Source organism: Sulfitobacter sp. L-8 (genome assembly GCF_056859255.1).
The window spans coordinates 1-57,671 of record NZ_JBSXOD010000037.1 but is presented as its reverse complement, the minus strand read 5'-3'; the positions used below and the strand labels follow the sequence as shown (position 1 = coordinate 57,671).

Here is a 57,671-nt window from a genome sequence, read left to right as displayed (position 1 = left end):
CTGTGCTCATGGCTACCGTTCCTTAACTATAGGTCAGCATGCCAGCGGTTTCGGCTGACATCAAATGGGGCGTGGCGTTGAATTCATGCAGAAAAAACGCCGTTTTGGTGAATACAAACTTGGTGATTGACGTGTTCTTGATCTGGAGGTTCAGCGTCATCATCATTTTATGCGGTGCGCCAAGAGACGCGGCCGTCAGTTGCCCGATCACCCCGCCGGAGCTTACGGCAAGCACGCGCTCCGCCCCTTCGGCACAGGCGATCAGACGGGCGGCTTCCACGCGGTCGGTGAAATTGCCCCATGTCTCGGCGGGGCCTTCGATCTCGTCTGCCTGCCACTGAAATACGGTTTCGCGCAGGGTGCGGAAATGCACCTTGCGGTCGCCCTTGACCAGTTCCGGAACCGCCCCTCTATAGCGCGCGTCCAGCAGGTTCTGAAAATCATATTCATTCAGGCCGGGGTGAGTGTTGCCTGCCTCGAATCCCATCGAGGCAAGCGTTTCTTTCTGGCGGGTCAGGGTGCCGGTGATTGTCCGGTCCGGCACCCAGCCGGTATCGCGCAGCAACTGGCCGACGGCCTCGGATTGCCGGTGCCCGAGGTCCGACAACTTGTCATAGTTGTCAGCCCCAAAAGACGCCTGACCGTGGCGGATGACCAGTAGCTCTCCCATGATGGTTTACAGGACCTCGAACAGGCCAGCAGCACCCATGCCTCCGCCGACACACATGGTGCAGACAACGTATTTGACACCGCGACGTTTGCCTTCGATCAGCGCGTGGCCAACCATGCGTGCGCCGGACATGCCGTAGGGGTGACCGATAGAGATCGCACCGCCGTCCACGTTCAACAGCTCGTCCGGGATGCCCAGCTTGTCGCGCGATGCGATCACCTGGCAGGCGAAGGCTTCGTTCAGTTCCCACAGGCCGATGTCATCCATCTTGAGCCCGTGCGCTTCCAGCAGCTTTGGCACGGCATAGATCGGGCCGATACCCATCTCATCGGGCTCGCAGCCTGCGGCCATCACGCCAACGTAGCGACCCAGTGGCTGAAGACCGCGACGTTCGGCTTCTTTCGCTTCCATGACCACAGCGGCAGAGGCACCATCGGACAACTGCGAGGCGTTCCCCGCGGTGATGAACTTGCCTTCGGGCAGGTGGATGCCGTCCTTGAACACGGGCTTCAGACCGGCAAGGCTTTCCGCCGTGGTGCCGGGGCGGTTGCCCTCGTCTTTTTCCAAGGTGACTTCGTGCTTGGAAATCTCTTTGGTCTCTTTGTCCTGAACCATCATCGTGGTGGTCATCGCGACGATCTCGTCGTCAAAGCGGCCGGCCTGTTGCGCTTGGTGCGTCAGCTCTTGGCTGCGCGCCGCGTATTCGTCCTGCGCTTCGCGGCTGACGTTATAGCGCTCTGCCACGTTTTCCGCTGTTTCCAGCATGGTCATGTAGATTTCGGGCTTGTTCTGCTTGAGCCACGGGTCGGCGCTGACGCGCATCTCTGGCGTTTGCACGAGGGAAATGCTGTCGACACCGCCGCCGATGACAATGTCCATCCCATCGGTGATCACCTGCTTGGCCGCGGTGGCAATTGCCATCATGCCGGATGCACACTGACGGTCCAGCGACATGCCTGCAACGGTCACGGGCAGGCCTGCGCGGATGGCGGCCTGACGCGCGATGTTGCCCGCCTGATGCCCCTGCTGCAAGGCGGACCCGATGACACAGTCGGAGATTTCCGACCCGTCAAGACCGGCACGCTTCACGGCGTTTTCGATGGCGTGAGCGGCAAGTGCCTGTGGTGTGGTGGCGTTGAACGCACCGCGATAGGCTTTGCCGATCGGGGTACGGGCGGTGGATACGATTACTGCGTCACGCATGGTGATCTCCCTTTGAAATTTCGTCTGTTAGCCCCAATCCAGATCAAGACCCTGGGCCTTGGCTGCATTGAGCGCGTATTTCTTCGTTTGACTAAAGGCATCGGTCAGCTCTTGCTGGCCTGCCGCGTCGGTGATCTTGTCGAAAGCGGATGCGACACCTTCAGGGGTATTCTCGTCGCCGGTCAAGGTCACGCCTTCCGTTTCGTAAATACGGGTCTGGGCAAAGCCGCCCGCCCCTGCCCCAAGGATCACGCGGCTGGGGCCGTCCTCGCTGACGAGGTACAGCAGGCCGGGTGTGATCGTTTCGGGGGCCAGCAGCGCCTGAGCCTGTTCAGGCAGCAGATCGGCGGTCATCCGCGTGGCCGCTGTGGGGGCCAGCGTGTTGACGCGGATATTGTCACGCGCGCCTTCCAGATGCAGCACGTTCATCAGCCCCATCATCGCCGCTTTGGCCGCACCGTAATTGGATTGACCAAAGTTGCCATACAGGCCCGAGGCCGAGGAGGTCAGCACAATGCGCCCGTATTTCTGTTCGCGCATGATCGGCCAGCAGGCGTGGGTCACATTCGCCGACCCGATCAGATGCACGTCGACGACCTTGCGGAAATCCGACATCTCCATCTTGGAAAACGTCTTGTCCCGCAGGATGCCCGCGTTGTTCACCAGAATGTCGATGCGGCCCCAGGCGTCCATGACCTGAGCGACCATATCTTTCACACCGGCTTCATCCGACACGTCGCAGCCATGCGCCATCGCCTCGCCGCCCGCGTCGCGGATTTCCTGCGCGACGGCTTCGGCAGCCGCCGACGAAGACCCCTGCCCGTCGGTTGTTACGCCCAGATCATTGACCATAACGCGTGCACCGCGCGCCGCGAGGCCAAGCGCATGGCTGCGCCCCAGACCCGTGCCCGCGCCGGTGACAATAGCGACGCGGTTGTCAAAACGAATATCCATCATCGCCCCTCAGTGCAGTGCTTGTTCAAAAATGTTCGGCCCGCTCATCACATTGATGCCGCCGCTGACCGGAACGACCGCGCCCGTGACATAGGCACCGCCCTTGCCGCAGAGGAACAACATGCAGCCCGCGATGTCCGTGTCGGTCCCGACGCGGCGCAGGGGCACGTCTTGGCCCACCTTGTTGCGCATCTCCTCGTCGTGGGTCGCAAAGGCGGTCATCCGCGAAACGAATGGCCCCGGTGCCAAGGCGTTCACGGTGATCGCGTCACCGGCCAGTTCCTTGGCCAAAATCTTGCTGAGATGAATAACAGCGGCCTTCGAGGCAGAGTAGCTGTAGGCGCCATCGCCCATCTCGCGTTCCCCCATCACCGATCCGACGTTCACCACCCGCGCGGGGTCTTCGATCGTCGCGTTTGCCCTGAGAAGCGGCAACAGCTTTTGCGTCAAGTCAAACAAACCCGCGACGTTCACGTTCATCACCTTGTCCCATGCCTTGAACGGAAAGTCGCCCAGAGGGGCACCCCAGGTGATGCCCGCGTTGTTCATCAGGATATCAAGCCTGTCGGTGCGTTCCTTGACCGCGGCGACAATCGCATCAACGCCGTCTTCGGTGCCGACATCGCCCGCAAAACCCTCGGCTGACCCCGACGCGCCCATGGCGTTCAGCTCTTTCGCGACGGCCTCGCAGGCTTCTCCCTTGCGGCTTGCGATCAGCACGCGAGCACCGGCACGCACCAGCGCCTCGGCGGCCATGCGACCAATGCCTGTGGCACCGCCAGTGACAAGCGCGGTTTTCCCCTCAAGGCCGAACAGTGTTTGAATATCCATGGCTTAAAATCCTCTGTGCTTGGCAACCTGGTTCGCGTGATACCCGTAATCACCCAACCATTCAGCGCCGACACGGGCGCGTTTCATATAAAATCCGATATCGAATGCGTCGGTCATACCGATGCCGCCATGCATCTGAACACCCTCTTGCACAGCAAGTTGCGCCGTCGATGTGGCACGCGCCTTGGCGAGCGAGACCGCCATGGTCGCATTTTCGGGATCTTCGTCCAATTTGCGGCCTGCATGCAAAACGGCTGAAGCGGTGACTTCGATCTCGCACCACAGATGGGCGGCGCGGTGTTGCAGCGCTTGGAAGGTGCCGATCAACGTGCCGAACTGCTTGCGTTCTTTCAGATAGCCCACGGTCATGCCAAAGGCTCCCGCAGCAACGCCTGCCATCTCGGCGGCGAGGGCGGCCTGCCCTGCCTCAATCGCGGGTTTCAGCACGGTCATGGCGTCATCGACCTGGCCCAGAACATCATCGCCCGTCGCTTCGACGTTATCAAAATCGATCCGCGCGGAATCGCGTGCATCGATCATGTTCTGCGCGTTGCGTGTGATGCCTGCGCGGTCTGCGGGGATGTCGAACAGGGTCAGCCCGTTGTCTGTCTTGGCAAGCACCAGCAAACGGTCCGCCAAAGCACCATCGACGACAAAGGTCTTCTTGCCGGTCAGGCGAAAACCGTTGCCTTCCGCCGTTGCGGTCATTGCCGTGGCATCCGGGTTGAACTTGGAGGTCTCATCCACCGCCAACGCATAGGTCGCGTCGCCGCTGGCAATCTTGGCCAGCGCGGCCTCGGCGCGCGCATCGCTGACGTGGCGCAGGGCTGTCGCGGCGATTACTGCCGTCGAAAGGAACGGGCTGACGACCAGCGTCTTGCCCATTTCATGCGCCAGAACACCCGCAGCGGCATGGCCCATATCAACGCCACCCGCACTTTCAGGAACCAGCACACCGGCCCATCCCATCGCGGCCATCTCTTTCCACATCTTGGCGTCATGGGTCTGCCCGGCATCGCGCAAGTCCCGGAACGCCTTGACCGGTGCGGATTTATCCAGGAAACCTCGCGCCGCGTCGGCCAACATGGTTTCGTCTTCCGTTAATACTAGTTTAACCATGATCTTACCCCGGGAGCCCAAGCACGCGGCGAGAGATAATGCTCAACATCACCTCGCTTGTGCCGCCTTCGATTGAATTGGCCTTTGTGCGCAACCAGTCCGCGGGACGGTTGCCCAAAGGCCCGTCCCATTCCAGCGCGTCGCTGCCGCCAGCGGCCATCAGCAATTCGTGGCGCTGCATGTTCAGCTCTGTGCCCATGTATTTCAGCATCGCCGACGCATCCCCCGCGCCGGTGCCGGCCTCGGCCTGATCCTTGTAGCGTTCCAGCGTGAGGCCAATGGCAAGCGCGTCCACCTCGCAGCGCATCACGTCGGCGCGCAGCACGGTGTCCATCTCTTGCCCCTCGGCCAGAGATTCATTCAGCACAGCCCCAAGCGCACGACCGCCCGACAGGCCCTGCCCCCCGCCCGAGATCATCTCGCGCTCGTGGGTCAGCAGGTATTTCGCCACGTCCCAGCCACGGTTCTCATCGCCGACGATCTGCTCTTTCGGCACCTGCACATTGGTAAAGAACGTCTCGCAGAAGACCGATGCGCCTGAAATCAGCTTGATCGGGCGGGTCTCGACGCCTTCGTCTTCCATGTCGATAAGCAGAAAGGAGATACCCTTGTGCTTGGGCGCATCACGATCCGTACGGATCAGCGCAAAAATCCAGTCGGCTTTATCGGCGTAGGAGGTCCAGATCTTCTGACCGTTCACCAGCCAATGATCGCCCTTGTCCTCGCCTTTGGTCTGGACGCTGGCCAGATCCGACCCGGCCCCCGGCTCGGAATAGCCCTGACACCAGCGGATTTCACCGCGGGCGATCGGGGGCAAGTAATGCAGTTTCTGTTCATGCGTGCCAAAGTGCAGCAAGGCGGGCCCAAGCATCCAGATGCCAAAACTTTGCAAGGGCGAACGCGCCTCGATCCGGTCCATCTCTTCTATAAAGATCTTTTCTTGCGCGCGGTTCATCCCCGCCCCGCCGTATTCGACGGGCCATGTGGGTACGGTGTATCCCTTGGACGCGGCGCGCTCCATCCAGACGCGCTGCGCGTCGGATTCGAACTCAAAGCTCTTGCCACCCCAACATACAGATGCTTCACTAGGCTCGCCACCGCGCATTTCAGCAGGGCAGTTCGCCTCTAGCCACTCGCGCAGCTCCGCACGGAAATGCTTCAGTTCCTGATCGGACTGCATCTTGTCTCCCCCCTCGTGTTTGCGGATAACAATTCCGCAGTGCAAAATTGCATTTCGAAATTCGATTGACAAGACAGTTTCTGAACGCGCCTATTGCTTTGCAAGTTATAAAGGAGGATTGACCCGATGAAAGCCATGCTTAGCACTGCCCCCGGTGGGCCGGAAACGCTGGAACTGACCGAACTGCCGCAACCCGAACCCAAGAAAGGGCAGGTGCGCATTCGGATACGCGCAGCGGGTCTGAACTTTCCTGATACTTTGATTATCAAGGATCTTTACCAGATAAAGCCGCCCCGCCCCTTTGCCCCTGGTGGTGAGGTCGCGGGCGAAGTTGCAGCGCTTGGCGAAGGTGTGACAAACCTGAGCGTCGGGGACCGCGTTCTCGCCATGACCGGCTTTGGCGGGTTTGCGACTGACATCATCGTTGATTCCGCTCGCGTCATGAAAATCCCCGATACGATGCCATATGACGAAGCGTCATGTCTGGTCTTGACCTACGGCACTTCGCACCACGCGCTGAAAAACCGCGCTGAAATCCAACCCGGGGAATCGCTGCTGATTCTGGGGGCGGCCGGCGGCGTCGGTGCTGCCGCGATCGAGCTTGGCAAAGCCGCTGGCGCACATGTCATTGCCGCCGTTTCTTCGGAGGACAAGGCGCAGTTCTGCCGCGATCTGGGAGCGGATGAAACGATCATCTACAGCCGGGACATGGATGACCGCGCCACGCAAAAGGCGTTTTCCGACGAAATCAAGAAACTGTCGGGCGGCGAAGGCATCGATGTTGTGTATGACGCCGTTGGGGGGGCCTATGCCGAACCTGCGGTGCGTGCCCTGGCGTGGAAAGGGCGCTATCTGGTTGTTGGGTTTCCTGCGGGTATTCCCAAGATCCCGCTGAACCTCACGCTGCTGAAAGGCTGCCAGATCGTCGGCGTGTTTTGGGGTGCTCACACGGTCCGCGAGCCCGCAATCCACGGCGAAAACATGGCCGACCTGTTCCGCATGTATGCTGACGGACAGATCAAACCGCGTATCTCTGCCCGCTTTCCGCTTGAGAAAGCCGCCGATGCGCTGAACCTGATGCAGGACCGCAAGGTTCTGGGCAAAGTTGTTCTTGATGTCGACTGACGTCGAAAGGAAGCCCAAATGACAAACCGCCAAATCGTGATTGCCGAGTTGCCCAAAGACGCGCTGACCGCCGATCATTTCAAACAAACCACGGCAGACATGCCCAAGGCGGGCGACGGGCAAGTCGTGCTGAAGGTGGTCCTGATGTCCATCGACGCGGCCAACAGGTCGTGGATGAAAGGCGCCACATACCGTGCTGCGGTCAACGCTGGCGATGCGATGCCGACCTATGCGATTTGCGAGGTCGTCGAAACCAAAAGCGACCGTGTCGCCGTTGGTGACATTGTCGCCGCCGAGGCAACATGGTCTGATTTTGTCGTCGCAGACGCACGCCGTCTCGAAAAACTGCCAAAGGTACCGCAGCTTTCGAACTTGATGTCGGTTTACGGCATTGCCGGCAAGACGGCATATCACGGGCTGATCTCGGTGGGCCAGCCGATAGCTGGCGAAACCGTGCTGGTGTCGGCAGCCGCAGGGTCGGTCGGCGGCTATGTCGGCCAGATCGCCAAGGCGCTTGGTTGCCGTGTTGTCGGCATCGCGGGCGGGGTCGATAAGTGTCGGTGGGTCAAGGATGAACTGGGTTTCGACGACTGCATCGATTACCGCGCGCCGGGCATGTCCAAGGCATTGCGGGCCGCTTGCCCTGACGGGGTCGATGTGTATTTCGACAATGTCGGCGGCACGGTTCTGGAGACTGCCCTGTTCGCAATGAACGAAAAAGGCCGGATCATATGCTGCGGCGCGATCAGCCAATATGACACCGAAACACCCGCCGGCCCGCGCAACCTGCCCGGTTTGGTGGTGGTCAAGCGGCTGCGCATGGAAGGCTTTATAGTGATGGACTGGGCGCATAATGACGCCAAGGCATTGCGAGCGCTGCAAACGTGGGTGGCGTCGGCCCAGGTCAAGGTAACTGAAGATGTCGTCGATGGGCTCGAAAACGCTCCGCAAGCGTTAATTGGTCTGTTGGCCGGCGATAACAAAGGCAAGCGCATGGTACGTGTCGCTGCCGACCCGTCCTGAAGGAGATATTGTAATGTCCGCACTGAAAGACGCCGTAGCCCACAGTGAAACTCTGATCGGCACCGAAGTCGGCGTATCCAACTGGATTACCGTCGACCAAACGATGATCGACGACTTTGCCAAGACGACACACGATCTGCAATGGATCCACGTTGACCCCGAGAGAGCCGCGAAAGAAACGCCGTTTGGCGGCACCATTGCCCACGGCTTTCTGACGCTGTCGCTGGCAAGCCGCTTTGCCTATGATTGCTTTTCGATGATGCCCGGACAGGTGATGGGGATCAACTATGGCATGAACAAGCTGCGGTTTCTGACACCGGTCAAGGCGGGGTCGCGCCTGCGCGGGCGGTTCACGCTGCAAAAGGTCACGGCCCGCAACGCCACCGACATGCTGCGCGAAAACCTGTTGACCATTGAGATCGAAGGCACGGAAACCCCCGCTCTTGTCGCGGAATGGCTGGGGCTTGCGGTGTTCAAGGACTAGGAACGCGTCCAATACTGCGGCCCAACCGGACACCGCGCCGGTTGTCTCGGGTTCAATGTCCCGACGCTCTCGGGCCCCCGCGCTTCGGCGCGAGGGCCTGATGTTCTTAGGTTTCGGTCTTGTCCGGGGTCGGGTTACGCGTGAACCGTGCCACGGTCGCGAAGAAGTACGGCACGAACAGGACACCCAGAACGGTCGCGGCGATGGTCCCTGCCAGAACGCCCGAGCCGATTGCGGTACGTCCGCCGGATCCTGCACCGGTGCTTAGCACCAAGGGCAGAACCCCCAGAGAAAATGCCATGGATGTCATGATGATCGGGCGAAACCGCTGCCGCGCGGCATCTACCGCAGCCTCGAAGATGGTTTCGCCTTCCTGCCGACGGTCACGAGCGAATTCCACGATCAAAATCGCGTTCTTGCCGGTCAATCCGACCACGGTCAGCAAACCGACCTGAAAGAACACGCCATTTTCAAAACCGCCAAGATAGGCACCGGTTAAGGTCCCCAAAATTCCGATCGGCATCGCGAGCATGACCGCAAATGGGATCGCCCAGCTTTCATACAAAGCCGCCAAGGCAAGGAAAATCGCAGCCAGCGACAGGGCATACAGCAGTGGTGCCTGATTGCCACTGACCTTTTCCTCCAGCGACAGACCGGTCCAGGCGATCCGATATCCAGGCGGCAATTGCGTGACCAGACGCTCAAGCTCGGCGATCGCTTCGCCGGTGCTGACACCCGGTGCGGGAGACCCCTGTATCTGCATTGCGGATATGCCGTCATACCGGTTTACGCCTTGCGGCCCGTAGGCCCAGTTTCCTTCGGCAAAGTTGGAAAACGGCACCAGCCCGCCGCTGGCATTGCGCACCCGCCACTTTTCCAGATCGGACGGGGTAGACCGGGCCGAGGCCTCTCCCTGTACATAGACCCGTTTGATCCGCCCTTCGTCGACAAAGTCATTCACATACTGCCCCGCCCAGGCGATCGTCAGCAAATTGCCGACATCGGTCGCCGTAACCCCCATCGCCCCGGCGCGACGCCAGTCAATATCAAGGTTGAACTGGGCCGCATCCTCCAGTCCGCTGGGGCGGGCCGAAGCGATAAGCGGACTTTGCGCGGCAAGGCCAAGCAATTGATTGCGCGCCTCGAGCAATTGATCATGGGACTGGCCCGACCGGCCCTGAAGGAAGAAGTCGAACCCCGAAACGTTGCCGAGCTGGCTGACCGACGGCGGCACAATGGGAAACACCTGCGCGTCCTGAATCTGACTGAACGCACCAAATGCACGCCCGGCGAGCGCCTGAACGCTTTGCGATGCCGATGTCCTTTCGCTCCAGTCCTTGAGACGAACAAACACCAGCCCCAGGTTCTGCCCCTGCCCCGCAAAACTGAACCCCGCGACGCCGAATACAGATTCAACGACATCACTTTCATTGTCGAGATAGTAGCTTTCGACCTGCTTGATCACTTCAAGAGTGCGTTCTGCCGTAGCCCCGGTCGGTGCCTGTATCAATGTGAACATTGTGCCTTGGTCTTCCGCCGGCAAAAATCCCCCCGGCGTGCGCAGAAACAGCATCACCATCGCGGCGATGATCAACAGATAGACCAGCCCCACCCGCACAGGCCGACGGACCAGCCACGACACGCTGGTAGTGTAGCCATCCAGCGTCTTGTCAAAACCCCGATTGAACAGCCCGAAAAAGCCACGCCGATTTGCATGGTCGCCCTGCTTTAACAACGACGCACATAGCGCAGGCGTCAGCGTCAAAGCCACAACCACTGACAGCGTCATCGCCGAAATGATGGTGATCGAGAACTGTTTATAAATCACGCCTGTAGATCCGGGAAAGAACGCCATCGGCACAAACACCGCCGACAGGACAACCGCAATACCGATCAATGCACCGGTGATCTGATCCATGGATTTGCGCGTTGCCGCCACCGGGCCGATCTTTTCCTGCTGCATGATCCTTTCCACATTTTCGACAACCACGATCGCGTCATCGACAAGCAGACCGATCGCCAAAACCATTGCCAGCATGGTCAGGGTGTTGATCGAAAATCCGAAGGCGGCCAACACGCCGAAGGTGCCCAGCAACACCACAGGGACCGCAAGCGTCGGGATCAGCGTCGCGCGGATGTTCTGCAAGAACAGATACATCACGACAAACACAAGCGCGATGGCCTCGACCAGCGTCTTGATAACTTCTTCGATAGAGATTTTCACAAATGGCGTCGTGTCGTAGGGGATGACATAGTCGACCCCTTCGGGGAAAAAGCTCGACAGCTCCTGGATCCGTTGTTCGACCAAGTTTGCCGTGTCCAGCGCATTGGCCCCCGGTGCCAGGCTGATCGCCATCCCAGACGACGGATTGCGATCGAACCTGGAGATGGTTGCATAGCTTTCTGACCCGATCTCGACCCGCGCTACGTCATTCAACAGAACAAGACCACCGTCTGTTTCGGCACGCAAGACGATCTGGCGAAAGTCTTCGGGCGTGGTCAGCAGCGATTGCGCAGTGATGGTGGCGTTCAGCGCCTGCCCGTCCATGGCGGGCCGTGCCCCGAAAGACCCCGCAGAAATCTGGGCATTTTCAGCCGATACCGCAGCAACCACATCTGCTGGCGTCAGCTCGAACGCGGCCAGTTTGAAAGGGTCCAGCCAGATCCGCATCGCGTATTGCGCCCCGAACACGCGCACGCTGCCGACGCCCTCTACCCGGCTGATTTCATTGACCAGATTGGTGTTCATGTAGTCGCCAAGGTCAGTGGCGTCATACTGCCCACTCTTGGCGATCAGCGCGATCACCATCAAAAACCCGGCCGACGACTTTTGAACCGTGATCCCCTGTCTCTGGACCGGACCGGGAAGCAACGCCGAAGCCTGCGACAGCTTGTTCTGAACCTGAACCTGCGCGATATCCACGTCTGTGCCGGTTTCGAAGGTCAATGTGATGCTGGCACCGCCCGCGCTGGTCGACGAAGAAGATATATAGCGCAGCCCGTCAAGCCCGGTCATCTGCTGTTCGATGACCTGGGTGACCGTATTGGCGACGGTCTGTGCCGACGCGCCGGGATACGAGGCCTGAACCGAAACGGACGGCGGGGCGATCTGCGGATACTGCGCCACCGGAAGCGTCAAAATCGACAAGATGCCGACACCCATGATAAAGATGGAGATTACCCACGCAAAGATCGGGCGGTCGATGAAGAAACGGGCCATGCAAGAGTGCTCCGGCTTTTTGTTAATCTGTGGTCGGGGATTTGGCGTCGGTGTCGACACCTAGCTCTTGCGGGGCGACAGTCGCGCCAACAGGTGCTTTTTGTACCCCCTTCACGATAACGCGGTCGCCGGCGGCCAGACCGCTGTCGACGATCCAGTCGGAACCCCGGTCCTGCAACACTGAAAGGTCGCGCTGTTCGACGATGTTATCCGCATTGACAACCAGTGCCACCGGCTGGCCACGCCGGTTCCGGCTGACCGCTTCCTGAGGGACCAAAAATGCCCCTTTCGCCACACCGGTGGGCATCACCACCCGCACGTACATACCCGGCAACAACAGTTTTTCGGGGTTGGCGAATTTCATTCTCAACACCACGACGCCGGTTTGCTGATCAACGTCGGGCTCGGCGGCGGTCAGGGTGCCGGTATGGTTGTAATCACTGCCATCAGCCAGCGTCAGCTTGACCTCGCGCGGGGTATCGCCAAGTCGTTTTTCGGTGTTTCCCCTGCGCCAGTCCAAAAGCTCGGCGGCGGATTGGGTCACATCGACATAAACGGGGTCGATGTTACGGATAACCGCCAGCGGGCTGGCCTGGCTATTGGTCACCAAAGCGCCTGCACTGGTCAGGGCGCGCCCGATTTCGCCGGACAGACGCGCCCGGACCTTGGTGTAATCGAGTTGGATCTGGGCTGTTTGCAACGCGGCCCTTGCGGCTTGAACCGAAGCCTCGGCACTGTCCCGGGCCGCGACCGCTGCATCCAACGCCTGATCACTGGCAACGTTGCGCGATGCCAGCTCCTTTAGCCTGTCGGCTTCTCTGACTGCGGCGTTGGCCTGGGCCTCGGCCTGCGCGACCGCAGCTTGTGCCTGGGCGACCGCAGCCGCGTATATCGCGGGGTCGATGTGGAACAGGACGTCGCCCTCCTGGACCGGCTCGCCTTCGATGAAACTGCGTTCCGTAATGATACCGTTGACCTGCGGGCGCACTTCGGCCTCGGCTGACGCAACGACGCGCCCCGGCAAAGTTGTGTTCAACGGCACATCCCGAGGCTGCATGGTGACTACGGTTACTGCCGCAGGGGGGCGCCCACCGGGTTGCTGCGCCAATGCCGACGTGACAACAGTCAGCAACGCGATAAAGGTGGCAACGGCGCGACGTCGGTAGCTCGCATGAAACATTTCGTAAAATCCTGTCAATTCGAAACTCTTTTCGATCTGAAATCACGTGACGCGGATCAGGTCCGCTTCGGTGCGTTTATCTTTCACATCCCGACACCTGACCGGTGGACGCAAGGATCGGGGCCGGCCCTGTGGCAGGGGTATCGGGCAGCGCGGTCGCCACGGCGGGGCCCAATCGACGATAAACCAGAAATGCAGCGCAGGCCATCGCACCCAATAACGGAATCAATATCCCCATGGCCAGCAACGCATTCCCCATCAGCGCCCCGAGTGTCCCCATTACCAGGCCCGTGCCCATCTGGATAAAGCCCATCATCGAAGCAGCCACACCCGCGGCCTTTCCGAACGGTGCCAGCGCCGCGGTCGACATGGCAGGCATGACAAAGGCGATGCCAAAAGAATAGGTCGCGACGGGGATCATGACGTGCAGAAAGCTTGGCGGCCAGACCAGCAGGGTCAATGTCCCAAGGCTTCCCAATGCGATCGCGACAAGCCCGGGCCCGACCAACCGGTTTGCACCATAGATCTTCATCAACCTTCGCACCAGAAGCGACGCAAAGAAGAAGGTGCCGGATTGCGCCAGCATCGACAAGCCGAACTGTGCCGGGCTGAGTCCGACATCATCCATCAGGATGAAAGGCAAAAACGTCGCTTGCGCATAGAGCGCGCCCAAGGCCCCGCCCATTACCAAAGACGCACCCAGAAAGTGCGGATTGGTCAACAACATCCGGTAAGTCCGCCCCAGTGCAGGCAAATTCAGCCGGGATCGGTCGGGTATTACGGTCTCTTTCATGGCGAATAGAACGATCCAGATAACACCCAAACCCAGCAGCGCCATCAGAATGAATATGGACCGCCACCCCAAAAGAGGCAGCATCAGCCCTCCAATCGTCGGGGCCAGAGCGGGCCCAAGCGCGAGTATGATACCGATCAGGTTCATAATGCGGGACGACTGGTCATCCGTGAACAGATCACGGACCAAAGCGCGCGAGATTGCAACGCCGACCGACGCACCGATGCCTTGTACAAATCGCGCGCCCATCAACACTTCGACCGAAGGGGCCAACACCGCCACAATGCTGGCCACGCAGTAAATCGCCATGAAAGCAATGGTGACCGGGCGGCGGCCCAACGCGTCTGACAGCGGCCCCGCTATCAATTGGGCGCAGGCAAAGCCCCCGAAATATAGCGTCAGCGTCAGTTTGATGACCGACTCCGTTGATCCGAATGCCCGGACCAGTTCAGTCATCGCAGGTGTATACAGCGCCATCGACACCGGCCCGATGGCTACCAAAAGCGCCCCAATGATACTGACGCGGCGTTCGCTCATGATGGGGGTCGCGGTCATCTCGACGCCTCATTTTCCGACGGTTGGCCTGCGGCGCGCAGGTCAGTCAGGTTTTTCCGGATGCGCAAGGCCGTCTGCTGAAAGGTCTGCCAATCCTCATCGCTCAGATGCGCGGATATCTTTTGTTCCACCCGTTTGCCCGCCTGCGCAATCTGCGACAGGATATCAGACGCAGGTTCTGTGAGGGATGCGATCTTGGCACGGCGGTCGTTTGGATCAACGTTTCTCAAGATAAGCCCCGCAGCTTCGAGGCGATCGAGAAAACCGGTCAGGCTCATCGGGGTCATCCCCAGGCTTTCGGCCAGCAAATGCTGCCGGATCGCACCGCAACGCCCCATGTGGGCAAGCACCCGGGCCTCGGCGGCTGTGATGCCCAGCTTTGCCGCCTCGATCTCTTGTTCAAAGACTGTACGGCTCATTCGTGCTATGTCGTTGATCAAAAAGCCGAAGCTGTCCGGATTAATCTTGCTTTGCATCTCACCACCGAAAATTAATATGCCTGCCTTATTATATGGTGGAGTTGCAGATGCAATATCTATTGTCAATCACCGCTAAGGAAAAACATCGGCTTCTTTGTCAAAACACTCGGTAATTGCCTTGGATCTAGCCATTATTTCTCGTCAGCAACTCGTGAAATCCCAAAGCGCGAGCGATGCAAAGCGACCCGCCCCGGCGTCAGCAGACTAGAAGGGAAATTCGGTTGATGCGGCGTGTTGGGCCAGAATTGCGGTTCAATCGCCAACCCCGCGCAAGAACCATACGCAGCGCCGCCGTGGCCAGGCATCTGCCCGGTATGGATGTGCCGCCCATTATAAAGCTGGACGCCCGGCTGATCGGTGGTCACCTCCAGTCCGACACCGGCGGCACTAACGTGGCAAGCGGTCACCATCTCAGCCTGTGGAGGTGCCAGACAAAAGGTATGATCCAGCTCCGATCCGATGTTACGCGGGTGACGATAGTCGAACGTTGTACCCGCAACGGGGGCCGGTTCGCCGAGCGGAATTTGTGCTGCATCAACAGGGAGATAGCTGGTCGCGGGAATATATATACGATGATCGGCCAGGTCCGGCTGCCCGGACAAATTCCAATACCCATGAAATGCTGGGCTGAAGTAGGTCGGCTTGTCGGTTTCCCCAGTGATTTCAATGTTCAAGGCACCTTGTGCGTCCAAACTATAGGTTGTGGCTACCGATATATTGCCGGGAAATCCGCCGAACCCATCAGCATGGGTCAACGTCAGGCGGCAAGACGATGCAGCGATGTCGCTGAACGTCCAAAGCTGTTGATCAAACCCCGCCAGACCACCGTGCAAAGTGGTTCGACCCGCCTCGTTTTTATCTAGGGCGAAAGATCTGCCCGCAACTTTCATTTCGCCCCCGGCGATCCGGTTGGCAACCGGCCCGACAATCGCCCCGAAATATCGCATAGGTCCAAGATATGCCGCCATGGAACGACCGCCAAGAATCAGCGAATGTTCCATGCCGTCTGTGCGAAGCTCCTGAACCGTTGCGCCCCACGCAAGCACCGAAACCCGGGTACCGCCATTGCTGATCTCGCAGCGCGTTACATTACGCCCATTAGGGTCTTTGCCGAAGTAATTAACCATCTTTGCGTCACGGGCTCCCTGAAACTTGTTGTGCAGAAATTGTGGAATTTATACATTTCTACAAATTTCACGGTTATTGCCCAATTATTGACAATTTTCCCCACCAGATTGAATACAACAGAAACGACAGCTCGTCCCGTAAAGGGTAAAAAGTAAGGCTTTAAAATGAAAATTCTGGCGGTTGATGACGATCCTATTATCCTAGAGCTTCTTTCGCATTTTGTAGAGTCGATGACGGATCATAAACTTGTCACAGCATCCGGCGCTGACGATGCAACGAAGGTAATGCAGCAAAACGCGCGCGCGCCCTTTGACAGCTTTTTATTGGATATTCAGATGCCCGGTACCGACGGTGTGACTTTGGCACGGCAAATCCGGTCAATGGACAGCTACATTGATGCCCCTATCCTGATGCTGACCGCAATGTCCGAAAAGTCGTACATTGATGCCGCGTTCTCGGCCGGTGCGACCGATTATGTCACCAAACCTTTTGAGATGACGGAACTCAAGGCAAGGCTTGCGCTGGTCGAACGCGCCGTAGATGCGCCCTCTCGCAAGACCGGCAAGATCTTTGCCGCCCAGGCAATCAACCCGCACGGCAACAAGGCAGTGGGCCCGGTGCAGCTCCACGAGCCGGTTTCGATCTATGACGTGAATAACCTGATCGAATTCATGGCGTTGGAAAACTACATGCAGCAACTATCGCGGAGCGATCTGTTCGGTTCGACCGCATTTGCGTTCACGATCCGGGACATCGAAGGGTTTCACAACACGATGTCGCCGTTCGAATTCTGTAGTATGCTAAGCGATGTAGGCGAAACCGTTTCGGATACCTTGCAGGGCTGCCAGTTCCTGATGGCCTATGCTGGAAACGGCACATTTGTCTGCGTCGCCGAAAGCGGCTGGCGCCCCCAACCCAATATGTTGGCCAACAACGTTAACCTTAGCTTGGCACGCACGGAGCTATTCGACAATAACGGCAAGCAGATCAAACCGCGCGTATGCGCGGGGTCGGCAGTGCGCTTGATGTGGAAGAACAGCAATTCTGTGATGGACGCCATATCAGAGGCACATGCCTCGGCAGAGATGGCCGCCGCCGATTATGCGCGCGCCCAAAAAGACTTTTGGTATGTAGGGCGTACAGCATGATACAGCAAAAACTGGAACTTCCAGGCATTGATCGAATACGCTTACGCTTTCTGCAAATGCTATGCGACCGTCAGTTCGCCATCGCTGAACATGCATTGGCCGCTTGGGAAAGCGATACGGTCGATGGTATTAACAGCAATCTTACCTCTGCCCGGACACTTTTTCACCAAATAGCGGGCACCGCCGGTTCTTTGGGTTTCGAAGAATTGGGAGAAGAAGCACGCGCTTGTGAGATCACGATAGACAAACATCTGGAAAGTGCGCAGGCCGAGGTGGCGACGTGCCCATCCGAATTGATTTTTGGTATGGATGATTTTTTGAAAATCTCACAAGCGCTGATCGAAGAGAATTCTGAACTCATCAACGCGTAAAGCAACGCTGATTTCACCAGCGTTGCTTGAATGTGTGTCGCTCTTGATCGCCGTTACAGGAACGCGCCGATCAACTGCGGGAAAGCACACTGGCTGGGCGAGCCTTGGCCAGTCCACTGGTGATGAATCCTGCCAGGACCGCTTTTATCAAATCTCCGGGAATGAAGATCGCGACCAGAATTGTCGATTCCACCAGCGATTTGTCCAGTGCAATGGACAGGCCGATGATGCCGAAGACATACAAGACGAGAATGCCGCCAATAACTGATGCGACGCCGGCGACAACCGTCAATGACGGTCCGCGCCATCTTTCGACGATCCAGCCGGTCACAAACGCCGCGACGGGCCAGCCGATCAGAAAGCCCGATGACGGCAGCATGAATGACCCAAGGCCGCCACGCCCACCTGCCAACAGCGGAAGGCCAATAGCGACCAATGCCAAGAACAACAGTACGGCAAGGGCACCGCGTTTCGCACCAAGCACGGTACCGCATAGCATGACGCCGAGGGTCTGTGCCGTGATGGGTACTCCAAACCCAAGTGAAAACTTCGGGATCAACGCCAACGCCGCAATCAGGGCAGCAAACAGGGCCACAAGGGTGAGGTTACGTTCCATTTAACGTCCTTATCATTAAGTTCACCGCTCTGTATGTTACTGAATGCCGCCAAAGACAAGAAGGGCGATAGGGGCCGCTGGAATTATTTACCCACCGGGGCAGCGCAGGCGAGGATCGCTGGCACGTCAAGGAATTTCTCCATGTGGTCGGCCAATTGATCCAACGTATCCTCGACAAGCTGGCTATACCCGGCTCCCCCACTGCTGACCCCGATGCTTTTCAACCAAGCCGCGCGAAAAACGTCGTTCGAGAACAACCCGTGCAGGTAGGTTCCGGCGATTTGACCATCTTTCGTCTGGGCCCCATCGGCGATACCGTTCACTGTCGAAAATGGGTATGTGCAATCGGGCCCTGCGGTTTGGCCGATATGTATTTCATACCCGTCGATCTGCGCCCCCGACGCGCAATGGACGGCGGTAACTTTCGACAAGGTTTTATCGCTGGCCATACGCGTTTCAACGTTCAAAAGCCCAAGCCCCCGATCACGCCCGCTAGCGCCATCAAGCCCGCCGCGATCATCAACGGTGTGGCCAAGCATCTGATATCCGCCGCAAATTCCCAGAACCTTGCCGCCCCGGCGCACATGGGCATGCAAATCAACGTCCCAACCCTGCGCACGTAGAAAGGCAAGATCACCCCGCGTTGACTTGGTACCCGGCAAAACCACCATATCGGCGTCGGCAGGCAAGGGCGAGCCGGGCGGTATCATAGACAACCGCACAGAAGGCTCAGCAGCGAGCGGGTCAAGGTCATCGAAATTCGCGATACGTGACAGCATCGGGCACACAATGTGAAAACCCCCCGCCATGGACGGCCGGGCCAGATCCACCGCATCCTCGGACGGCAATCGATGCGCCGCGTTGAACCAAGGGAGAACCCCGAAACCGGCCCATCCGGTGTGGCGTATGATATCCTCATAGCCGTCGTCAAAAAGCCTTACGTCGCCGCGAAACTTGTTGACGACAAACCCCGCGACCATGGCGGCGTCTTCGCGATCGATCACTGCTTGGGTTCCGACAATTTGCGCAATGACCCCGCCCCTGTCGATATCGCCCGCCAGGATCACCGGCACCCCTGCCGCACGGGCAAACCCCATGTTTGCGATATCGCCCCGCCGCAGATTGGTTTCCGCCGGGCTTCCCGCGCCTTCGACAATAATCAGGTCGGCCGTCTTGCTCAGTATCGCGAAGCTCTCCAACACCGCGGTCAGCAACGACGCGCGCGCGCCGCCAAACTCGCGGGCATTCAAACGCCCCCGCACTTGCCCCTGTACAATAACCTGAGACCCGGTATCGCTTTCGGGCTTTAACAAGACCGGGTTCATGTGCACCGAAAGGGCGCGACCGCAAGCGATCGCTTGCAATGCTTGGGCCCGACCGATTTCGCCCCCGTCATCGGTAACGGCTGCATTATTTGACATATTCTGGGGCTTGAACGGCGCGACCGATATACCCCGCCGCAGTGCCGCGCGACACAGGCCAGCCACCAACATTGACTTGCCCACGTTCGACCCCGTTCCCTGTATCATGAGTGCGTTGGCTGGCATTCGGACCCTCGTGTCATTTGTCAGGTCTTCGTGTCACTCCGGAAAGAATTGGTCAACAATAGTCAGCTTCATGGTGAAATTTCCGTCCGGAAATAGACTGAACCTGATTCATTGGGGAACAACGATCCCGTGCAGTTCCATTCCAGCGACCCTTGGTAATTTGCGGTATTCGGGAGCGGTGAAACGACGTTGCATGTCAGGTTTGGCGTTACCACTACGGGATCTGGAACCGGTTCTGTCAAACGCGTATAGGGCGGCGTCCGATCATATATATTGAGGTTGTTGACCGGGGCGTCAGATGAATTCTCCAGATAAATCCGATACAGCAAAACATCTCCCGCCTTCCCCTGGTTGGACGTTCCCTCGGTCAGACCCTGGGTCTCGTTGGTGACGGTTTTTGAAAGCGTGACCTGCCCAAGCTCCGCCGCGACGACCACCTCATCGGTGTTGCTTGTGGTGCTTGTGACGGGTGTATTGTCAAACTCAGTCGTTACATTGAGCTGAAAGTCAAAGTTACTGCCCGCTCCCGCGCCAGAGCCAGCGGATACTCGGGCGACGATACAGAGTTGTTGCCCAGCCGTGACCGCTATGGGTGCATTGATGGGTGTCAGCGCCGACCCATCACAGGCCGCATCAAGATACGGCACGGCCACAAACGCATCCGTGGGGTTCGACGCGATTTCGGCAATCGAAACATTGGCGGCCCCATCGGATGTTGCCGTGTAAATATGGCTGAGCGTCACGACCTGACCACGACCGACAGTTGTTGTTCTGTCTTTCGTCAGACCGGGTACCTGCACCACGCCGAAATCCAGTCCTGTCTGCGTTCCCGACATCTCGGGCGTGAAGGTAAACTGGCCGTCATGAGGATCACCGGCCACCAGATCAGGTAAATCGGCGGTATTTTCCGAAATAGCGAGGTAGCCTGCAACCGGCGTGACAACGAGGGTTATGGCCTCGGTATAGGAAGACGAGAGAAGATAGCTCCACGTTCCATCGGGCGCAATCGGGGGCGTCGCCAAAATCGCTCCGGCGCTGTCGAGAATGTCCACGTTTGACAAGCGATGTCCGGCGTTACCCTCATTTATTATAGCGTCATGTGCCACCCCCCCGTTTGCGCCGTTGTCCACGAATACGCGACCAGACAAGCGCCGGTCTCCGGTATTTATCTGAAGCGCATAGGCGGCTTCATCGTCGTCTGAAATCTGGTCATTCAGGTCATCTGTCAAAGCGCCGGTGTTCGGGTCGCTATCAGGATCAGGCAGGGAGCTATAGATAATCTCTGCGTTGTTGGTATGCTCCCCCGTGGCAAGCACGGTGGTGGTGATGATCAACACTTCGGTGGTATTGCTCAATATTTCGTCAACAAACCACAGGCCGGTAGTGAAATCATAGGTATCGCCGGTCGCCGGAGCGCTGTCTGCGACATAGCTATACCCGCTTGGGATCAGATCGATCACCTTGACCCCGGAAGGTGAACCGGTACCCGTATTGGTGACTGACACGACCCAATCTACAGTATCGCCGGGCACCGCCGATGTGATCGGTGTCGTGGTGCCCGCTGCCGCCGCATAGGTGGTAATCTCTAAATCGGCACCAGACGGGTCAAAGCCAAAGTTCCGCCCGGTCGTCGGGGCATCCGCAGAAACGCTGACGCCAATTATCGGATTTGAGGTGCCAATCAGCTTGCCGGCACCGATATCGGGGTCGGTTTCGTCCAATTCGATCCGATAGGTCTGGTTGATCATCAAATCGTCAAATACATAGGTACCGTCGGCAGATGTATCATCGGTCTTGATCAAAAGATCGTCGCTGAAATCTGCGGGTGTGCCATTATCGAGGTACAACTCTATGCGGATCCCGGCACCAAGATTGGGTTCATTGGCTTCCTTGACGTCTGAATTATTCAAATCTTCATACACGTTCCCTGTGATGGACCCAAACTTGAGCGGTGCCCTGCCCCGACAGGATGCGGCATCACTATCGCCGCCCTCATCCAACGACCCTGTTGCGATCAGTGTCGCGTTTCCTGTAACCGTGTCGATGAGATAGAAATTATTTGTGGTATTGCTGTATCCATACAACCTCCCATCCTCGTCAAACCACATTGATCCGAAAGTACCCCCATATATGGCTGGGCCAAATTCTGTGACCGTTACTGAACCCGGAAGGCCGTTATTTGCATCGACGCGAAATGCACGGCCCGAATTTTGATTGATCCCATACAAGAACCCGTCCGTCGGGTTATACGCCAAATCCTGCACGTCGACGGCCTGGGATAATTGAAGCGTACCCAAAGCCGTGGGAGAAGCAGGTGTGGCAAGACTGACCAGCTGAAGACTGTCTTCCTCATCTACGTATATCATCGTTCCATTGGGCAAGATGTCACCGGCAATGGAGCCCACCGCAGCGCTATTGGGCAGATTGGCTAGATCCACGAAGTTGCCGGACGCATCCAACCGATACAGATCACGCCGTCCGGGGCGCAACGTATAGAAATAACCATCCAGGTCGTTATAGCCCCAATTCGCATTCAAATTTCGTGGCGCTGTCCCGGAGTTCTGGAAGCCAACGTCATAGGTATTCCCGCCCGAGCTAATGTTCAGACGTTGGAAAACGCGTGAACCACTGTCGTAGCGATAAAGGCTTGCGTCGCAGATGAACGGCGGTGGATCACTTGAAAATGACACCGCATAGTCTTCTACTTCGCCGTCGAAACTTATCGCCAGACCTGAATTATCTGTTGACCAGCGAAACCGCGCGAATGTTTGGTTTGTTGTCGCTCCCGATGGGACTGATACTTCAAACGTGATGGACCCATTGGTGGTAGCGTCTTTGTCCAATGGCCCCCCGTCCTGAAGGTTCAAAGCGACCTGTTCACCCGGTTGTGAAAAAGTGCCGTCCCCGTCAAAGTCAATGAATGCCTGGAGATACGACGACCTCTGCGGCAGGTTGCCGAGATCATTTACAGCCACGGTGATATCCGCGAAACCACCTCTATATAATGTCGGCAAACTCACCCCGTCTTCATCGTCTACCCCGTCGATATCATCGCCCGAAGCATTCGCGTTTGACTGAGACAACAAATCAACATCGGGCGGTATGCTGCCTAGGTATATCTCAGGCGCGCCCGGTCCCTCGACAATGTGTTGCGGGTCGCCATAGCTGGCAGGGGCGTCGCCCCGGTCAGCATCGGGAGGCGTTTTTATGGTGATGCCATAATCCTCGACCTCCCCATCAATTGCTGTCGATACTGCGTCGACGCCGCTAGCCGAAGACCAACGAAGACGCGCGAAAGTCGGCGTCAAAACTGCGGTGACAGGTACTGTGACAGGGAAAGTTATGCTTCCGTTGACTGCACCGTCCACGTCTTGGGGTCCTCCGTCACGGATATCTGTCGCAATCTGATCTCCCAACGAAAGAAAAGTCCCGTCACCGCCGAAATCCACAAATGCCTGTAGATATCCGGTACCAGGTACGGGTTCGTTTACCCTAACTGTAACAGGACGCGTCAGGTCGCCGTAAAGCTGGGGAAAATCTTCATCACTTTCGTCATCGGTTCCATCGAGATCATCCGCGCTGGCGTCAACCGAATGCTGCGTCGATGAATCCCCGTCGCCGTTTCCGGTTCCGATCCAGTAGCTTGATGTGTCGCCATGTTGCGGGTCACCGTAAGTCACAGGCGCATCGCCCCTATCAGGGCCCGATCCTACATATATTGTCGTCTTGTCGTCCCGGCCTTCACCCGGTCCATTGCTCGGCACCCCATCGCCGTCACCGGGATTTTCCGAATCCGAATAATCTGACACAGCCGTACCGCCGGGGGTCTGGGCGCTGACGCGTGCCTGATTGCTGATGGTTGTATCCAGGTCTTCGGGCACAAGTGTATAGCTGGCGGTATAGACTGCCTTTTCTCCGACCAGCAGCGTGCCCTCCGGCGACAGCGAAGTCGCCGCCTGAAACGTGATGACAGGGGGGACACCCTTGCCGCTGAATTCGGTTTCGGCAAGCGTCACGTTGGTGAGATCGACATTCCCGAAATTCTCTGCGGTGAACACATAGGCGATAATCTCCCCTGCGTCGGCATACCCGTTGAGGTTGGTATCAACGAGCTGTGCCAGCTTGAGCAACCCGACCGAACCGACGTCGACAGACACCGTGGCCGGCGCGGAATATGCCTGGGGTTCCCCAGGCAGGATGACAGGGGAAACGAACCGGTAGTCGATCGGGGTCGGAGCGGCGAAGAAGCCCGCAAAGGGCGTGAATGTAAGCTCTCCGCTCAAGTGGCCATAGCTCCACGTCCCTTCGCCGATGACGTCGAAGGACCTCAAGTGACCTTCCGGTCCGTATACCTGATTGATGGCACCGGCGGGGGCGATCAGATCTACTGCATGCTTGGCGTACTCGCTCGGTTGACCGCTGTTATTTGCCGGTGGATTGTTATTCTCTGTGGACACGCTGTCATTGAACAAGATGTTTTGAACAACCGGCTCGCTCAACACCTGTTCTTTTACATCATCTTGCAAAATCGGTGTTTTGAAGTCGGCACATTTCAAATCATAGGTCTGGGTTTCGTCATAAGTTGGGTTTGCGAGGCGGACGAGAAACCCAGGGTTGGCTGTACGACCGAAGCTGAAGGTCGAGGTTTGAGGATAGAGAATTTCAAGCCCCGAAATCGGTTGATTGCTGTAATTTCGATCACCGGCAAGAAAGAACACCTCGGTGCCCAAATCGGCGTCTGGCCCTTCGATATACCCGCGATAGGTGGTCGCGGATCTATCGATGCGCACGTATTCTATCGAACCGTCGCAAATGTTTGCATAGACTTGTTCGTTTGCAGGGCCGTCGATGTCGTTGATTTGAATGTTCACATCCGCGACAACTGGTATCCCGCCACTATCAGAGTCAATGTCATAGGTCCCCGCCTGGAATATATTGAATTCAATGAAATGAGGGTCCTGGTTAATCGACGTGATCTGTATCTGGCCATTCCCGGTCGCGAATATATGGTCTAGGCTGGTACTGGTTAATTTCCCGACAATATCCACCGGGGTACCGCCAACAGTACCAGAATTGAACCAAATTGCCCGCTTTCCCACCCCGTTACCCACGACCGAGGGGTTGCCGGTTGGGGTCAGTACAAGTTGCTGGGCATAGGCGCTATGCCCTAGAAGGAGGCTGATAAAAACCACCGCCGTCCCCATCGGATTGAAACTGGCTAACGGATAGAGCGACGGCACAAAGCGCCGCAGAATCCGCGTGATCGCTTTGCAAGTGCGCGACCATTCAGAGATTGGGCCATTGCCAACCTGATGTATCTTCAATGCCATTTACCTGCCTTAGCCCCGAACCGATTGTGCAGAACAATGCATTCATCATATTAAATCTTGATTAGCATTGCTTCGGAGCTGAGGAATAACCGTTATATCCTTCCGTATACGATTGATGATAGCCGACCGCTCAGGTCACCTGTGGGCGAGTGACCTATCTGCACCGCGCGCTGTACGAACCCCCGCCGGCGGATGGATCAACCCCCTAAAAAACAAAACTGGGGCTCGCGTTTGTAGCGCAAGCCCCAGCGAAAATTAATCATTTCTTCGTCAGTTCGCCTCATACACGACGTTACTGAATTATCAAAATACGGCCCGTGCGATCCTGATCAGTTGCAGCGTTTCAAATGCTTTTTGCTCCAGTGCCAGAACTTCGCCGTTTAGCACCGTATAGCTGTAACCATTGTCCAGCGGCGGCAGGCGGTAGGTCTGCATAAGCTCGGATTGTGTCAGCGCAGCGGTCGGGGCGACCTGGATCCCTTGGCCAAGCACAGGGACCCGTGCCATATCGTTGATCCGCGCGAGCGCCGCATAGTTGCGATTTTCCAGCAATACCGGCATGCCATCGATCAATGCATAGCGCTGTCCGACCGGGGCCGCGGACAAGCCATACAACTGCGCGACCTGATCAGAGTTCAACAATAGGCCGGTATCGTCGACCTGTTCGATATCATGAACGTCGACGTCTTCTGTCTGCAAATAGTCATCTCGACGGTCCGCATACAATTTTTGCAGTTCGTGGTCATCGTAGGACACCCATTCGTCATAGGTCACGCCCTTTGCGGCCAATCCGGGGGGCACGCATGGCGGGTTTTGCTTTGCAAGACCCGGAGGACAGTTGCGATAGGTAAGCAATTGTTCGTTCTGTACATCATCTATGGAAAGATTTTGCCCCAGCAGGGCCAGAGGCACCGCAGACAACAGCGCTTTCATATCCCTGCCCTGAGGGGCCGGAACATTCATCACATGTTGCGATGCCGTGACGCGATCATGTTCTGACCGCTTGGTTCTTTGAATGAAATGCTCATTTGCATGTTTGACGTCTTCGTGTGTGATGTCACGGTCGACCTTCGCGTGCTTCTTGTCGTCTTTATGTTCATCTTTCTTTAGCTTTTTAAGCTGCTTTTCATGACGTTTGGCAGCCTTCTTCAGCTCCTTGTCATGCTTCTTTTCATGCTTTTTTACCTTCTTGCCATGGTCTTTCTCTTTTTTCCCATGGTCCTTCTCCTTACCGCCACCTTTGTCGTCCTTGATACGAACCAGGCTATCGTCGAAGCCAAATTCGGGCATTTGGATGCCTGACTGCCACAGGGTCGAAGGGGAAAGATTATTGGCCGCGTAAGAAGAAGTAGCGGCAACCAGTGAAACCGCTGTAGCGAGCAAGATTTGAGTCCGGGGCATTGTCATGGCGACACTCTCTTTTTCCAGATGGGACACATGGAAACCATGTACCAAGGGCAACACGTCGGGCAGGTCCTGAACGAACCCCATGTCTTGCTCTAGCAACGCATGGTCCCATGGCATGGTTCCCTTGGCTGTCTTCTGAAAGCGGGTAATTATGCGCGCCTGTTAAGGTTCTTTAGTCGGCGATCTCGATTTTGCAATCGATGCCCGCAACCAGTTTTCCTTCGGGATTGTCCATTTTAAGACGTACCCCGAATGTATCGCTCGCCGCATCAAATACCTGGTCTACCGCAATCACCACTCAACTCTCCCGCTACTTCCTGGGCCGTGCCCGACATCCCGGAAAGTCGGATGTACCGGCGAAAGAATTTTGGGTAACTGATCCTTATCAGTGTCTCTTGCCGCATCGAGATGTTCAAGCCCTCTTTGACTTCGATCATCTGATGCAATCCGCGTTCCCAGGAGCTGTCAGCCATGACGCGACCGGTGTATTCGTCAACGATCTGGATGCTTTCTTCCTGAACCAGATAGTGTTTGCCGCGTTTGTACAACCACAACGCTGAAAGCGCCTGCTTGGCCAATTCTTCACGGTGCGATTCCGTTGCCCAGACACCGCCGAGCTGCTGGGTAGACCGCCGAAGCTGGGCCTTGCCCAAATCGGTAATATCGATACGAAAGTCACGCTCTGAAACAGTAAAATCGCGGGGGGTCTGCATCGACCGCGCAGTATTGATCGCTTGACGATAGATCGCTTCCATCTCCGTCGTGTCGCCTTTTTGCGCGATGATCAGCGGCGTTCGCGCCTCGTCGACCAAGACGGAATCCGCTTCGTCGACGATTGCAAAACACAGCCCGCGCATCATCACCTGCTCGCGGCGCGGACGCTCATGCAGCAACCCCTCCAGCGCCATGTGCAAGGGCCGTGTTTCGGCCTCCAGTATCAAACGGTCCTTCAGGTAATCAAAGGCGAGCTGCTTGTTGGTACAATAGGTGATGTCGCAGGCATATGCGTTTCGACGCGCATCGACGTCCATATCTTCAAGGATCACGCCGACGCTCAGACCGAGAAACTCAAACAACGGGGTCATCCATTCGGCGTCACGCGCGGCAAGGAAATCATTCACCGTCACTACATGTACAGGAACACCTGACAGGGCCATGACTGCGGCCGTCAATGTGGCGGTCGGGGTTTTGCCCTCTCCGGTTGCCATCTCGACGACTTTACCTTGCAGCATGATCAGACCGCCGACCAGTTGCACATCAAAATGCCGCATCCCCAGAACCCGGCCCGATGCTTCGCGCACGAGTGCAAACGCGCGCGCAGTGTTGCGCCGCCCCAACCCGCGCACCCGCAGATCTTCGCCCAATGCGATCCGCGCGGCCATCAGTTCGTCATTGCCAAGGGTCTGCAACGCCCGCCCCTCGCGCCGGACGCGGCGCAGAAACAGGCGTTTTGATACAGGCCTGCGCGCGACAAGTTGCTGAATGCGCCCATAGGCGCTGGCCATGATCCGGTCGGGCGTGCTCAGTATCTCGTCACTGCGTTCGGGATAGAACCCGCCCAGCAACCCCGGCCTGAGGATCATCCGGTCAGACATTGTAGAGCCGTAAAAACAGCTGACGCAGCGAGCGATAGGCTTGAAACCCCATCGGGGTGTAGCCGTGATCAAACCGGACCCGAACCCTGCGACCCAGCAGAATGTCTTCCGAAGGATACTGCATCAAGATCTCGAACTCGAAAAACCGGCCAAGCGTCTGAACGCCCTGGGGATCGGCGGGATCAACCGGGACCTTGCCACCGCCGGCGGTGCCCAAGGCAGGGGTCGGCAATTGTTGGGTGGCACCGGGGACCTCACGCAATACCACGGCGCGCACCGGTGCGGCCTCCCATTCGACGGGAAGGACACTTACCGAAAGCGTGTCGTTGCGTACCAGGTCAACCTGGTTCTGGCTCACCACAACCCGCACGGTTTGGGTATCGCGCTGCGCCACAACATAGCCCACAACAGAGCCTTTTGCGATAAAGCTTCCCACAAGGTCAGAAGCATTGGGCAGAACCGCAACCCCGTTGCGCGGGGCCCGGATATCCAGTGCGTCCAGTTCTTCAATCAGCCGTGCCCGGTCATTCAATACCACATCCATCTCCTCGGCGATCAACGCCGATTGTACCCGGTCAGTCCTGATCAACGCGCTGCGTTGGATTTCCAGCGCTGCAAGTTGCGTGTCAATCAGTTCAAGCCGGGCGCGCATGAAAGGGTCGTCCAGCTGCAACAGCAAATCGTCGGTACGCACCTTTTTCTGTTCCGACCCGATCGCAACCTTGGTGACGAACCCGTTGGTCCCTGCCCTTACCTGTGCCTGTTGACTGGGCCAGATGACCCCGTCAACGATGCTGTAGGATGGGAACGGGACCAGAAACAGCAACGCCAGGAGCGCCGCAACAATAGCGGTTGTGGTCATTATGGCGCGGGGCCGGTTGGTGCGCAGCTTCGGGCTTCCTGACAAGAAACTCATCCCTTTTCCAATGGGGATCAAAAGCTGCGTGGACGCAGCCCAAATGGCAAGCACCACCCCGATGATAAAAAAACGGCCCGCAATATAGGCGATGATCGCGAACATGATGAACATGCGATAGATAAAGGCCGCGACACCGTAGAGAACGAACCAGATGCGTTCAGACCAAAGCGATGTGATCTGATCTGCGTCACGCACGCCATACAGATAGCGTTGCACCAAGTATGACAGATAATTCGTGGAACGCCCACTCAGGTTGGGTATTTCGATAAAATCTGCCAAGACGTAATAGCCATCAAACCGCAATAGCGGGTTGCCGTTGAACAGCAGGGTGGAAATGCCGCCGATCAACATGACATTGAACGCCACGGCGGTTACCGCGCCCGATTGCGCATTAAGCCAGACAAACAGCGCGATCGATGCAAGCAGCAATTCGATCATGATGCCGATGCCGCCCACCAGCATGCGCTTGCGCTTGTCCCGAAAGGCATTGGCGGCAGAGGCGTCGACATAGGGCACAGGGATCAGCACCAGGAACATGATTCCAATTTCATGTACCTCGCCGCCGAACTTCTTGACCGCATAGCCGTGGCCCAATTCGTGAAATGCTTTGACCACGGGATAGACCAGCCACAAGATCGCCAGATTTCCCGGGTTCAGAACGCGGTCGCTTATGTTCGATGTCAGCGCGCCCAGGTTCATTGCCGCAAACACACCTGCCGTCAGTACCAGGACAAGCCAGATCAGCGCGAAGGCCCTGGTCAGCAAGGGGCGCACCACAGGCAGCGTTTTCGTCAAGAAACGGTCAGGGTCCCATATCGGAATCCGCACAGCCAGCGGCGACCATATCTTTTGCTTGATCTCCATGCGGTTATGTCGCTGGTGGCGGCGAAACAGTTCGCGGCTGTCGGGCGACACATCGGCGACAAGCGCATCCGCTGCATGCAGTTGTCCCAGCAGGCGGATGGCCTCATCCTGGGTGGGCGCGCGTTCGCCAAGCTGTTCGTTCGCAATATCCCAGACTTCGCCCAACGTACGTTCTCCGTCCAGCATCCCGACCAAGCGATATGCCGCGGGCGAAAACCGATGCGACCGACCCGTGGCCAGATCCTGAAGGATGAACCAGATCCGACCCCGGTAGTCGTGACGATAGATGTTCACATGTCGGCGCAATCGTGGCTTCAGGTCCTTGACCCGGTACCAAGATGGCGAAAAGAGTGAACCGGCCACTGGCTTACGGTCTCCAGGACCACAGGGTCATGCGCGCCCAAAGCACCAGTCGGCGGGTCCAGATTTCCACCAAGCGGCGCTCGTCGATCTCGATCTTGGCCACGCCCTCCATGCCCGGTCGCAGCGCCGCGATCGGCCCTTCTTCGATAGATGCCTCTACGTCAAAGACATTCGCCCCGTTCAACGCACTTGAGATCGGAGTGATACGTTGCACGGCAACGCGGTAGGCCGTGTCGGGCAACGCGCTCAGTACCAGCGGGCCACTGTCACCCACTGTGATCTCGCGAATGTCACGCTCGTCAACGCGCATGGTCACCCGGTATTCGTCCAACGGCGCGACCTGGAACAAAACATCGCCGCGTTCCAACGGCGCACCAAGCGCTTGGCTCAGATCCCCCGAAACCACCAACCCGCTGAATGGGGCGCGAATGGTCATGCGTTCAAGCTGCTGGTCCAGCAGATCAATCTGCGCGTTCGATTGTTCGATCTGCGACGCCAGGATCCGCGCTTGTGTCCTTTCACGCTGCGCCATGGCCTGGCTGTATTCCTGCTGCTGTTTCGTGCGGTCGCCCAACCACTTGAGCCGCTCCAGCCGGATATCGCGGTCTTCCAACCGCGCCATGACCGCCCCCTGCGTGACAAGGTCCCCCGCGCGTACTTCGGCCTGCACCAGAAACCCGGCTATCGGCGCAGTCACGACGCGCTGGACCTTGCCTTCGACGGTCGTTGTGGCCGTGATCCTGTAGGTGCCCGTGGCATACCAGCAAAACGCGGCAATCGCGATCAGCGCGATGACACCCAGCTTTAACAAAGCGTGACGCGGGCCGAAAAGTGCCTTGAAAAAGTTCTTGGTCGCCTCCTAGGTTTTGGTGGGCAACCAGCGATCTTCGCGCCGTTTGATATCCAATACCGGGCCAACCAACACCGCCGCTTGTTCGGCTATCTGCACGCCCCCTGCATCAAAACCTTCCTTGGTACTGCGCTGCAACAACATGGCACCAATGGTTTTTCCCTGCTCTGTCAGGGGGACGGTACACAGCCCGGTACCGCCCTCGTGATCCGCGAGCGCGGTGTGCGCACGCCGGACTCGGGCCGGTGACCCCTCAAGCGGCGGATGGGAAATGACGGCCTGCTGATCCACGGCTTCGTCCATCGCCGCTTCGATCAACCGCACCAATGTAGCGCGTTTGCCAAAGGTCGCCGAATTCGACAGGGCCCGCAGCCGCACGTGCCTGCCGCGCATCATGCCAATCGCGACCAGTTCGCACCCCAAAGCACCGGCAAGTTCGGTCGCCACTGCCGTGGCCGCTTCCGAAAAACGGGTGTAATGCAGGCTGGTCGCCAACAGTTCTATGACAGTGACAAGATTGTCGTTACCGCTAAGCCGCTGACGCCGCACCACGGCTTCGATCCAGCCAGAGGCCCATTGCAACTGGTCGACTACGCGCCGGAGATCGGTATCTGCGGAATTGTCAGCAAGCACCGCAAGGGCACCGCGCAACTGTCCGCCGATCATCATCGGAACTGCAATGGCGGCGTTTTCCTGACTGCCGGTTTCAACCAACATGCGCTTGCCTTTAAGGCATCCGTCAACCGCACGCATTAGCTCGGGGGCGGGGCTGGCACCGTCCGGCCACATCGCAACGGGTTCAAATTTCGCCTTGCCGGTGCCCGCCATCACGACCAGCCCCTGCTGAATACCCGATGTCTGTTTGGCGAACGCCGCTAACCATGCCGCAGCGACCTGCATCATGTCCGTGCCGTTGCGCAGTTTCTCCAGGGTATCCGCGTTCAGAAACGGGTCCTGCCCGGAGCCTTCTCCCGCCGCCGTGCTGTACTCACCCAAAGCGTCGTTCCTCGCACTAAAATTTATATCGAAAGATACTTAGCACAAACGCACAAGGAAATGGCCTGCCTATTTCCTCAGCGGGTAAAAAAACAAATAATAAGGGTATCTTAGTAGCACTTTGCTTTGGATTTCAAGGTGCTGAAATCGACAAGATGAAAGCAGCCATTGCAAAGCGCAACGAACTGGTGCCGGCCACGTCATACGTCAGGTCGATACGCGCGAAATCCTGGGCGAAAGTGGCCAGGAATTGCTCAGTCACCCATATGCGAAGAGCTTCGTCCAGATCGCCCCCGACATAGGTATTGGATTTCTTTGACCACTCGGAATAGTTGCCATGGCTGGCAAAGTCGCCCTGCGATGATCCGTAATCATCAAACACGTATTCGTCGCGGGATTTATGCTTGCCATACAAATCATCGTCGCCCTCGCCACCGACGACAATATTGTTATAGCCGGATGTTTTGATACGGTCATTGCCGCGCCCGCCAAATACGATGTCGGCCCCACCCTCGCTATAGATGACATCATCGCCGTCTTCGCCGCTGATCAGATCCTTACCTTGGGTACCGTAAAGCTTGTCATTCCCCGCGCCGCCCAGGATCACCTGGCTGGCGTAGCTGCGATAACGAAGGTCGCGTCCATCTTCGAACCGACCAGAGCCGCCGTTGATCCAGTCATCACCGGCCCCACCATCCAGGAAGTTGGATCCCGACACACCATAAATCTGGTCGTTCCCGTCGTTGCCGACGATGGCGTTGTTGCGGTCATTGCCTTTGATTGTGTCATCGAAGGCTGAGCCTGATACATCCTCGAAGCCGCCGGGCGCTGAAAGCATCAGCGATAGGTTGATGGTGTGGCGACCATGCTTGTCGTCATCGTGGCGGTCGTCGTCCTTGCCATGGTGGTGGCTGCCATTGATGATCTGGCGGCTGCCATCACGCAGATCAACATCAACCGATCCGATGAAATTGCTGAAATCGAGTGAATCTCCGGCATCGTTAAACAACCCTTCGGGCGTGGTGTCGTATTTCCCATAATCTTTGCGAGAGCGGTCATTTTCATTGACATCGCTTTCCACCAGGCGGTCTGCACCCAGGTCGCCGCCGGCGAATACATAGGTATCGTTACCCTTGCCGCCCCACGACCAATCGTCGCCCCGACCGCCTTCGATGACGTCGTCACCGCCGACAGTGACATCCGTCAACTGTAGGCCAACGATGGTAAAGGGGTCGATCTTGTCCAGCGACTTCTTGTGGTCGTCCTTCGCGTCGTTGTCACCCTTGAAGCGGTCAAGGCCGACAATGTTACCGCGAATGATGATGACATGCGCGTTATCTCCGACGATACGGTCATCGCCGTCCTGACCATTTATCGTATCGCTACCGTCACCGCCGATCAGGACATCACCGTCGTCACCGCCCAAGATTGTATCGTTCGCTGTGCCGGGGGCACCGGTGAGTGATCCAAATTCGAACACTGCATTGTCGAATACCCGCATAAAGCCCTGATCGCCCAAGACCAGATCGGTGTCGAGGTCACCCTGCCGCACGACGTTGTCCTTGTCAGCACCGCCGACAATCTGGATGCCTGCAAGGCTGGGCGTGTCGCGATCGTACAGGTACCATTTGCCGTTCTTGAGGTATCCGCCGGAATTTATGCGCAGCTCAAAGGCATCCCCACTGACATTGCGGAAAATCACCACATTGGCAGGAACCGTGGGGTTCAGCGGATCGTATTCGACGAACTCTCCGGTAAAGTTGGTGCCGCGTGGATCGTTCAGGCTGATGTCATCGCCGTTGATCGACACCAGACGGTATCCACCATTGCGCGCCGCATCACGATCTTCGGCATCGACGTAGAGATACACATCATAGCGGCCGTTCCCGTAAACGTTGGCCAGACCAGAGACGTCCACACCCAGCTCGCTCTTGGATTTTGCGTAGATATATCCGTTGTACAGACGACCATTCTGGGTGTCTGGGTTAATCTGGTCGTGCTCTTCAACATCTACCCTGCGTACTTTCTTGCCATCAAGGTCCTGACCAATTGTGATGCGAATACCGTCGGCGGTCAGCATCGTTTCCGCATACTTCTTGTAGTATTTGCTGTTGTAGTGGTTACCCCAACCATGGTTGTCAGGCAGGTTGCCTTGATCGACAAAGTTCACCCAGCTGCCCGCCGCCACGTATCCTGGCATCCCGTCGACCCAGCCTTCGTGAACAAGTGCGCCAAAGTTGATGCCACGTGCAATGACATCTGTACCCGACACCGCATCATCGACACCGTTATGTTCAAAGATATCGCCGGTGTTGATCATGTCGTTCCCCTGACCCCCGATCACCCGATCAGTACCGTTACCGGTAAAGATCACGTCATCGTAGTTCGGAGCAGCGGACCCGTTGCGGCTGATGATCTCGCGCAGTTCCCCAAATTCGGCGAGCCCGACAGGCCCGGTGCGCAGGAAGGTCAACAAACCGCCGTCGCCCAAAACGGTATCGGCATCGAACCGGCCCATGTCGGCATCGCCGGCACTGTTGATCATGTCGCCACCGGCGCCGCCAAGAATGATATCATCGCCGCCGCCGGTCAGGATGACATCGTTCCCACCAATGCTGTCCGCAACTGTTTCAAAGGTATCAATCTTGTACGACCGGCCCACGATCTGAAGCCCAGAGACAACCGGATCGCCATAACGGAAGCCCGCAGGGACGGAAATTTCGATGGTGATTTCGCCACCCGACAGGCCGGTGGCGACAACATAGTTACCTAGCCCGGGTGCTGAAGCATTTTGCGATGAAACGCGGATGTACTCGCCGCCAAAGTTCACGCCGTACGGATCGCTGACGAAATAACTTTCGGACCCGATGGTCACCTGACGCACCGTACCGTAGCGGCGGCTGGTCTTGCCATCGTCGCCGTCTAGGTAAACATAGATATCGAAGCTCTCATAGAACCGATCCAGACCGCGCAGCGTCAGAACCAGTGTGTCTTCGTGCTCGGCGTATAGATACCCTTCGAACAAACGTTGGTCTGGCGTGTTTGGATAGCGGATATCGCTATGGCTATCGCCTTTTGCGTCACGTACCCGGCCTTTGTCGTCACGCACGATCCAGCTTAGGGTCACGCCCGGCAGGATCGCACCGCTGTCATCGCGTACGAATTCGGCCTCGTCGTCGCCAAAGACGCGCTGGTCATCGTCCAGTTCGATCCAGCCGCCAGAGCGCGGTGCAGGCTTGTCGGACGCCGAGACACCTGCGCCCGCCGCACCATCAACGATGGTGTCGTCGTGACCATGATCTTTACCAAAGTTAAAGCTGACGATGCCGTATTGCTGACCTGTCGGGTCAGCGTCCGAAACGCCCTGGAAGATACCGGTTTCATTCAGGGTAATCTTGGCGTTGTCGCCGGCCGCCGAATTTCGCCTTCTATCTGTAAAACGTAGCCGAGCTGATCCCGTGCTCCCGGGAAACCTCTGCCGTCGCCCCGACACTCTCCTGCGGCTTCAGGATCGCGATGATCCGCTCTTTGCTGAACCGTGACCTTTCATTCCGTCCGTCTCCTTTATTGGAACGGACTCTACCTCAAACCGGAGGGGAAACAGGTCTCAGGTCACTCGGGTTCGACGGCGATCGCGACCTCGATATCAGCGGCTTTCGCGTCTTGGGTGGCGACCGCATCAATGACTTCTACGATTGCCGCGACATTCGCAAGTGGGTCGTCCCATCCGGCCTTATCCGCGACCCGCGCCATCTCTCCCAGCACCGGATCGGCGGACAACAGTATCCTAGGTTCCAGGGCTTCAACTCGGAATGATTCGAGCCTGTTGAGGCTGTCGTGGGACGAATCACGTATAATTCCCTGCGAATGGAATCGAGTCGAATCAGTGCGAGCACTGTCCCTTCCCAAAATCCGTTTCAGCAGCGAATACGCGAGCATTTCGTTATCCCAAAGGAATCAATGCAGCCATAAAACTCGGAACAAGGGGGGAGACCGAAGGGCAGATCAACGGTCGAAATCGTAAATTAAGCGGGCATAATATTCCGCAATATGCAGGAACTTGTACAACAATCATAGCAATTTTTTAAAATTCGCTGTCGGTGACAGATGCTTACCTGTTGGACGGCGCGCTTTGTCTACAGCGTGTCGCAGTGGATATAGGGCGGTCATGTGTCAAAATCGGCCACCTTCTGATGTAGGAGCGTAACTTCCAGATCTGACCGATTGCCGTTTTGTGTCGCCGTCCGTCTCTAGAGCGACAGGCGAATTTCTATGGCGATGATTCGGACGTCAATACGGCTCGACGCCAAGGTATGAATAACGACGCGAGCCGGCGCTGCAGTCCGATAACGACTCAGATGGCCGCAGAAATTTGGTAGTTTCACGTTACCACCAAATATTCAATCTAAGCATTTGAAAATAAAGGAATAACACATGGATTCTCTGCAAATCGGTGCTGAAATGCTTTCGGCCCCCCTGCCCTTCGGTCTTTGCTAGTACGTTTCGTGCTTGGGCCGCGTAAATTGCCTCTGACTGGCTGACGGCACACATCGCAACTCGTCCAAAGGTGGTTTATCACGGCAGCCTGATGCGTACCGGCTTGGAAATTGTCCGCGGACAATTCGTGGCTCAGGCGGCTTGACGTTGGGCTGCTGCAAGTCGCCGGATCAGCTTTTCAGGGCTGAACTCTGCACTTTTTGATCCGGTCGTGATTGCACGAAAATAAGCACCCACTGCTTTGATCTTTTCGTGGAACTGCATGATCGCCCAGACCGTCGCCGCAGCTCTTATGGGCCCAAGACGTTGATGCGCGGCATCGTAACTGTTGAGGCTTATACCCATCATTGGGGCAAGGGTTCTGGCATGGGCAATTACGTCATGGGGGGTCTCGATCCTTTTCAGTGAAAGAACGGCGGCTTGTGGGCAAGTAGTTAGCAGTTCGGCGATGGTGATTGGTGCATCGGCTACAGGAACTGTCGTTTCGTTTTTTTGCGGACGCTTCTCTTTATCAATATGTTCTATAGTTGACTTATGATGGTGTCGGACAAAATGGCCGTCTGTGTCGGTCATAGTTGTCGGTTCGACAGATCCTTGGTCGCCGATGGCCTCTGCCTGCACGGTGCACACTTCAAGCTCGGCCAGAATCTGTTCACAGTCTTGCACCGTCAGTTTGCGACGAAGTGTGCGCAGGACGGTAAAGGCGGTGCCGTCATCTGGGTTATCCAAGAGACGGGCATTAGCGACTGCACGGATTTTCGTCCGTAGGTATCCGATCTGCTCTTTCTCTCGCATCACTTCTGCTGCCAGCGCTGCAATCTCGTGAAGTCGGTCGAACACTGGTGAAAGGTCAAAACCAAACCGAAGAGCTTTGCCTCCGTCGCCGCTGTGCCTGGTGAAACGCTTTCGGTTGGGACTGTCATGTCTGACCAATAGGCCGACCTCTTGCAAGGTAGCTGCGTGCCGCCGGATCGTTCTGTCTGAAATACCGTTACGCCGAAACGACAGGGTGACGTTGGATGCAAACACCGTGTGGTGATTGCGTTCGGGAGCAAGACAAGAAAGCATCGCCTCCAGGGTGGAGATTACCGACGCGGTCAAGCCAAGCCGTGGTGCCGCCGTTCGAATCGTTGCCACAACGATATGTCGCTCAGGAATGGAATTGTCCGCGGACAATTCTCTATTGGTCCGCAACCCAGTGGGTGCAGTTGCTTGGGTAAATGCCATGTTTTATTCACGACAACCTGATGGGAAAGGCACCGATACCTCTGAATACCAGAAAAAAGGCCGCAAATATCCAGCAACCGAATCGGTTGTTGTTGACTAGCGCGGAGAAACTGATAAATCTGAAAGTGCAAAGAACAGATTGGGCTCTCCGGGGAATACCTTGGGGGGCTCTTTCTTTTTTGGGTTGTTGGTCGTGCTCCTTTTTTTGTGTTGCTGCTCGGTTGGTGTTCAGTCGGGCTTTTGCTCCGACCGCCACGCCTCATAGAGGCGCGTAAGCTCGGCTTCTGCGTTATCATGCATCCACTGAGCAAATTCCGGGGTATCCGACTTGGACAGCTTAAGTGTCAAAGCTCGAGGAGTTTCCTTTATCTCGGCCAAGGCTGTTCCATCCTCAAGTTTGATCATGAGGGCAGGGGCCCGCGCTGGCTTGTCTGTGGCCCTTGGCGCTTGCGCGCGTGTCACCGCATCGCTGATCATCCCAAATCGGTCGTCAGAGCTTTTGGCACCATCAAGCTTGAGGGCAGCCGCGATCTGTTCAAGATTGATGTCGCCGCTGCGTGATTGGTCGGCAAGATCTTCCCAACGCCGCCGCCCAATACCGTGAGCGGAACCGATTTGTTCAATCACGGATTGGGGAATCGACCGCGCGACTTTGGTCATCCGCGATAGCATCGGTTTGTCGACGGCCAGAGCATCCAGAATGATCGACTGTTCATAGCCGCTCGCGGCAAGCTCGGCCGCGAACAAGGCTTTCTCGATAAAGCTGGGGTCCAATCGCTGGGTGTTCTCTTGTCCCTGGGCAAGAATTGCCTCTTGGTCAGAGAGCGACCGGACAAGCGCCTTTGCGGGAATGCCAAGCGACCGCAAGGCCCGCAATCTGCGGCGCCCATAGACAATCTTGTAATGACCGGGTTTATCCGCGATCGGGCGCACCATAATCGGCACTTGTTGGCCATGGGCTTTAATGCTTTCAGCCAGCGCCGTTACATCGGCATCTGAAAAAGTGAGCCGATCCTTGGGGCCCTTCTCTTCGATGACATCAACAGAGATTTCCCTTACTGCATTGCTGGCAACATCCTTCAAGGTGGATTTCACCCCGCTCATCGCGCCGGTATTAGGGAACCGCGACTTTTGCTCTATTGGTTCCGCGACTGTGGTGTCGGCGCCGGGCAGGGGAGGGGGCTGGAACAGATTTCTACGGGCCATCAGTCAGTTTCCCTTCCCCATGCATGTTGGATTGTCTTCTCAAACTCGTCGGCGACGCCGTTCACGCTCTCTAGGATTCGTCCCAGCGTTTTCTTCACGACTTGCGACGGGTCGAGTTCATATATGGTTTGCTGTGTCATCCCAGCATCCGAAATAGCCGTGGACTTGAGCATCGGAGTGGTCAAAACTTGGTCAAGTAGAATGGACCGTAGGAAACCCGCCATTTGGGACTGGGGGACGTCTGTCGGTTCATAACGGGCAATCAGGAACTTGAGGAAATTCCAGTCGATAGGACCAGCGGCATCTTCAAGCGTCTGGACAGTTTCTCCTGCCATTTCGAGGAATTGCGCCATTGAGGCGACATCCAACATGCTTGGAACCACCGTGATCAGCAGACCGGTAGATGCCAGCAATGCCGTCATTGTTGTGAACCCAAGCTGAGGCGGGCAATCAATGATTACCAAATCATAGCTCGCTTCGATCTCGTCCAGTGCGATAGCAAGGCGCTGTGTAAAGGGCGGGTCAATCTTGTGCTGAAGCGCATAGGCGGTTTCGGTCTCGTACTCCGACAACAGCAGCCCCGCGGGAGCAAGGTCAAGATTGTGAAAATAGGTCTTTCTGATGACCTGGCTCAACGGAACCGGGTCTTCATATTTAAGCGCATCGTAAATCGTGCCGCTTTGGGCAAATTCGATTTCAGGGCGGTATCCGAACATCGTGGTCAGGCTGGCCTGCGGGTCCATATCGATGGCAAGGACCCGATAGCCACGCAAGGCATAGCGTTGGGCCAGGTGGATCGCGCTGGTGGTTTTGCTAGACCCGCCTTTGAAATTGACGATGGAAATAACCTGAAGCGCGTCGTTTTCTCGACGTCCGGGAAGATAGGTATCTCCGTTTCGGCCTGTTTTCGCCATCACGTGGCGTATCTGGTCGATCTCTTGCGCAGTATAAAGACGGCGGCCTCGGGAATCGGTTTCGACATCCGGGAAATCCCCTTCTTGATGACGCGTCCTGAGATTGGACATGCTGATTCCGGTAAGCTCCGATACTTCAGCAGGATGAAACTTGCGCAGCGCTTTTCTACTGTCGGGCTGGAAGCTATTGCGCATATGATTGTTAAGCGCTTCCGACAGGCGGGCAGCGTTCGACGCAATTGATGCGGCAATGGAATTAGATTCTGTAGTTTTCATGCCCGAATTCATTCTGCTCTTGCGACCTCTTGGTGGGCCGTCTTTGTTTCGTCGCTAAACCGCGTGATTTGCGTCAGCTTGCGATAATTGAACTCATGGCACGCAAGTTATCCCCAAGCAACAATTTTTTGTGTTCTGCACGCTTGCGCAAATATCCAACACCTAATGCGCAGCCCGAACATTAAACCATAACACACTGATAAAATTGACTTTATCATAAGTTTGTCGCTCTATCACACGACATTGCGACGTCAACTGGAACATCCACATCCATTTGTCACTAGATAGGAATGCGAATCGCAGGATTATCCAGACACTGTTGCTAGGTTTCGGCTCAATCGCTGGCAGATCGACAATGATGATCCGACTTTGGCACGGTTCAAACGTTTCCCGGGCGAGGCGGGTACAATCGGGTTGCGGCATGAAAGGCCAATGGGGCAGGGCGCCAATCAAGCCTCGGCCCCGTCTGAAATCGGTTCCGCGACCCGAAACGAAAACCTTCTCAATACCTGCGCCAGCTCTGGGATGCTGATGGGTTTTTCCAGCTGCGCAAAACGTCCCGTGTCCCCGGGATTGATACGTTCGGTGGCTGGCAAATGCGTGGACATCGCGATCGCCCGCGTTTTCGGCCCGCCGTCCAGCGCAAGACGGATAAGATCCCAGCCGCTGTGTTGTGCGTCCAATTTCAAATCACTGACCACCAGGTCGGGCGACGGTTGCCCGACAAGACGGGCGCGCCCACCGGCATAGTCCGCAACGGTCGTCACCGTGAAGCCGAAGGCGGTCAATACGCCAGCGACGGCGGCCAACGCCTTTGGGTCATCGTCTATCACCAAGGCCTCGCCGGCATGGCGGGTAGCCGGAACGCTCGCTGGCTGTTCGATAGGAGGGAACAGCAGGGTCACGGTGGTACCAGCGCCTGGAGTAGAGGTTATGCTAAGGCTCCCACCGGATTGGTGCACAAACCCATCGACCATGGATAGTCCCAACCCCGTACCGCCACCCCCCCGACGCGCTGTAAAGAACGGCTCGGTTGCAAACCGCAGAGCTTCGGCCGTCATCCCCTCACCGTCATCTGACACGACCAGCGCAATTTGCCCATCGGCAGCTTCAGAGACGGAAATGGTGATATGGCCGGTGCGGTTAATTGCCTGCCCCGCGTTGATGCAAAGGTTTAGAATAGCGCTTTCCAGCTGACCAGGGTCGATCATCGCCCAGATCGCATCCTGTGGGGTGACCACGGTCAATGCCGCAGTATCGGGCAAGGCGATCTCCAACAGGTCGTGCATGGCGTTCAGCAGATCGACGATATCGGTCCGCTGCGGTTCAAGGTGTTGCTTGCGCGCAAAGGCAAGCAGCCGTTCGGTCAGGGTCACTCCCAGATCCACGGCGTCTTCGATCCGCGTGCGCAACTTTTTGGCGGAATCCGGCTCTGCACTTTCCAGCAGGTGTAGGTTCCCCGATATCGTGGAAAGTATGTTGCCAAAGTCATGAGCGACTTCACCGGTGACCTTGCCCAGCGTTTCGACCCGTTGAATTTCGGCCAGCCGCGCATCGACAAGCCGCCGTTCCGTCACCTCTGAGAACAACCAAACCGCGCCCCCGTCGGGAAAAGGCGAGCGTCGCAGTTCAATGACATGACCCGCAGCGCTTTCGTATTCGCTATAGCCCGCCACGGTCACGGCGGTGTTTCGCAGAACAAAGGACGATCGTGCCAGAAGGTGCTCGACAGTCTCGGGTGTTTCGGCACCATAGGGCAGGCGCAAAAGATCGTGGGTGCGCGGATTGCGCGCCAGGATCCGGCCTGACGCGGCGGTGATTACTACACCGTCGGTGATATTTTCAAACACCCTTGAAAACAATGTGTTCTGTCGCCGGATCAGCCGTGAATTACGGTCCAGTCGCAGAGCGTTGGCGCGAAAAATGCGAAAAGCTGAAAACAGCTGGCCGATTTCGTCGTCGCTTTCGAGCCGGCGTTCCAGTCGCGTGGCCCGATCTCCCGCAGCCAGCCGTCTCATCGCTTGCGCGATGCGGTGCAGGTTCATGACCACATAGCGCGATACAAACAGCGCGGTCGCTACGGCCACAACCAGACTGACCGCCATCAGCGCCAGCATCACCCATTGCGCCACCGCCAGCCGCCCCCGGGTTTCGACCTGCGAGACCTGCAATCGCTGACGTGCAGCGGTGACGCTCCGTGCGGCAAGTTGATTTATGCGTTCGGCCTCTGTACGGACGCGGAACAGCGCGTTTTCGGCATCCAGCGACATAGCCAGCTTGCGGTACACCAGATTGAACAGTGTATCGTCACGGGTGATGGTGCGATCGATTTCGTGCACATTGTCGGCAATCTGGGGCGTCGCGACGGCCAGTATATCCGCCCGGATTTTTCGATAGCGTTGCCGGAATTCCCCGATCGAGATCAGTGTGGTGGTGCGCGCGGTCCCCACTGCCTCCATGGCAAGCTGCTGGAGCGCTGACCATGCCTGCCACTGATAGGACGTGGCGGTGCGCGTCGAGGTCCATTGCCGGTACCGACGCGATAAAAGTTCGAGTGCTGCGTCTATATCATCTATTTTGCGGCTGATGCGGTTTTGCTGCGGAATGATGCTTACCAGATCATCTACGGCTGCACGCATACGCGCCACCGATCGCCCCAGTTCGGCATCATCCTGCGAAAAACTCTCAAGCCGTGCGATCGCTGCGTAAATCTCGTCAGTTTCGGAGGTTATGCCAAACGGCGGGTTCAGGGACAGCAAAAATGGCGCGGATTTTAACAAGGTGGCAACGTTCTGCGACAGTTCCAGCGCGCGCGATACTTCGGCCAGCGACACGCTGTGAAGCAGCTCAATCTGCCGGTCGGCACGCGACAGTGTCGTGAACGCGATGACACCGATAGCCATGGCCACAACTGACAGCAGACCGATCGCACAAAACAATCGCGTGCGGATGCTCAACCCAGAGAGGCTCCGGGCCATCAAGCGCCGGGCCCGGTCAGCACAAAGATATAGCCCTGCGATCTGCGGGTTTGCAGATGCACTGGCTTTGACGGGATCGGTTCTATCTTGCGGCGCAGGCGCAAAATCAGCACGTCGATGGTGCGGTCCAGGTAACGCTCTGTGTCACTGCCCAATTCATCAAGCAATTCGGGGCGCGGGATGACCCGGCCGGGGTTGCGCACAAAATACTCCAGCAATCGGTACTCGGCGTTGGTCAGCGGGATTTCGTTACCGTCTGCATCCTGCAACTCGCGCTTTTGCAAATCCACCCGTTTGCTGCCAAATCCGATTTCACTGCCGGTGGGGGCGGATGTCGTTGTCCAGTGACCATAACGACGCATCACCGCGCGGATACGGGCCACGAGTTCGCGCGGGTTGAACGGTTTGATCAGATAATCATCAGCGCCTGTCTCCAGTCCAATGATCTTGTCGATCTCATCGCCTATGCCCGTCAACATAACGATGGGCAGGTTATATTTCTCTCGGATGTGAATCGCCAGCATCAGCCCGCTTTCTCCGCGCAGACGCAGATCAATAAGGGCAAGATCAATGGCCGGCGGGTCGCCAAGCGCATGAAACTCTGCACTGTCGGCACAGGGAACCGCACGATATCCGCTTTGCTCAAGCAGGGACGAAAGGGTCTGGCGGACCTGCGCATCGTCGTCAATGATGGCGATCACGGGCTGTGGTTTGGTGCGGATCATATCAAATCTATGTCATGACAATAACACGCTCGCCAAGCATCCAGGACGTCAGCACGACGAAAAAGGGGCCAAACGCCCCCGACCTGTAACACTGTTAACATTGCAGCGGCATTTGGTAACTCTGTTAGTCAGATGAACAGTAGCGTGTTCAGGGCATAGACGACTAGCATCTGCCCACGCCGAGACCATCAAAGACCAGCGGAGGGGCTGGTTTTGGTCTGCTGTTCGGCAGATGTATTTATGGGAGGAACAAAATGCATATCACGAAATCCCTGTGGGGCACTGCCCTTGCGCTGGTCCTGAGCGGCACCGCTGCGTTTGCCCAAGACGATTGTGCCGAACGCGGCGCACTTGATGTCATCTATTGCGACGCCAACGGCGATCTGGTCGCAGATGCGCCCACCGATCCGGCCAAGCTGAACGATCCGTCAACTTTGGTGTTTTCCTATACACCGGTAGAGGACCCGGCCGTATATGCCGATATCTGGGCACCGTTTATCGCGCATCTCGAAGATGTGACAGGCCGCGACGTGCAGTTCTTTGCCGTTCAGTCCAATTCGGCCGAGGTCGAGGCCATGCGTTCAGGCCGTCTGCACATCGCCGGTTTCTCGACTGGTCCTACACCCTTCGCGGTGAATCTGGCCGGTGCAGTTCCCTTCGCGATCATGGGGGGCGACGACGGGCAATTCGGCTACAAGCTGCAAGTGTTCACGCAAGAAGATTCCGACATCAAGCAAATGTCCGATCTCAAGGGCAAGCGCGTCGCGCTTACATCGCCTACGCCGAATTCCGGCAACCAGGCACCGCGCGCCTTGTTCCCCGGCATGGGCGTCACCCCTGACACCGATTATGAAGTGACGTATTCCGGTTCGCATGACAATCCATGCTGGGTGTGGACGCAGGCGATTATGACGCCGCTCCCGTCGCTTTCGAAGTGGTCGAACGCATGGCAGAGCGCGGGCTATACGACCCCGCAGACGTGCGGATGATATGGGAAAGTGATCCGTTTCCGACAACCTCGTTCACCGTCGCGCATGACCTTGAACCCAAGCTGGCCGAAAAGATCAAGCAAGCTTTTTCCGCTTCAAGTTCGAGGGCACGAAGTTGGGTGACGAGTTTCAGGGCGTGAGCAAATTCATCCCGATCACGTACAAGGATCAGTGGGCGGCTATTCGGGAAATTCAATCCAACAACGGCGTTGAATACACCCCCCCAAGGGCTGGCCACCAACTGAGGCGATATAAGATCGCGGGCCGTGTATTCGCAATTGGCCCGTGGTTCCTTGCACCCGTCCCTTAGCCCGCGAGAGGCCAAAATGCTGAAAATCGAAAAACTGGTAAAACGGTACAACGGGGGTGATCCTGTCCTCAAGAATCTTGATCTGGAAATCGGGGGCCAGAAATCGTGTCGATCATCGGGTCGACCGGTGCTGGCAAAAGTAAGCTGTTACGCTGCATCAACCGTCTTGTCGAACCCACCTTGGGGGTCGATTACACTGAATGGTACCGATCTGACCCAACTGAAAAGTCTGAGTTGCGCCTTGCCCGTCGTCGCATCGGTATGGTGTTTCAGGGCTTTAATCTGGTGGACCGTTTGACGGTCATGGAAAACGTCCAGTCCGCGCGGTTGGATATATTTCGACATGGACCGCTCTGACGCGCCGTTATCCCAAGGCCGACATTCGCCGCGCTTACGAGCTGATGGAGCGTGTGGGCATTGCACATTATGCGAATAAACGTGCTGACGAGCTGTCGGGCGGCGAACGCCAGCGCGTCGGCGTGGCGCGCGCGCTGATGCAGCAACCCGAGATACTGCTGGCTGACGAACCGACCGCCTCGCTGGACCCCAAGACGTCGGAACAGATCATGACCCTGCTGCGGGATTTTGCGAATGAACTTGAACTGCCGGTCATCATCAACATCCACAACGTCACCGAGGCCAGACAATACACCGACCGCATAGTCGGAATGCGTTATGGCCGGATCATCTTTGACGATGTTCCCGATGCGCTGAACGCTGACGCGATGGAGGAAATCTATGCAGGCGTGCCTGCAGCCGATCGTCGGGCACAGGAGGCCGCGGCATGACCGATTACCCCGACACATGGCGCAAGCCGCCGTTTATCCGCAACTCGGTACTTCGGCGTGGGTTATGGGTTGCGATATCGGCCTATGTGGTCTTTACGATGGCGACGCTGCCCATTGACTGGGACCGCCTCGCAGCTGGCATGGGCCGGGCGGCCAAGATTTTCGGCGGTGCCTTCCCCCCAGCTTTGCCCGCGCCGATCTGTTGATTGACGGGTTCATGGAAAGCCTCAAGATCGCGCTGCTGGCTACTGTCGCGGGGGTGGGGCTGTCGATCCCGATCGCGTTTTGTGCCGCACGCAACATCGCGCCGGTGCCGGTATATTACATGGGCCGTGCCGTCATCATCATCGCGCGCAGTTTTCACCCTGTTATTGTCGCCATTATCTTTGTGAAGGCTGTAGGCTTTGGCCCTTTCGCCGGTGTATTGACGCTGACGGTTTATTCTGTCGGCTTTGTCGCCAAGCTGCTGGCCGAACGGATCGAAGAAATCGACTTTGGTCAGGTCGAAGCGATGCGGGCCGCCGGAGCACCCTACCTCAGCACACTGATCTATGCGATAGCCCCGCAGATATTGGCGCGCCAGATCGGTCTGTCGATCTATCAACTGGACAGCAATCTGCGCGCCTCTGCGGTGCTTGGTCTGGTGGGGGCAGGGGGGATTGGGATCATTCTTCAAGGTGCGATCGACACGTTCAACTGGCCGGAAGTGTCGACCGTGCTGCTGACGATTCTGGCGTTTGTCATTCTGGGCGAAATCGTGTCGATGTATCTGCGCAAACGTATCCTGTAGTTTTGCGGCATATGCCGAGCTCTCAGTTCTCGCTACCTCGTAAATGCCTCGACGACTTCGCGACCTCACGCCATTTCGTGCTGGAAACGGCTCGCGGAGGCGGAAACTCGCTGTGTCTGTTCCTGCCTGCGGAATTGTTCTTGAACCTCTGGCGGGTGGAGATTGTAAGCACGTGACGCATGCGGCTTTCGGCGAGGCCCGCGAGAAATTGAAATGAAAGAGATACCAAGATGAGAAGGTGGTTTGCACTAGGTATAGTGATCCTGAACGTGGCGCTGTGGCCGGTGGTGGCCGTGTCTCAGCAAACGACAGGGGATCGCGACGTAGCGGTCGAAGCGGCGTGGGCCCGCGCCACGGCACCCGATAGCAAAACCGGGGCTGTCTATTTCACCCTGCGCAATACGGGACAATCCCGGATCGACCTGATCGGCGTGCGCGCCGACAGGGCGTCGATCGAGACTTTGCACAAGACAGTCAACGACCCGCAAGGGACCACCCGGATGAGCGCCACAGCCGAATTGCGGGTTGAACCGGGCCAGACCGTCGTGCTTGAACCTGGCAGCATACATGTGATGTTGCTGGATTTGGAAACGCCTCTGATCGAGGGAAAAGTCCTGCCGCTGCGGCTAAAGTTCTATGACGGTGACGATCTGACAGTCGACGTGCCGATTTTGGCACCCGACGCCGAGGGCCCGACCGGATGAAGCCTCAGACGTATCTGGCGCTCTGCGGGCGATCAGCCTGCCTCGTGCGTCACGCGCCCGCCGCAGATCGTGACCTTGGCAAACGCGTCGGTAATCCGCGCCGGTGGCAGCGTGGCAAGGTCGTGGCTCATGATGACCACGTCAGCCATCATCCCTTTGGCAAGCTTGCCCTTGCGGTCTTCGTTGAACTCTACCCATGCGTTGTCGCGGGTATAGCTGGAAAGAGTTTCCATCAGGGTTTGGGTTTGGTCGTGCCATTGCGGCCCAAGATCCAACGGCGCGATGGCTGCTTTGACATTTGTCATCACTTCTACCCCGATCACCGGCCAATCGGTCGAGAACACGACCTTGGCACCGCTGTCGCGTATTTCGCGCCACGGATAGGCTCCTTCGATCTGGTAATCGTGCAGGTACTTGCCGACCCCGCCGGGGGGGAAGATCCCGCCAAAAGGCGCGTGACCGGGTTGAATGGAGGCTACGATATCAAGTTCGGCAAGCCGCGGAATGTCGTCTGGGTGCATCACCTCAAGGTGTTCGATCCTGTGCCGGCTGTCGCGCGCCCCGTTAGCCTTGCGCGCAGCTTCGTAGCCATCGATCGTATGGCGGATGCCAGCATCCCCGATGGCGTGTACCGCGATCTGCATTCCCATCGCATCAATGCGTCGGCAGGCCTCGTTGAAATGATCCACCTCAAAGACCGGGTCGCCATAGTTGTCGTCAGTGCCCGGATACGGTGCCAACATGTGCGCGGTGCGACCTTCAACCACGCCATCAATGAACATCTTTACATGATTGCACCACACCATATCTCCGCTAAAATCGCGCCGCATCGTATCCGCCTGTTCCAGCCGATCAAGCGAGTCATAGCTCTTGAGATGAAAGGGCACTGCCGTGCGGCAAAGCAAGGTACCCTCGGCCTCCATCTCGCTTAATAGCTCAAGCTGATAGCGGTTGCCGTCCATGCAATGCAGCCCGGTAATGCCTTGCGCGGCACAGTGCTTCATGCCCCTGGCAATGGCCGCCTTATCCTTTTCGCGCTCTGCGCGGGTCGGTGCCGGTACCGGATCGGCCCCGGTGACCAGCCCGGCCATGTCGCGCCCTCCGTGGCGCGTCAGCTTGAGGATCGCCGCATAGGCCCCGGGCTCGCGCAGCTCTCCGGTGGCGCGCCCATCGTCGCCCATGACAATCTGGCTACCGGCATCGGTTTCGCCCCCGTGCAACAGACCGGCGAGCTCTAGCGCAGCGGTGTTGGCCCAAATGGTATGATGGTCGGGGGCGAACATCGCGAAGGGCCGGTCAGGGCATGCTTGGTCCAGGTCCTGCCGGGTCGGCGTACGTGTGTCGTCCAAGATCGCGTAGTCGGCCTGCACCGCAAAGACGATCCGGTCATCGGGATTGGCCGCAGCGAAAGGCGCGATTGCGGCCTTCAGCGCATCGCCCCCTTGAATGCCAAAAAGATCCAGACAAGTCAGTTCGACAGAGCCGCCGAACAGGTGGACATGACTGTCGATGAACCCCGGCATTACCGTTCCACCCTGGGCGTCTATGACATGCGTGTCGGGTCCGGCGAGGTCGCGCATCGCTGCGTTCGGTCCGACTGCTGTGATGACACCCTCCGCCATGGCCAGCGCGGTCGCGTCGTCGGGCGTGGCGTCATCAAAGGTTATCAGGGTGCCATTCAGAATGATGATTTCGGGGTATGAGGACATAGGCTTTCACCTGTGAATAGGTGCTGCGACGGCCGGTTGTCGCGCACGAGGCTGTCAGATCGGGGTGGGGTCGGGCGCGGCACCCGAAGGCACCGCGCAACGGGATCATTTTTGCAGTTCTGTCCAGATCTGCGTATAGATCTTGGAAACCTCTGGCGGGCAGGTTTCCGCGATATAGGCGGCGTCCTTCACCTCGGCCGGGACAACGATCTCGGGCGCGGATTTCATGTCTTCTGGCATGAATTCCTCGGACCCCGAAATGCCGTTTGCGTATCGGGCAAATTTCGACAGCATTGCAGCATTCTCGGGCACCATGATAAAGTCGAGAAACAGCTTGGCATTTTCGACGTTCTCCGCATCCGCAAGGATGGCCGCATTATCCATCCAGACCGGATAGCCGGTTTTTGGATAGCCAAAGGCGATGTCCTTGTTCTGTAACCGCGCCCGCATCGAAGCCCCATTCCAGTTAACGCCGGCGGCAAGATCGCCCTTGGCGTATTTCTCGATGTTGCCGTAATCCATCGACAGCCAGTTCTTTTTGGCGTTCACCAGCACATCCCGGACCTTTTTCAGAACGTCCTTGTCGCCCGTACAGGTTTTTCCACCGACGTAGTGAATTGCCATGCCCATCACGTCGTTCATTTCGGGTACGACGTTGATCTTGCCCTTGAGTTCCTCTGGCGGGTCGAAGACCAAAGCGGCGTCGTTGATATCCCCGCCATACACCGACGTATTCACTGTCACGCCGACGGTGCCCCATTGCCATGGCACCGAATACTTCCGGCCGGGGTCAAAGGCCACGTCCATCCATCGCGCGTCAATGTTGCCAAAGTTCTTGAACTCAGCCGGATCCAGCTCCATCAGCAGGCCCTCTCCGACGAAGATCGGGATATACGTCCCTGACGGCACAACGATGTCGTAACCGTGTCCGCCCGCCTTGATCTTTGCCAACGCTGTATCGTTGCTGTCGTAATCGGTGATGGTCACGTCGATGTCGTATTCTTTTTCGAATTTCTCGATCATCTCGGGGCTTGTGTAGTTTCCCCAGTTGTAGATGTTCAACGTGCCTTCGGCGAAGGCTGGTGCAGCGACGAAAGTTGCGGCGACCACGGCGGTAAATGTCTTTTTCATTCCAGTACTCCCTGTTTTCGTTGGTTGCGGTTTGGTTATTTGCGAATGCGGGTGACAAAGAAAAACGCGATGACCATGGTCACCGATAGGGCTAGCAACACGGTCGAAATCGCATTCACCTCGGGCGTCACCACCCGCCTTAGTTGGCCCAGCATATAGGTGGGCAACGTATCCTGACCCGCGGATTTGACAAACTCTGTGATGACCACATCGTCGAGACTGATGACGAAAGCCAGCATCGCGCCGGCCAGGATACCCGGCCAAAGCTGTGGCAATGTGATGCGGCGAAACACCTGAAAGGACGAAGCATAAAGATCGGCAGCGGCCTGTTCCAAGGTAAGGTCCATGCCTTGCAACCGGGCGCGTATCGGCAAATAGGCAAAGGGTATGCAGAACGCTGAATGCGCTAATATCAGATAGCCAAGCCCGGTATAGCCGGTCTGTACCTTGATCCCAGCAAAGAAGATCAACAGCGCCACGGCGGTCACGATCTCGGGGACCATCAGCGGTTGATTGATCGCGGCGAACACGGCGGAGTATCCCCGGAAACGGCGCACCCGTGTCGTGGCCAATGCGGCGAGTACAGCGACGCTTGTACTGATCAGCGCGGCCCAGAACGCGATGACCAAACTACGGATGGTCGCGTCTTGAACCTGGTCGTTCGCCCAGGCACTGCGATACCACTGCAACGAAAACCCTTCCCAGATCGCCACGGAACTTCCGGCGTTAAACGAGTAGACGACCAGCAGGATCACCGGCAGGTAAAGCGAGACAAAGCAGATCACGGCGATGGTGGAAAAGCCGTACTGCCGCTTGACGTCGAACCCGGTGTCGCTAGCCATGTCCCCCCCCTTCGCGGCCTGCAATGCGGACGTAGAACAGCAACGCCACCATCACGATCGCCAGCAGCGTGATCGACAAGGCAGCACCAAGCGGCCAGTTGCGCCCTTGACCGAACTGCAATTCGATCAGGTTGCCCAGCATCAGCTGCTTGCCGCCGCCCATCACACGGGGCGTGACATAGGCACCGAGCGAGGGCACGAACACAAGGATCGACCCCGCGATCAACCCCGGTTTGACCAAGGGCAGGATGATGCGGCGCAACACCGATACGCGACTTGCATAAAGGTCATAACCCGCTTCGATCAGGCTGAAATCCAGCCGTTCCATGCTGGCGTACAGCGGCAATACCATCAGCGGCAGGTAGACATAGAGCATGCCAATGATGATCGCTGTCTCGGTAAAGAGGATCTGTAACGGCGCGTCGATCACACCGATGGTCATGAGGAAGGTGTTCAAGGTGCCTTCGTTGCGGATCAATTCCATCACCGCGAACGTACGGATCAGCAGGTTGGTCCAGAACGGGATCATGATCAGCAGCATCCAGAAATCACGGTGATGCTTGGGCCGGGTGGCAATGAAATAGGCTGTGGGAAAGCCCAGGACGACGGCCCCCAGCGTTGTCAGTAGTGACAGTTTGACGGAACGCCAGAATATCGACAAATGTGCGTCGGCAAAGCTCAGGGTGTCGTCAAAGATGTCTCGTTGAAAAAAGACGTTGAACCACGCATCGGTCGAAAATTCCCATTTTACGCCACCGTAATCACCGGCGGTCAGAAACGAATATACCAGCGTAATCAGCAATGGCCCGCTTGCCGCAAAGATCAAGATCACCAGCGCCGGTGTCAACAAGAGCCAGCGGTTGCGGTTCTCACGACGTTCACGGATGCGGGCCAGGTTATTCATCGGTCAGTCCCTCAGAACCTGACCGACACCGGCTGGAAACGTGACGCCGATGCGGTCGCCTTGGGCCGCGACGCGGGCCATGTCCGTATTGTTTTGCACCCGCACGACGAACCGGATTCCATCGTCCAGATCCACATGGTAATGCGTATCGGTGCCGAAATAGACAAGATTGGAGAGCCGGCCCGTCATTAACCCGTCTGCTTCCGGCACAACGCGGGCATGTTCGGGGCGTACCGCAAGTGTAGTGACATCCCCACCGTTATGCGCGTTGTTGAGCCTTGCCGCGACACGGTTGCCCGAGCCAAGCTCGACCTGCGCTTCCGACCCTTGGGCCGTGACGATCTTGACCGGAAGAAAATTGGTGTCGCCGATAAAATCGGCCACGAAACGTTCTGCCGGATGGTCATATATTTCGCGCGGGGGTCCGATCTGGCGGATCGAACCTGCGTGCATCACCGCGATGCGGTCAGACATCGTCAGGGCCTCTTCCTGATCGTGGGTGACAAAGATAAAGGTGATGCCGGTTTCGGTTTGCAGCCGCTTCAGTTCTATCTGCATGCTCTTTCGCAGTTTGAAATCAAGCGCCGAAAGCGGTTCGTCCAGCAACAGCACCTTTGGTTTGGGTGCCAAGGCACGCGCAAGCGCGACCCGCTGCTGCTGACCTCCTGAAATCTGGCTCGTCTGCCGGTCAGCCATTCCTTCCATCTGGACCAGCGCCATCATTTCTTTGACTGTGTCGGTGATTTCTGTTTTCGGCTTGCCCAGCATTTCCAGCCCGAAGGCGATGTTCTGACGCACTGTCAGATGCGGAAACAGTGCATAGTTCTGAAACACCGTGTTGACCGGGCGTCGGTGCGGCGGCAGGGCCAACAGATTGTCGCCATCCATGGTCACCGTCCCCTCGGTCGGGTCGACAAATCCGGCAATCACCCGCAGCAAGGTTGTCTTGCCACACCCAGAGGGACCGAGAAGCGTGAAAAATTCATTTTGGGCGACGGATACGCTGACATTGTTCAGAGCCATGAACCGCGCTTTGCCCGCGCCATAGGCTTTGCTGACCTCGGAGATTTCAATCATTCGCCGTTCCGTTTCGCTAAAGCCACGTTAAACCGGAAAATTCTTTTGATCATATTTCAAGAGGCTAATCCAAACCCGCAGAGTCGCACAAGACGGGATTTGGACGCGATTGCGACTTCGCCTTAAACGGGTCTGTTGCGACAGCATGAATTGACTGCAGCTTTCCCTGCAGTGGGTTGGTTTTAAAAAGTATTTTCTACGCGGTTCGCCGAAAATGTAACCCTGCCCAGGTAATCGCCCTAGCGTTGACGGAACCGATATCAAGGAATTGAAGTGACCATTTTAATTGTGATATGTACTCGCCTGTACGAATAATCGGTCATTTAATGTGTAGTACCCATCGGGCGAATAGTTTGGAAAGCAGTGATATGCACGGTACCAGTAGAAGCGAGATTGATACGAGGCTCAAGACCGGCACAGCAGGTCTGGATATAGTTTTACACGGGGGGCTTACTCCTAACCGGCTCTACCTCGTCGAAGGGACCCCGGGATCGGGCAAAACCACACTGGCACTCAAGTTTCTGTTGGACGGCCGAGAGCAGGGTAAGCGAGGCCTCTATATCACCCTGTCCGAAACCGAAGAGGAACTGCGCGCGTCTTCCCGGTCGCATGGTTGGTCGCTTGAGGGGATAGATTTATGCGAGATGGTCGATGAGTACGAATTTGGTTCCGACCACGAGCAATCATTACTACACCCCAGTGAAGTCGAATTGGGCGAGACTGTTCGCCACGTTATTGAATTGGTCGAAGAAATCAATCCGGCTTGCGTGGTTCTGGACAGCCTCTCTGAGCTGAGATTGCTTGCGCAGAATTCCCTGAGATATCGGCGGCAGATTTTAGCGCTCAAGCATTTTTTCGCTCGGCGCAAATGTACCGTGCTTATGCTCGATGACCGCACCGCCGAACCCAGCGATATGCAGCTGCATTCGATTGCGCATGGGGTGATCTCTCTCGAGCAAGAAGCCAACGACTTTGGATCCGAACGGCGTCGGTTACGGGTGGTTAAGTTGCGCGGCGTCAAATACAGCGGCGGCTATCACGACTTTACGATCGAAAAGGGTGGTGTCCGCGTCTATCCCCGGCTCATCGCATCGGACCATCATCGCGAATTTTCAGCTGAACCGGTCACGACCGGGCTTGCCGGGTTGGATGGCTTGCTTGGCGACGGGCTTTTCCCGGGGACAAATACGCTTCTTTCCGGCCCCGCGGGTGTCGGTAAAACCACCACGGCGGTCCTGTGTATGCTGGCGGCGCTCAAACGGGGCGAGACCGCTGCGTACTTCTTGTTTGATGAGCGGTTGGCAACTCTGCTGACGCGCTCGAAGGCTCTGGACATGGACCTCCAGCCTTACATTGACAGCGGTCAGTTACAAATCCGCCAGATTGACCCTGCCGAGCTTTCACCCGGTCAGTTCGCGAGCGAGGTTCGCCAAGCCGTCGAACAGGACGGCGCGAGCGTCATCGTGATTGACAGCCTCAATGCTTATCTGCACGCGATGCCGAGCGATAATTTTCTCATCCTGCAAATGCACGAACTGTTAAGCTACCTTGCGCAGCAAGGGGTGGTGTCTCTGATGATCCTCGGGCAGCACGGTATTACAGGCGAACTGCGCTCGGATATCGACGTAAGCTATCTGGCCGACACGGTCATGATGCTTAGATTTTTTGAAGTAGGCGGTGTGGTTCGAAAATCCGTAGCAGTCATCAAAACGCGGACGTCCGATCACGAACGTACTGTGCGCGAGTTCACCATTAACAAAAACGGCGTCTCGATCGGCGACCCCATTCGCAGCTTTTCTGGAATACTGTCCGGTACCCCGGTGCTCACATCGTCGAACGAAACACTAATGCCGTTGGGAACTGGCGCAGGGGATTCATCAAAGTGAATGACCCACAGGCTGTTTTGCCACAAAAACAGAAATCTGCCCTAAATTTGACAATGTCAGTCGCCATCCTCGCGCCCCGGGGACGCGACGCTGAAGTCGCGCGCCAATTGTTGGATAAGGAAAATATAGCGAGCGTCGTGGCACCATCGATCGAAAAATTAACGCATTACGTCCAGAACCAGATCGGAGCAGTGCTGGTAGCCGAAGAGGCTTTGATTGGTACTGAAATCGAAGCCCTGCAGCATAGTCTGCAGATGCAGCCTCCCTGGTCCGATGTGCCTTTTATCGTATTGGCAAATGGCACGGCCAGCAGCCGTTCCGCCGCAGCCAAGTTGCGCATGGACGCTTTACGAAATGCCGTCCTGCTTTCGCGACCATTGCACGCCGAAGAACTTGTTCGGGCCATACGCTCCGCTTTAAATGCACGCACGCGCCAGTACGAAGCACGCGAACGCATGGTAAAGCTCGAATTTCGTGAGCAACAGCTGTACGAGAGCGAAGCAAAGTTTCATGCCATTGCAGACTCCGTTGACCAGATGATCTGGTCTACGTTGCCTGACGGATATCACGACTATTATAACCGCCGCTGGTACGAATTCACTGGCGTGCCCGACGGTTCAACCGACGGTGAAGCGTGGAATGGCATGTTTCATCCGGATGATCAGGAACGCGCGTGGAGCAAATGGCGCCACAGCCTTGCGACCGGTGATCCGTACGAAATTGAATATCGCCTCAAACACCGAAGCGGCGACTACAGGTGGGTGCTGGGACGTGCCCAACCCGTTCGCAGCTCAACAGGTGAAATCATTCGCTGGTATGGTAGCTGCACCGATATTCACAAGATCAAGATCGCCGAAGAGCAGCGTCAGCTGATGCTGGCGGAAATGAACCACAGGGTGAAAAACACGCTGGCCATGGTTCATGCAATCGTTTCTCAGACGCTGAGACAGGCAGACAGCCTGCAAGACGCCCAGGCTTCCATTCAGTCACGGATCGGTATGATGGCGCAGGCGCATGACCGGCTTATTCAATCGACCTGGACCGAGACAAAGATCGATGAAGTGGTCGAAGCCGCGTTGGTGCCGCATCGGTCGGGGCAGGGGCATTTCAAGCTCGAAGGGCCGGATCTGCCTATTGGCTCCAAACAGGCGCTGGCGTTGACCATGGCCTTGCACGAACTGGCAACCAACGCTGCCAAATACGGGGCCTTGTCCATCGAGGCAGGAAAAATTCACATCTATTGGGATATCATTGATCAAGGTGAAAACGCGGTCTTTGAATTTAACTGGGTCGAAAGTAATGGGCCCAAAGTCGAGCAACCTTCCCGCCGTGGGTTCGGCAGCAGAATGATCGAACAAGCACTTGCGGGATATTTTAACGGCTCGGCGGAACTTTCTTATAAGACGGAAGGTTTGAGTTTTGTCCTCAAGTCACTTTCAAAAGGTCTGACCGACTGAAAATGATTTGACGATATGAAGAGAAACAGAAAGGTCAGAAATGGCTAGCGAAGATAAAAGTAAACCCGCAGTCCTTATTGTCGAGGATGAACCCCTGATCCGCATGGAAGCCGTAGACATGATAATGGACGCCGGTTTCAAGACTTACGAGGCAGGGTCGGCCGATAGGGCCATCGCCATGATGGAGCTTCACGACGATATCGGTATCTTGTTCACCGACATTGATATGCCGGGGACAATGGACGGCCTTAAGCTGGCGGCGTATGTTCGGAACAGGTGGCCACCCGTGGCGATTATTATTGCATCCGGCGTCGTTGAACTCGAAAGAACGTCGCTCCCCGAGGGGTCTGCGTTCTTCCCCAAACCGTATGCCACCAGCCAAATTACCAAGACTCTACACGACATTGCGGTTCGCCTTCATTGAAGGTGTCCAAGACAGGCTGGCCACACCTCATCCCACATCTCCGCCCAAGATTGTGCATAGCAGACCAAAACTGAAAATCGCGCCGACGGTGACGTGATTTTCATACAAGGCGTTGCAACGGATCGTCTGTTCGCTACCAACCGGGGGACCGCTTTGGCAGTACAGATCGACTAGCGCCCTCAAACGGGCGCAAATGTGCACAATTTCCTGCCTGGTTAAAATCGGTTCGTTTCTGGCAAACCCGGGGAGCAATACCTGCGCCGCGGCTTTTGTCGAGCTCAGGGTAGGGGTATCATCGCATTTCCTCCAGTATCCTTTCGCGAACAACCTCGTCTGGCGTTTTCCATCCAAGGCACTTGCGTGGAGTGTTGTTGAGGCGATCGCAGATCACCTTCATATCGTTATCTGTGCATTGCCGGATGTCGCGTTTGCGGGCATCCACCATTGATGGCGTCGATTTGTGTTCTCTGAGCAGCCGATCCGAAGCAGCCCACCTATTTCTTCGGTAGGGCACCGCAGGCACAAAAATTGCGTCTGATCTCGCGGAGGATGGTCGTTTTGACCGCCGCAGAACGCGCGCTATCTCACGGATGGGACGCGTGCATGGTGCCAATCCTCGATCCTGCAGCGTTTTGTCAGGCTTAGCCGCGTGTAAACAGTTTCCTTGGCACAACATTCTCATTAGATATCCCGTTGGTTACTAATAGGGGTCGTACTTCAAGGGGGTGTACGCCTGACGGTGGCATTGTTGCAACCAAGTAGAAATGTCACCCGGTCTGCAAAGCAGAAGTGTCACCAAATGCGCTGAGGGGAGCAAAGCCTGACAGGGCGGAGACCTCAATTATCGCAGCCCTGGCTGGCTTTGCTGGCCGCGTTTCGCTTGCGGT

43 protein-coding genes and 4 pseudogenes (1 of these 47 running past the window's edge) are annotated in these 57,671 nt (G+C 57.0%); 13 read left to right on the top strand and 34 right to left on the bottom strand.

What is annotated here, in order from left to right:
- The 7 genes in view from AC13DE_RS05200 to AC13DE_RS05170 are tightly spaced (at most 27 nt apart) and all read right to left on the bottom strand, a layout consistent with a single transcriptional unit that may run on beyond the window.
- On the bottom strand, positions 1–10 hold the beginning of the coding sequence (locus AC13DE_RS05200) for a phosphotransferase family protein (RefSeq protein WP_446312332.1). 1,022 nt of this gene lie to the left of the window's left edge; 10 of the gene's 1,032 nt are visible here — the first part of the coding sequence; it begins with the start codon at positions 8–10; the stop codon falls past the left edge of the window.
- Between the two features lie 12 nt (positions 11–22).
- Entirely contained in the window at positions 23–670 is a 648-nt protein-coding gene (locus AC13DE_RS05195; protein WP_446297092.1) for a histidine phosphatase family protein, read from the bottom strand.
- Positions 671–676: 6 nt separating this feature from the next.
- Positions 677–1,873 (bottom strand): acetyl-CoA C-acyltransferase, encoded by a 1,197-nt coding sequence (locus AC13DE_RS05190; protein WP_483047256.1) that lies wholly within the window; start codon positions 1,871–1,873, stop codon positions 677–679.
- Positions 1,874–1,900: 27 nt separating this feature from the next.
- The gene (locus tag AC13DE_RS05185) at positions 1,901–2,827 is read right to left on the bottom strand and encodes an SDR family NAD(P)-dependent oxidoreductase (RefSeq protein ID WP_446312330.1); all 927 of its coding nucleotides are present in this window, start codon (positions 2,825–2,827) and stop codon (positions 1,901–1,903) included.
- A gap of 9 nt (positions 2,828–2,836) precedes the next feature.
- Positions 2,837–3,658, bottom strand: coding sequence for an SDR family oxidoreductase (locus AC13DE_RS05180; protein WP_483047255.1), 822 nt, complete (start codon positions 3,656–3,658; stop codon positions 2,837–2,839).
- 3 nt (positions 3,659–3,661) lie between these two features.
- A complete protein-coding gene (locus AC13DE_RS05175) occupies positions 3,662–4,777 on the bottom strand; it encodes an acyl-CoA dehydrogenase family protein (protein ID WP_446296541.1) in 1,116 nt (371 codons plus the stop codon).
- A 4-nt stretch (positions 4,778–4,781) separates the two neighbouring features.
- On the bottom strand, positions 4,782–5,957 hold the full coding sequence (locus AC13DE_RS05170) for an acyl-CoA dehydrogenase family protein (protein ID WP_483047254.1): 1,176 nt from the start codon (positions 5,955–5,957) through the stop codon (positions 4,782–4,784).
- Positions 5,958–6,083: 126 nt separating this feature from the next.
- Between AC13DE_RS05170 and AC13DE_RS05165 the strand changes: the two genes are divergently transcribed.
- From AC13DE_RS05165 to AC13DE_RS05155, 3 genes are read left to right on the top strand one after another with little or no spacing between them, the layout of a single operon-like run.
- Entirely contained in the window at positions 6,084–7,082 is a 999-nt protein-coding gene (locus AC13DE_RS05165) for an NADPH:quinone oxidoreductase family protein (protein WP_483047253.1), read from the top strand.
- A gap of 18 nt (positions 7,083–7,100) precedes the next feature.
- Positions 7,101–8,105 (top strand): NADP-dependent oxidoreductase, encoded by a 1,005-nt coding sequence (locus AC13DE_RS05160; protein WP_483047252.1) that lies wholly within the window; start codon positions 7,101–7,103, stop codon positions 8,103–8,105.
- A 13-nt stretch (positions 8,106–8,118) separates the two neighbouring features.
- Positions 8,119–8,589 (top strand): MaoC family dehydratase, encoded by a 471-nt coding sequence (locus tag AC13DE_RS05155; protein WP_289083191.1) that lies wholly within the window; start codon positions 8,119–8,121, stop codon positions 8,587–8,589.
- Positions 8,590–8,695: 106 nt separating this feature from the next.
- Here the strand turns inward: AC13DE_RS05155 and AC13DE_RS05150 are convergent, their stop codons facing one another.
- The 5 genes from AC13DE_RS05150 to AC13DE_RS05130 all read right to left on the bottom strand — a co-directional run bounded on the left by AC13DE_RS05150 (position 8,696) and on the right by AC13DE_RS05130 (position 15,943).
- Complete coding sequence (locus AC13DE_RS05150; protein ID WP_446312325.1) at positions 8,696–11,809, bottom strand: efflux RND transporter permease subunit; 3,114 nt, start codon at positions 11,807–11,809, stop codon at positions 8,696–8,698.
- A gap of 22 nt (positions 11,810–11,831) precedes the next feature.
- Positions 11,832–12,989 (bottom strand): efflux RND transporter periplasmic adaptor subunit, encoded by a 1,158-nt coding sequence (locus AC13DE_RS05145; protein ID WP_483047331.1) that lies wholly within the window; start codon positions 12,987–12,989, stop codon positions 11,832–11,834.
- A 76-nt stretch (positions 12,990–13,065) separates the two neighbouring features.
- The gene (locus tag AC13DE_RS05140; protein ID WP_483047251.1) at positions 13,066–14,337 is read right to left on the bottom strand and encodes a multidrug effflux MFS transporter; all 1,272 of its coding nucleotides are present in this window, start codon (positions 14,335–14,337) and stop codon (positions 13,066–13,068) included.
- Positions 14,334–14,813 carry a MarR family winged helix-turn-helix transcriptional regulator gene (locus AC13DE_RS05135; protein WP_446296535.1) on the bottom strand — a complete coding sequence of 160 codons (480 nt, stop codon included), beginning with the start codon at positions 14,811–14,813 and terminating at the stop codon, positions 14,334–14,336. Before AC13DE_RS05135 ends, AC13DE_RS05140 begins: the two co-directional genes overlap by 4 nt.
- A 134-nt stretch (positions 14,814–14,947) precedes the next feature.
- Positions 14,948–15,943, bottom strand: coding sequence for an aldose epimerase family protein (locus AC13DE_RS05130; RefSeq protein ID WP_483047250.1), 996 nt, complete (start codon positions 15,941–15,943; stop codon positions 14,948–14,950).
- A gap of 165 nt (positions 15,944–16,108) precedes the next feature.
- Here AC13DE_RS05130 and AC13DE_RS05125 point away from each other — a divergent pair, with 165 nt between their 5' ends.
- Together AC13DE_RS05125 and AC13DE_RS05120 are read left to right on the top strand one after the other, a co-directional pair.
- Positions 16,109–17,092 carry a response regulator gene (locus AC13DE_RS05125; protein ID WP_446296533.1) on the top strand — a complete coding sequence of 328 codons (984 nt, stop codon included), beginning with the start codon at positions 16,109–16,111 and terminating at the stop codon, positions 17,090–17,092.
- Positions 17,089–17,463, top strand: coding sequence for a phosphorelay protein (locus AC13DE_RS05120; protein ID WP_483047249.1), 375 nt, complete (start codon positions 17,089–17,091; stop codon positions 17,461–17,463). The genes AC13DE_RS05125 and AC13DE_RS05120 overlap by 4 nt, the downstream gene beginning before the upstream one ends.
- A 70-nt stretch (positions 17,464–17,533) precedes the next feature.
- Here the strand turns inward: AC13DE_RS05120 and AC13DE_RS05115 are convergent, their stop codons facing one another.
- From AC13DE_RS05115 to AC13DE_RS05040, 16 genes and pseudogenes are all read right to left on the bottom strand, one after another.
- A complete protein-coding gene (locus tag AC13DE_RS05115; protein ID WP_446296531.1) occupies positions 17,534–18,079 on the bottom strand; it encodes a biotin transporter BioY in 546 nt (181 codons plus the stop codon).
- A gap of 83 nt (positions 18,080–18,162) precedes the next feature.
- Entirely contained in the window at positions 18,163–19,626 is a 1,464-nt protein-coding gene (locus tag AC13DE_RS05110; RefSeq protein ID WP_483047248.1) for a cobyric acid synthase, read from the bottom strand.
- A 68-nt stretch (positions 19,627–19,694) separates the two neighbouring features.
- Entirely contained in the window at positions 19,695–24,956 is a 5,262-nt protein-coding gene (locus AC13DE_RS05105; RefSeq protein ID WP_483047247.1) for a DUF11 domain-containing protein, read from the bottom strand.
- Between the two features lie 303 nt (positions 24,957–25,259).
- Positions 25,260–26,480, bottom strand: coding sequence for a transketolase (locus AC13DE_RS05100; protein ID WP_483047246.1), 1,221 nt, complete (start codon positions 26,478–26,480; stop codon positions 25,260–25,262).
- 152 nt (positions 26,481–26,632) lie between these two features.
- A complete protein-coding gene (locus tag AC13DE_RS05095; RefSeq protein WP_483047245.1) occupies positions 26,633–27,958 on the bottom strand; it encodes a preprotein translocase subunit SecA in 1,326 nt (441 codons plus the stop codon).
- Positions 27,951–30,104, bottom strand: coding sequence for a peptidase M50 (locus tag AC13DE_RS05090; protein ID WP_483047244.1), 2,154 nt, complete (start codon positions 30,102–30,104; stop codon positions 27,951–27,953). The genes AC13DE_RS05095 and AC13DE_RS05090 overlap by 8 nt, the downstream gene beginning before the upstream one ends.
- A gap of 4 nt (positions 30,105–30,108) precedes the next feature.
- Positions 30,109–30,915, bottom strand: coding sequence for an efflux RND transporter periplasmic adaptor subunit (locus AC13DE_RS05085; protein WP_483047243.1), 807 nt, complete (start codon positions 30,913–30,915; stop codon positions 30,109–30,111).
- A 48-nt stretch (positions 30,916–30,963) separates the two neighbouring features.
- Complete coding sequence (locus AC13DE_RS05080; protein ID WP_483047242.1) at positions 30,964–31,950, bottom strand: GAF domain-containing protein; 987 nt, start codon at positions 31,948–31,950, stop codon at positions 30,964–30,966.
- 133 nt (positions 31,951–32,083) lie between these two features.
- On the bottom strand, positions 32,084–34,468 hold the full coding sequence (locus tag AC13DE_RS05075; protein ID WP_483047330.1) for a calcium-binding protein: 2,385 nt from the start codon (positions 34,466–34,468) through the stop codon (positions 32,084–32,086).
- 913 nt (positions 34,469–35,381) lie between these two features.
- Positions 35,382–35,471: pseudogene (locus AC13DE_RS05070) on the bottom strand (hypothetical protein); the annotation flags it as partial.
- 91 nt (positions 35,472–35,562) lie between these two features.
- Positions 35,563–35,889, bottom strand: a complete 327-nt coding sequence (locus tag AC13DE_RS05065) for an LEPR-XLL domain-containing protein (RefSeq protein WP_483047241.1) — start codon at positions 35,887–35,889, stop codon at positions 35,563–35,565.
- 690 nt (positions 35,890–36,579) lie between these two features.
- A complete protein-coding gene (gene repC, locus AC13DE_RS05060; protein ID WP_483047240.1) occupies positions 36,580–37,674 on the bottom strand; it encodes a plasmid replication protein RepC in 1,095 nt (364 codons plus the stop codon).
- 228 nt (positions 37,675–37,902) lie between these two features.
- Complete coding sequence (repB, locus tag AC13DE_RS05055; protein WP_483047239.1) at positions 37,903–38,880, bottom strand: plasmid partitioning protein RepB; 978 nt, start codon at positions 38,878–38,880, stop codon at positions 37,903–37,905.
- Positions 38,880–40,070: a plasmid partitioning protein RepA gene (gene repA / locus AC13DE_RS05050; RefSeq protein WP_446297742.1), complete on the bottom strand. Its 1,191-nt coding sequence runs from the start codon at positions 40,068–40,070 to the stop codon at positions 38,880–38,882. Before repA ends, repB begins: the two co-directional genes overlap by 1 nt.
- A 449-nt stretch (positions 40,071–40,519) precedes the next feature.
- Positions 40,520–43,048, bottom strand: a complete 2,529-nt coding sequence (locus AC13DE_RS05045; protein WP_483047238.1) for an ATP-binding protein — start codon at positions 43,046–43,048, stop codon at positions 40,520–40,522.
- Positions 43,048–43,773: a response regulator gene (locus AC13DE_RS05040; protein WP_446296023.1), complete on the bottom strand. Its 726-nt coding sequence runs from the start codon at positions 43,771–43,773 to the stop codon at positions 43,048–43,050. The genes AC13DE_RS05045 and AC13DE_RS05040 overlap by 1 nt, the downstream gene beginning before the upstream one ends.
- 254 nt (positions 43,774–44,027) lie before the next feature.
- Here AC13DE_RS05040 and phnD point away from each other — a divergent pair.
- The 5 genes and pseudogenes from phnD to AC13DE_RS05015 all read left to right on the top strand — a co-directional run.
- Positions 44,028–44,985: pseudogene (gene phnD / locus AC13DE_RS05035) on the top strand (phosphate/phosphite/phosphonate ABC transporter substrate-binding protein); the annotation flags it as partial.
- A gap of 192 nt (positions 44,986–45,177) precedes the next feature.
- Positions 45,178–45,429, top strand: coding sequence for an ATP-binding cassette domain-containing protein (locus AC13DE_RS05030; protein WP_483047237.1), 252 nt, complete (start codon positions 45,178–45,180; stop codon positions 45,427–45,429).
- Between the two features lie 53 nt (positions 45,430–45,482).
- On the top strand, positions 45,483–45,860 hold the full coding sequence (locus AC13DE_RS05025; protein WP_483047236.1) for an ATP-binding cassette domain-containing protein: 378 nt from the start codon (positions 45,483–45,485) through the stop codon (positions 45,858–45,860).
- Positions 45,857–46,650 (top strand): annotated as a pseudogene (gene phnE / locus AC13DE_RS05020) (phosphonate ABC transporter, permease protein PhnE). Before AC13DE_RS05025 ends, phnE begins: the two are co-directional and overlap by 4 nt.
- Positions 46,651–46,880: 230 nt before the next feature.
- Positions 46,881–47,354: a copper chaperone PCu(A)C gene (locus AC13DE_RS05015; RefSeq protein ID WP_446296779.1), complete on the top strand. Its 474-nt coding sequence runs from the start codon at positions 46,881–46,883 to the stop codon at positions 47,352–47,354.
- 32 nt (positions 47,355–47,386) lie between these two features.
- Here AC13DE_RS05015 and AC13DE_RS05010 read toward each other — a convergent pair whose 3' ends face one another.
- The 5 genes from AC13DE_RS05010 to AC13DE_RS04990 form a co-directional block, all read right to left on the bottom strand.
- Positions 47,387–49,063, bottom strand: a complete 1,677-nt coding sequence (locus AC13DE_RS05010) for an amidohydrolase (protein ID WP_483047235.1) — start codon at positions 49,061–49,063, stop codon at positions 47,387–47,389.
- Positions 49,064–49,168: 105 nt separating this feature from the next.
- Positions 49,169–50,194 (bottom strand): ABC transporter substrate-binding protein, encoded by a 1,026-nt coding sequence (locus AC13DE_RS05005; protein ID WP_446296781.1) that lies wholly within the window; start codon positions 50,192–50,194, stop codon positions 49,169–49,171.
- 35 nt (positions 50,195–50,229) lie between these two features.
- Entirely contained in the window at positions 50,230–51,036 is an 807-nt protein-coding gene (locus tag AC13DE_RS05000) for an ABC transporter permease (protein ID WP_446296782.1), read from the bottom strand.
- Positions 51,029–51,940 carry an ABC transporter permease gene (locus AC13DE_RS04995; protein ID WP_483047234.1) on the bottom strand — a complete coding sequence of 304 codons (912 nt, stop codon included), beginning with the start codon at positions 51,938–51,940 and terminating at the stop codon, positions 51,029–51,031. The genes AC13DE_RS05000 and AC13DE_RS04995 overlap by 8 nt, the downstream gene beginning before the upstream one ends.
- A gap of 3 nt (positions 51,941–51,943) precedes the next feature.
- Entirely contained in the window at positions 51,944–53,017 is a 1,074-nt protein-coding gene (locus AC13DE_RS04990; protein ID WP_483047233.1) for an ABC transporter ATP-binding protein, read from the bottom strand.
- A gap of 353 nt (positions 53,018–53,370) precedes the next feature.
- On the opposite strand from AC13DE_RS04990, the gene AC13DE_RS04985 reads away from it, so the two are divergent.
- From AC13DE_RS04985 to AC13DE_RS04975, 3 genes are read left to right on the top strand one after another with little or no spacing between them, the layout of a single operon-like run.
- A complete protein-coding gene (locus tag AC13DE_RS04985) occupies positions 53,371–54,903 on the top strand; it encodes an ATPase domain-containing protein (RefSeq protein ID WP_483047232.1) in 1,533 nt (510 codons plus the stop codon).
- A 53-nt stretch (positions 54,904–54,956) separates the two neighbouring features.
- On the top strand, positions 54,957–56,360 hold the full coding sequence (locus tag AC13DE_RS04980; protein ID WP_483047231.1) for a sensor histidine kinase: 1,404 nt from the start codon (positions 54,957–54,959) through the stop codon (positions 56,358–56,360).
- Between the two features lie 40 nt (positions 56,361–56,400).
- On the top strand, positions 56,401–56,784 hold the full coding sequence (locus AC13DE_RS04975) for a response regulator (RefSeq protein WP_483047230.1): 384 nt from the start codon (positions 56,401–56,403) through the stop codon (positions 56,782–56,784).
- A 292-nt stretch (positions 56,785–57,076) separates the two neighbouring features.
- On the opposite strand, the pseudogene AC13DE_RS04970 reads toward AC13DE_RS04975, so the two are convergent.
- Positions 57,077–57,261, bottom strand: a pseudogene (locus AC13DE_RS04970) (IS30 family transposase); the annotation flags it as partial.
- Between the last annotated feature and the right edge of the window lie 410 nt (positions 57,262–57,671).

Coding starts and splice junctions, on each gene's coding strand:
- AC13DE_RS05195 (WP_446297092.1), bottom strand. CDS start 670: ATGGGAGAGCTACTGGTCATCCGCCACGGTCAGGCGTCTTTTGGGGCT.
- AC13DE_RS05190 (WP_483047256.1), bottom strand. CDS start 1,873: ATGCGTGACGCAGTAATCGTATCCACCGCCCGTACCCCGATCGGCAAA.
- AC13DE_RS05185 (WP_446312330.1), bottom strand. CDS start 2,827: ATGGATATTCGTTTTGACAACCGCGTCGCTATTGTCACCGGCGCGGGC.
- AC13DE_RS05180 (WP_483047255.1), bottom strand. CDS start 3,658: ATGGATATTCAAACACTGTTCGGCCTTGAGGGGAAAACCGCGCTTGTC.
- AC13DE_RS05175 (WP_446296541.1), bottom strand. CDS start 4,777: ATGGTTAAACTAGTATTAACGGAAGACGAAACCATGTTGGCCGACGCG.
- AC13DE_RS05170 (WP_483047254.1), bottom strand. CDS start 5,957: ATGCAGTCCGATCAGGAACTGAAGCATTTCCGTGCGGAGCTGCGCGAG.
- AC13DE_RS05165 (WP_483047253.1), top strand. CDS start 6,084: ATGAAAGCCATGCTTAGCACTGCCCCCGGTGGGCCGGAAACGCTGGAA.
- AC13DE_RS05160 (WP_483047252.1), top strand. CDS start 7,101: ATGACAAACCGCCAAATCGTGATTGCCGAGTTGCCCAAAGACGCGCTG.
- AC13DE_RS05155 (WP_289083191.1), top strand. CDS start 8,119: ATGTCCGCACTGAAAGACGCCGTAGCCCACAGTGAAACTCTGATCGGC.
- AC13DE_RS05150 (WP_446312325.1), bottom strand. CDS start 11,809: ATGGCCCGTTTCTTCATCGACCGCCCGATCTTTGCGTGGGTAATCTCC.
- AC13DE_RS05145 (WP_483047331.1), bottom strand. CDS start 12,989: ATGTTTCATGCGAGCTACCGACGTCGCGCCGTTGCCACCTTTATCGCG.
- AC13DE_RS05140 (WP_483047251.1), bottom strand. CDS start 14,337: ATGACCGCGACCCCCATCATGAGCGAACGCCGCGTCAGTATCATTGGG.
- AC13DE_RS05135 (WP_446296535.1), bottom strand. CDS start 14,813: ATGCAAAGCAAGATTAATCCGGACAGCTTCGGCTTTTTGATCAACGAC.
- AC13DE_RS05130 (WP_483047250.1), bottom strand. CDS start 15,943: ATGGTTAATTACTTCGGCAAAGACCCTAATGGGCGTAATGTAACGCGC.
- AC13DE_RS05125 (WP_446296533.1), top strand. CDS start 16,109: ATGAAAATTCTGGCGGTTGATGACGATCCTATTATCCTAGAGCTTCTT.
- AC13DE_RS05120 (WP_483047249.1), top strand. CDS start 17,089: ATGATACAGCAAAAACTGGAACTTCCAGGCATTGATCGAATACGCTTA.
- AC13DE_RS05115 (WP_446296531.1), bottom strand. CDS start 18,079: ATGGAACGTAACCTCACCCTTGTGGCCCTGTTTGCTGCCCTGATTGCG.
- AC13DE_RS05110 (WP_483047248.1), bottom strand. CDS start 19,626: ATGCCAGCCAACGCACTCATGATACAGGGAACGGGGTCGAACGTGGGC.
- AC13DE_RS05105 (WP_483047247.1), bottom strand. CDS start 24,956: ATGGCATTGAAGATACATCAGGTTGGCAATGGCCCAATCTCTGAATGG.
- AC13DE_RS05100 (WP_483047246.1), bottom strand. CDS start 26,480: ATGCCATGGGACCATGCGTTGCTAGAGCAAGACATGGGGTTCGTTCAG.
- AC13DE_RS05095 (WP_483047245.1), bottom strand. CDS start 27,958: ATGTCTGACCGGATGATCCTCAGGCCGGGGTTGCTGGGCGGGTTCTAT.
- AC13DE_RS05075 (WP_483047330.1), bottom strand. CDS start 34,468: ATGGGCCGGTTCGATGCCGATACCGTTTTGGGCGACGGCGGTTTGTTG.
- AC13DE_RS05065 (WP_483047241.1), bottom strand. CDS start 35,889: ATGCTCGCGTATTCGCTGCTGAAACGGATTTTGGGAAGGGACAGTGCT.
- repC (WP_483047240.1), bottom strand. CDS start 37,674: ATGGCATTTACCCAAGCAACTGCACCCACTGGGTTGCGGACCAATAGA.
- repB (WP_483047239.1), bottom strand. CDS start 38,880: ATGGCCCGTAGAAATCTGTTCCAGCCCCCTCCCCTGCCCGGCGCCGAC.
- repA (WP_446297742.1), bottom strand. CDS start 40,070: ATGAAAACTACAGAATCTAATTCCATTGCCGCATCAATTGCGTCGAAC.
- AC13DE_RS05045 (WP_483047238.1), bottom strand. CDS start 43,048: ATGGCCCGGAGCCTCTCTGGGTTGAGCATCCGCACGCGATTGTTTTGT.
- AC13DE_RS05040 (WP_446296023.1), bottom strand. CDS start 43,773: ATGATCCGCACCAAACCACAGCCCGTGATCGCCATCATTGACGACGAT.
- AC13DE_RS05015 (WP_446296779.1), top strand. CDS start 46,881: ATGAGAAGGTGGTTTGCACTAGGTATAGTGATCCTGAACGTGGCGCTG.
- AC13DE_RS05010 (WP_483047235.1), bottom strand. CDS start 49,063: ATGTCCTCATACCCCGAAATCATCATTCTGAATGGCACCCTGATAACC.
- AC13DE_RS05005 (WP_446296781.1), bottom strand. CDS start 50,194: ATGAAAAAGACATTTACCGCCGTGGTCGCCGCAACTTTCGTCGCTGCA.
- AC13DE_RS05000 (WP_446296782.1), bottom strand. CDS start 51,036: ATGGCTAGCGACACCGGGTTCGACGTCAAGCGGCAGTACGGCTTTTCC.
- AC13DE_RS04995 (WP_483047234.1), bottom strand. CDS start 51,940: ATGAATAACCTGGCCCGCATCCGTGAACGTCGTGAGAACCGCAACCGC.
- AC13DE_RS04990 (WP_483047233.1), bottom strand. CDS start 53,017: ATGATTGAAATCTCCGAGGTCAGCAAAGCCTATGGCGCGGGCAAAGCG.
- AC13DE_RS04980 (WP_483047231.1), top strand. CDS start 54,957: ATGTCAGTCGCCATCCTCGCGCCCCGGGGACGCGACGCTGAAGTCGCG.
- AC13DE_RS04975 (WP_483047230.1), top strand. CDS start 56,401: ATGGCTAGCGAAGATAAAAGTAAACCCGCAGTCCTTATTGTCGAGGAT.